General features: G+C 69.7%; 51 protein-coding genes (1 of these 51 running past the window's edge). 36 read left to right on the forward strand and 15 right to left on the reverse strand.

All coding sequences use genetic code 11. The annotated features are described in order from the left end of the window. Positions 1–132 precede the first annotated feature (132 nt). Positions 133–1116: a hypothetical protein gene (locus ACFFQA_RS13780; protein WP_377852289.1), complete on the reverse strand. Its 984-nt coding sequence runs from the start codon at positions 1114–1116 to the stop codon at positions 133–135. Between the two features lie 52 nt (positions 1117–1168). Then, positions 1169–2575, reverse strand: coding sequence for a DHA2 family efflux MFS transporter permease subunit (locus ACFFQA_RS13785; protein ID WP_377852291.1), 1407 nt, complete (start codon positions 2573–2575; stop codon positions 1169–1171). An 81-nt stretch (positions 2576–2656) separates the two neighbouring features. Between ACFFQA_RS13785 and ACFFQA_RS13790 the strand changes: the two genes are divergently transcribed. Beyond that, a complete protein-coding gene (locus ACFFQA_RS13790) occupies positions 2657–3043 on the forward strand; it encodes a winged helix-turn-helix transcriptional regulator (protein WP_377852293.1) in 387 nt (128 codons plus the stop codon). A 70-nt stretch (positions 3044–3113) separates the two neighbouring features. Here ACFFQA_RS13790 and ACFFQA_RS13795 read toward each other — a convergent pair whose 3' ends face one another. Further along, positions 3114–5792 carry a glycosyl hydrolase 2 galactose-binding domain-containing protein gene (locus ACFFQA_RS13795; protein WP_377852295.1) on the reverse strand — a complete coding sequence of 893 codons (2679 nt, stop codon included), beginning with the start codon at positions 5790–5792 and terminating at the stop codon, positions 3114–3116. A 112-nt stretch (positions 5793–5904) separates the two neighbouring features. Then, complete coding sequence (locus tag ACFFQA_RS13800) at positions 5905–8553, reverse strand: glycosyl hydrolase 2 galactose-binding domain-containing protein (RefSeq protein WP_377852297.1); 2649 nt, start codon at positions 8551–8553, stop codon at positions 5905–5907. 193 nt (positions 8554–8746) lie between these two features. Here ACFFQA_RS13800 and ACFFQA_RS13805 point away from each other — a divergent pair, with 193 nt between their 5' ends. The 4 genes from ACFFQA_RS13805 (at position 8747) to ACFFQA_RS13820 (ending at position 12865) form a co-directional block, all read left to right on the forward strand. Further along, the gene (locus tag ACFFQA_RS13805) at positions 8747–10405 is read left to right on the forward strand and encodes a glycosyl hydrolase family 28-related protein (RefSeq protein WP_377852299.1); all 1659 of its coding nucleotides are present in this window, start codon (positions 8747–8749) and stop codon (positions 10403–10405) included. A gap of 112 nt (positions 10406–10517) precedes the next feature. Then, on the forward strand, positions 10518–10901 hold the full coding sequence (locus ACFFQA_RS13810) for a sterol carrier family protein (RefSeq protein ID WP_377852301.1): 384 nt from the start codon (positions 10518–10520) through the stop codon (positions 10899–10901). A gap of 70 nt (positions 10902–10971) precedes the next feature. Then, entirely contained in the window at positions 10972–12276 is a 1305-nt protein-coding gene (locus tag ACFFQA_RS13815; protein ID WP_377852303.1) for an MFS transporter, read from the forward strand. Positions 12277–12379: 103 nt separating this feature from the next. Beyond that, positions 12380–12865: a hypothetical protein gene (locus ACFFQA_RS13820; protein ID WP_377852304.1), complete on the forward strand. Its 486-nt coding sequence runs from the start codon at positions 12380–12382 to the stop codon at positions 12863–12865. 81 nt (positions 12866–12946) lie between these two features. Here the strand turns inward: ACFFQA_RS13820 and ACFFQA_RS13825 are convergent, their stop codons facing one another. Then, positions 12947–13516, reverse strand: coding sequence for a VanZ family protein (locus ACFFQA_RS13825; RefSeq protein WP_377852305.1), 570 nt, complete (start codon positions 13514–13516; stop codon positions 12947–12949). A 244-nt stretch (positions 13517–13760) separates the two neighbouring features. Between ACFFQA_RS13825 and purF the strand changes: the two genes are divergently transcribed. The 4 genes from purF (at position 13761) to ACFFQA_RS13845 (ending at position 18006) form a co-directional block, all read left to right on the forward strand. Then, complete coding sequence (gene purF, locus ACFFQA_RS13830; RefSeq protein WP_377852631.1) at positions 13761–15311, forward strand: amidophosphoribosyltransferase; 1551 nt, start codon at positions 13761–13763, stop codon at positions 15309–15311. Between the two features lie 46 nt (positions 15312–15357). Beyond that, complete coding sequence (gene purM / locus ACFFQA_RS13835; protein WP_377852632.1) at positions 15358–16443, forward strand: phosphoribosylformylglycinamidine cyclo-ligase; 1086 nt, start codon at positions 15358–15360, stop codon at positions 16441–16443. A gap of 199 nt (positions 16444–16642) precedes the next feature. Then, a complete protein-coding gene (locus ACFFQA_RS13840) occupies positions 16643–17167 on the forward strand; it encodes a SigE family RNA polymerase sigma factor (RefSeq protein ID WP_377852306.1) in 525 nt (174 codons plus the stop codon). Continuing rightward, positions 17164–18006, forward strand: coding sequence for a hypothetical protein (locus tag ACFFQA_RS13845; RefSeq protein ID WP_377852307.1), 843 nt, complete (start codon positions 17164–17166; stop codon positions 18004–18006). Before ACFFQA_RS13840 ends, ACFFQA_RS13845 begins: the two co-directional genes overlap by 4 nt. Before the next feature lie 9 nt (positions 18007–18015). On the opposite strand, the gene ACFFQA_RS13850 is transcribed toward ACFFQA_RS13845, so the two are convergent. Further along, on the reverse strand, positions 18016–18675 hold the full coding sequence (locus ACFFQA_RS13850) for a response regulator (protein ID WP_377852308.1): 660 nt from the start codon (positions 18673–18675) through the stop codon (positions 18016–18018). Continuing rightward, positions 18672–20249, reverse strand: coding sequence for a sensor histidine kinase (locus tag ACFFQA_RS13855; RefSeq protein ID WP_377852309.1), 1578 nt, complete (start codon positions 20247–20249; stop codon positions 18672–18674). Before ACFFQA_RS13855 ends, ACFFQA_RS13850 begins: the two co-directional genes overlap by 4 nt. A gap of 340 nt (positions 20250–20589) precedes the next feature. On the opposite strand from ACFFQA_RS13855, the gene ACFFQA_RS13860 reads away from it, so the two are divergent. Then, positions 20590–21708: a sensor histidine kinase gene (locus tag ACFFQA_RS13860; RefSeq protein ID WP_377852310.1), complete on the forward strand. Its 1119-nt coding sequence runs from the start codon at positions 20590–20592 to the stop codon at positions 21706–21708. After that, positions 21705–22352, forward strand: coding sequence for a response regulator (locus ACFFQA_RS13865; protein ID WP_377852311.1), 648 nt, complete (start codon positions 21705–21707; stop codon positions 22350–22352). Before ACFFQA_RS13860 ends, ACFFQA_RS13865 begins: the two co-directional genes overlap by 4 nt. Before the next feature lie 147 nt (positions 22353–22499). Here the strand turns inward: ACFFQA_RS13865 and ACFFQA_RS13870 are convergent, their stop codons facing one another. Next, positions 22500–23627 (reverse strand): HNH endonuclease signature motif containing protein, encoded by a 1128-nt coding sequence (locus ACFFQA_RS13870; protein WP_377852312.1) that lies wholly within the window; start codon positions 23625–23627, stop codon positions 22500–22502. A 289-nt stretch (positions 23628–23916) separates the two neighbouring features. Between ACFFQA_RS13870 and ACFFQA_RS13875 the strand changes: the two genes are divergently transcribed. Beyond that, positions 23917–25431, forward strand: coding sequence for a diguanylate cyclase domain-containing protein (locus tag ACFFQA_RS13875; protein WP_377852313.1), 1515 nt, complete (start codon positions 23917–23919; stop codon positions 25429–25431). A 7-nt stretch (positions 25432–25438) separates the two neighbouring features. Here the strand turns inward: ACFFQA_RS13875 and ACFFQA_RS13880 are convergent, their stop codons facing one another. Beyond that, on the reverse strand, positions 25439–26248 hold the full coding sequence (locus ACFFQA_RS13880) for an SAM-dependent methyltransferase (RefSeq protein WP_377852314.1): 810 nt from the start codon (positions 26246–26248) through the stop codon (positions 25439–25441). Positions 26249–26283: 35 nt separating this feature from the next. Next, a complete protein-coding gene (locus tag ACFFQA_RS13885) occupies positions 26284–27249 on the reverse strand; it encodes a polyprenyl synthetase family protein (protein WP_377852315.1) in 966 nt (321 codons plus the stop codon). Between the two features lie 961 nt (positions 27250–28210). On the opposite strand from ACFFQA_RS13885, the gene ACFFQA_RS13890 reads away from it, so the two are divergent. From ACFFQA_RS13890 to ACFFQA_RS13945, 12 genes are all read left to right on the forward strand, one after another. Next, positions 28211–29197, forward strand: a complete 987-nt coding sequence (locus ACFFQA_RS13890; protein ID WP_377852316.1) for a Bug family tripartite tricarboxylate transporter substrate binding protein — start codon at positions 28211–28213, stop codon at positions 29195–29197. After that, positions 29194–29688: a tripartite tricarboxylate transporter TctB family protein gene (locus ACFFQA_RS13895; protein WP_377852317.1), complete on the forward strand. Its 495-nt coding sequence runs from the start codon at positions 29194–29196 to the stop codon at positions 29686–29688. The genes ACFFQA_RS13890 and ACFFQA_RS13895 overlap by 4 nt, the downstream gene beginning before the upstream one ends. Position 29689: 1 nt before the next feature. Continuing rightward, on the forward strand, positions 29690–31183 hold the full coding sequence (locus tag ACFFQA_RS13900; RefSeq protein ID WP_377852318.1) for a tripartite tricarboxylate transporter permease: 1494 nt from the start codon (positions 29690–29692) through the stop codon (positions 31181–31183). Between the two features lie 89 nt (positions 31184–31272). After that, a complete protein-coding gene (locus ACFFQA_RS13905; protein ID WP_377852319.1) occupies positions 31273–31785 on the forward strand; it encodes a SigE family RNA polymerase sigma factor in 513 nt (170 codons plus the stop codon). Next, on the forward strand, positions 31782–32294 hold the full coding sequence (locus tag ACFFQA_RS13910) for a hypothetical protein (RefSeq protein WP_377852320.1): 513 nt from the start codon (positions 31782–31784) through the stop codon (positions 32292–32294). The genes ACFFQA_RS13905 and ACFFQA_RS13910 overlap by 4 nt, the downstream gene beginning before the upstream one ends. A 118-nt stretch (positions 32295–32412) precedes the next feature. Next, entirely contained in the window at positions 32413–33411 is a 999-nt protein-coding gene (locus ACFFQA_RS13915; protein WP_377852321.1) for a LacI family DNA-binding transcriptional regulator, read from the forward strand. 178 nt (positions 33412–33589) lie between these two features. Then, positions 33590–34858: an ABC transporter substrate-binding protein gene (locus ACFFQA_RS13920; RefSeq protein WP_446681679.1), complete on the forward strand. Its 1269-nt coding sequence runs from the start codon at positions 33590–33592 to the stop codon at positions 34856–34858. Then, entirely contained in the window at positions 34855–35778 is a 924-nt protein-coding gene (locus ACFFQA_RS13925; protein WP_377852323.1) for a carbohydrate ABC transporter permease, read from the forward strand. The genes ACFFQA_RS13920 and ACFFQA_RS13925 overlap by 4 nt, the downstream gene beginning before the upstream one ends. Further along, positions 35778–36590, forward strand: coding sequence for a carbohydrate ABC transporter permease (locus ACFFQA_RS13930; RefSeq protein ID WP_377852324.1), 813 nt, complete (start codon positions 35778–35780; stop codon positions 36588–36590). Before ACFFQA_RS13925 ends, ACFFQA_RS13930 begins: the two co-directional genes overlap by 1 nt. Positions 36591–36608: 18 nt before the next feature. Continuing rightward, entirely contained in the window at positions 36609–37973 is a 1365-nt protein-coding gene (locus tag ACFFQA_RS13935) for a GH1 family beta-glucosidase (RefSeq protein WP_377852633.1), read from the forward strand. A gap of 58 nt (positions 37974–38031) precedes the next feature. Then, positions 38032–38964, forward strand: coding sequence for a glycoside hydrolase family 6 protein (locus ACFFQA_RS13940; protein WP_377852325.1), 933 nt, complete (start codon positions 38032–38034; stop codon positions 38962–38964). A gap of 114 nt (positions 38965–39078) precedes the next feature. Next, the gene (locus tag ACFFQA_RS13945; protein ID WP_377852326.1) at positions 39079–39987 is read left to right on the forward strand and encodes a glycoside hydrolase family 6 protein; all 909 of its coding nucleotides are present in this window, start codon (positions 39079–39081) and stop codon (positions 39985–39987) included. Between the two features lie 75 nt (positions 39988–40062). Here ACFFQA_RS13945 and ACFFQA_RS13950 read toward each other — a convergent pair whose 3' ends face one another. Continuing rightward, the gene (locus ACFFQA_RS13950; protein WP_377852327.1) at positions 40063–41553 is read right to left on the reverse strand and encodes a CoA-acylating methylmalonate-semialdehyde dehydrogenase; all 1491 of its coding nucleotides are present in this window, start codon (positions 41551–41553) and stop codon (positions 40063–40065) included. After that, positions 41550–42566 (reverse strand): LacI family DNA-binding transcriptional regulator, encoded by a 1017-nt coding sequence (locus ACFFQA_RS13955; protein WP_377852328.1) that lies wholly within the window; start codon positions 42564–42566, stop codon positions 41550–41552. The genes ACFFQA_RS13950 and ACFFQA_RS13955 overlap by 4 nt, the downstream gene beginning before the upstream one ends. Before the next feature lie 159 nt (positions 42567–42725). Between ACFFQA_RS13955 and ACFFQA_RS13960 the strand changes: the two genes are divergently transcribed. Genes ACFFQA_RS13960 through iolD form a run of 9 tightly spaced genes read left to right on the forward strand, consistent with a single transcriptional unit; the run spans position 42726 to position 52104 of the window. Further along, a complete protein-coding gene (locus tag ACFFQA_RS13960; protein ID WP_377852329.1) occupies positions 42726–43739 on the forward strand; it encodes a Gfo/Idh/MocA family protein in 1014 nt (337 codons plus the stop codon). Beyond that, positions 43736–44608 (forward strand): TIM barrel protein, encoded by an 873-nt coding sequence (locus ACFFQA_RS13965; RefSeq protein ID WP_377852330.1) that lies wholly within the window; start codon positions 43736–43738, stop codon positions 44606–44608. The genes ACFFQA_RS13960 and ACFFQA_RS13965 overlap by 4 nt, the downstream gene beginning before the upstream one ends. Positions 44609–44630: 22 nt before the next feature. Continuing rightward, positions 44631–45626 (forward strand): sugar ABC transporter substrate-binding protein, encoded by a 996-nt coding sequence (locus ACFFQA_RS13970; protein ID WP_377852331.1) that lies wholly within the window; start codon positions 44631–44633, stop codon positions 45624–45626. 60 nt (positions 45627–45686) lie between these two features. Then, positions 45687–46727, forward strand: a complete 1041-nt coding sequence (locus tag ACFFQA_RS13975; protein ID WP_377852332.1) for an ABC transporter permease — start codon at positions 45687–45689, stop codon at positions 46725–46727. An 8-nt stretch (positions 46728–46735) separates the two neighbouring features. Then, positions 46736–47518 (forward strand): ATP-binding cassette domain-containing protein, encoded by a 783-nt coding sequence (locus ACFFQA_RS13980; protein ID WP_377852333.1) that lies wholly within the window; start codon positions 46736–46738, stop codon positions 47516–47518. Next, positions 47515–48450, forward strand: coding sequence for a 5-dehydro-2-deoxygluconokinase (iolC, locus tag ACFFQA_RS13985; protein WP_377852334.1), 936 nt, complete (start codon positions 47515–47517; stop codon positions 48448–48450). Before ACFFQA_RS13980 ends, iolC begins: the two co-directional genes overlap by 4 nt. Next, a complete protein-coding gene (locus tag ACFFQA_RS13990) occupies positions 48447–49337 on the forward strand; it encodes a Cgl0159 family (beta/alpha)8-fold protein (protein ID WP_446681680.1) in 891 nt (296 codons plus the stop codon). Before iolC ends, ACFFQA_RS13990 begins: the two co-directional genes overlap by 4 nt. Further along, entirely contained in the window at positions 49334–50218 is an 885-nt protein-coding gene (gene iolB / locus ACFFQA_RS13995; protein ID WP_377852335.1) for a 5-deoxy-glucuronate isomerase, read from the forward strand. The genes ACFFQA_RS13990 and iolB overlap by 4 nt, the downstream gene beginning before the upstream one ends. 5 nt (positions 50219–50223) lie before the next feature. After that, the gene (iolD, locus tag ACFFQA_RS14000) at positions 50224–52104 is read left to right on the forward strand and encodes a 3D-(3,5/4)-trihydroxycyclohexane-1,2-dione acylhydrolase (decyclizing) (protein ID WP_377852336.1); all 1881 of its coding nucleotides are present in this window, start codon (positions 50224–50226) and stop codon (positions 52102–52104) included. Positions 52105–52175: 71 nt separating this feature from the next. Here the strand turns inward: iolD and ACFFQA_RS14005 are convergent, their stop codons facing one another. Then, positions 52176–52370 carry a DUF3073 domain-containing protein gene (locus tag ACFFQA_RS14005; RefSeq protein WP_377852337.1) on the reverse strand — a complete coding sequence of 65 codons (195 nt, stop codon included), beginning with the start codon at positions 52368–52370 and terminating at the stop codon, positions 52176–52178. 189 nt (positions 52371–52559) lie between these two features. Here ACFFQA_RS14005 and ACFFQA_RS14010 point away from each other — a divergent pair, with 189 nt between their 5' ends. Next, positions 52560–53453, forward strand: a complete 894-nt coding sequence (locus ACFFQA_RS14010; RefSeq protein ID WP_377852338.1) for a DUF8083 family protein — start codon at positions 52560–52562, stop codon at positions 53451–53453. A gap of 395 nt (positions 53454–53848) precedes the next feature. Here ACFFQA_RS14010 and ACFFQA_RS14015 read toward each other — a convergent pair whose 3' ends face one another. Together ACFFQA_RS14015 and ACFFQA_RS14020 are read right to left on the reverse strand one after the other, a co-directional pair. Beyond that, the gene (locus ACFFQA_RS14015; protein ID WP_377852339.1) at positions 53849–55057 is read right to left on the reverse strand and encodes an MFS transporter; all 1209 of its coding nucleotides are present in this window, start codon (positions 55055–55057) and stop codon (positions 53849–53851) included. 62 nt (positions 55058–55119) lie between these two features. After that, positions 55120–56286 (reverse strand): MFS transporter, encoded by a 1167-nt coding sequence (locus ACFFQA_RS14020; protein WP_377852340.1) that lies wholly within the window; start codon positions 56284–56286, stop codon positions 55120–55122. Between the two features lie 366 nt (positions 56287–56652). On the opposite strand from ACFFQA_RS14020, the gene ACFFQA_RS14025 reads away from it, so the two are divergent. Then, positions 56653–57162: a hypothetical protein gene (locus ACFFQA_RS14025; protein ID WP_377852341.1), complete on the forward strand. Its 510-nt coding sequence runs from the start codon at positions 56653–56655 to the stop codon at positions 57160–57162. Positions 57163–57238: 76 nt separating this feature from the next. Beyond that, positions 57239–57671: the 5' portion of an AMIN-like domain-containing (lipo)protein gene (locus tag ACFFQA_RS14030; RefSeq protein ID WP_377852342.1), read on the forward strand. Its footprint extends 68 nt past the window's final position; only the first 433 of its 501 coding nucleotides appear in the window; its start codon is at positions 57239–57241; the stop codon falls past the right edge of the window.

Below are 57671 nucleotides of genomic sequence, written 5' to 3' on the forward strand. Positions count from 1 at the left end.
CGCCGATGATGGCGGGTTCCAGGGCTGAGTAGTCGTAGTCCAACTCCGGCAGAACGTAGGGGGCCATCTGATGATCTCCTCATCCTCGACAACGCTGACGAGGAGATCATCAGACCTCCACTTCGCTTGAGGTCAAGCGTGACGGCCGACACCCAGGCGGCGCAGCCAGAACTCGTCGCTGCCCTGGCCGAGCTGGTCAAGACGACCGCTGAGAACGTAGATGCCGCAGCGCCCGCGCGCCATCGTGGTCGGCGCCGGGTCGCTCCACGCCTGCGAGGCGGTGAGCGTGGCGGTGGCCCAGTCGTCCTTGGAGGCCAACGTGATCACGCGGTTGGCGGAGGTGTTGTCGATCGCGTGCAGTGCGCCGTCGTGGTCGAGCAGCAGCCCGTCGGGCGCGCCGATCGCCTGGTCCACGGTGACCCGGGAGAGCGCGGTCCCGTCCAGCTTGTACAGCGCGCGCCCGGACGAGTGCGCGATCAACAGGTATCCCTTGGGGTGCAAGACGATTCCGTTCGCGCCGTTGCCGGAGCCCGTCGGCATCAGCCGGTCGTCGCGCAGCAGCACGGTCGCGGGGCCGCTGAGCGGGACCCGGTAGACCGCGCCGCTGTAGGAGTCGGTGACGTACGCGGTGCCGTCCGGCGCGAGCGCGATGTCGTTGCCGAAGTGCTTGCGCGCCGGGTCGAGCGCCCCCAGGTCGTGGTAGGCGATCCGCCCGCCGGTGCGCAGGTCGTAGACGCCGAGCCCGGCGGTCTTGTTCAGCGTCGCCGGTGAGGTCCTGGTGCCGATCGCCACGTCGCCGTTGGCCACGAGGACGCGGCCGCGCCTGACGTCGACGGCCAGCCCCATGGTGGTGATCAGCTGCGGGTCGTCGACGAGCGTGCGCACCGTGCCGTCCGGGTTGGCGACGGAGACGGTGCCGTGCCGGACGGACCCGACCAGGAACCGGTCGCGGGTCGGGTCGAATGCGACGCCCTCGGGGTGCAACCGGGGCGCGGAACCCTGCACCACTTCCGGACAACGTCGGGACTGCTCCGCCGCGGCCGGGGTCGCCGGGACCGCGGTGAGTCCGAGCACGGCCACTGCGGCCAGCCCGGCGAACACGCTTCTCTTCGCCATACCCATCTGCTTAATACCCCTTGTCCCACAAGGGAACCCTTCGCACGGTGGATCAGCTCCGCCTGGTGGGCCGAAGGGCGACGGAGAGCGCGAGCGCTGCGGCCACGAGGACGGCGCCGATGGTGAAGCCGAAGTGGTATCCGCCGAGGAGGGCTTCGCGCAGCGGTTGACCGGACGAGGACAGCGTCGCGGTGCGCGTGGCCGCCAAGACCGCGAGCACGGAGAGTCCGAGCGCGCCGCCGACCTGGGCCGTGGTGTTGACCAGGCCGGAGGTGAGGCCGGAGTCCTCCGGGGTGGCGTCGGACATGGCCAGGCCCATCAGCGCGGGCATCGCCGTGCCGAACCCGACGCCCAGGAACAGCATCGCCGGGAGCACGTCCGCCAGGAAGCCCGCGTCCGCCGGTGCCCGGCCGAGCAGCACCATCCCGGCCAGGATCAGGGCCAGGCCCGCGACCAGCACCGGGCGCTCGCCGAAGCGGGTGTTCAGCCTGGCGGACAGGCCGAGCGAGATCGCGCCGATCGACACCGCCACCGGCAGCATCGACAGCCCGGCCCGCATCGAGTCGTAGCCGAGGACCCGCTGGAGGTAGAGCACGACCAGGAACTGGAAGCCGAACATGGCCGCGATCAGCAGGACCTGCACGAGGTTGGCGCCCGCGACCGTGCGCGAACCCAGGATCCGCAGCGGTAGCAACGGGTTCGCCGCTCGCGCCTGGCGCACCAGGAAGCCGGTCAGCAGCGCGACCGACAGCGCGCCGAAGCCGAGGGTGTGCGCAGAACCCCAGCCGTGGCTCTCCACCTCGACGATCGTGTACACCCCGAGCATCAGCGACGACGTCACCAGCGCCGCGCCGAGGACGTCCGCGCCCCTGCCGAGACCGATCCCGCGCTCGCCGTCCAGGAACCGTGCCGCGGCGAGGAAGGTGGCCACCCCGATCGGCACGTTGATCAGGAAGATCCAGTGCCAGCTTGCGGACTGCGTCAGCACCCCGCCCGCGAGCGCGCCGATCGAGCCGCCGGAGGCCTGGACGAAGCTGAACACGCCCAGGGCCTTGGCGCGCTCGCGCGGCTCCGGGAACAGCGTGACGATCATGCCCAGGATCACCGCCGAGCTGACCGCGCCGCCGACGCCCTGGACGAAGCGGGAGACGAGCAGCACCTCGGGGCTCCACGCCAGGCCGCACAGCACCGAGGCGACCGTGAACACGGCGAGCCCGCTCAGGAAGACCCGCTTGCGCCCCAGCAGGTCGCCGAGCCGCCCGGCGAGCAGCAGCAGGCCGCCGAAGGGGATCAGGTAGGCGTTGACCACCCAGGCCAGGCCGGACGGGGTGAAGCCGAGGTCGCCCGCGATCGCGGGCAGCGCCACGTTCACCACGGTCTGGTCCAGGATGATCATGAGGGTGCCGGCGCACAGCGCGGCGAGCGAGAGCCACCGAGAGCGGACGGCGAGGGTTTCCACGGCGCTGACCTCCATAGGTGCACGACTTGTTACGGAGGCCATGCTCTGTGACTATGGGGATCCGCGGAAGGAGGCACTTTCATGTCCCAGAGGAACATCGGTGTGACCCACCAGGAGTTCGTCGAGGAGGCGTGTCCGATCGTCGAGGTCATCGACCACGTCGCGGGCAAGTGGAGCATCGGCGTCCTGGTCGCGGCAGCGCACGGCCCGGTCCGGTTCACCGAGCTGGAGCGGCTGGTCAACGGCATCAGCAGGCGGATGCTCACGCTGACCCTGCGCAAGCTGGAGCGCGACGGACTGTTGGTCCGCACGGTCTACCCGACCGTTCCGCCCAAGGTCGAGTACACCTTGACGGACATGGCCCGCGAGCTCCACGAGTCCCTGGCGTCCCTGGTGGACTGGGCGGAACGCCACCGCACCGCCATCACGGCGGCCCGCCGCACCTACGACGCCACCACCACGCCCTGACAACCTGCCATTCGCGGGCTTATGGACGTGTTCGGCGCTGCCGAGAGGTCCATAAGCCCGCGAATGGCTGTCATGACAGGGGGGCGGGTAGGTCGTGGTGGGGGGAGTTCCAGCCGGAGAGCTGGATGTGGGGGACCTTGCCGCCCAGGTCGGAAACCCGGTACTCGACGGTGAGCGTGGTCTGCTCGCCGGGCCAGAGGGTGACGTAGTTGTCGCTCCAGGTGGCGGGCGTGACCTGGTTGCCGCCGGGTCCCTGGCGCAGGCTGGCGCGCTGGAAGAACGCCACGGTCTTCGAGTCGTTGCGCAGGGTCACCTCGGTGGTGATCTTGTCGCCGCGCACCCGCGACCTGGTGTCCTTGGTGGACAGCCGGGTGGCCGGAAGGTCCTGGAGCCCCTTCATGTCGCCGTACTCGACGGTGGGGGAGTGCCACCAGGTGACCTTGCTGTGGTCCACCTTGTCGTCCTTTGTGGACAGTGCGTAGACGTTGCGGTCAACGACCTTGCCCGCCTTGTCCTTCAGCACCAGCCGGACGAAGTACGCGCCGTCGACCCCGGCGGGCTTGGCCACGGTCATCGCGCGCACCGAGGCGTTGGCCTTCGCGGTGACCTGCTTGCTCTCCGACGAGAGCACCTTGCCCGCGAGGTCGAGCGCCGCGGCCTCCACGGTCAGCCCGGCCACGTCGTCCAGCCCGGTGTTCACCAGCGCGATCGAGCGGTCGTCGTAGGAGTACTGCGCGTGCAGCGGCCGAAGCCCCTTCTTGGCGCCGAAGTACGACCCGTTGGTGCCCATCTCGTAGTCGTAGAGGTGCCAGTACAGCGTCGGCCACGCGTTGTTGAGCATCCAGTAGATGACGCCAGTTGACGGCTTCTCCGTCGCGGAGAAGTCCCGGCCGTAGGCCTCGAACTGCGCGCGGTTGGCCTCGTAGTTGGACAGCTGCGCCTTGCGGAGGAAGTCCGCGCGGTCCTTGATCGGCCCGTAGCGGTTGGTGATCGCGGTGGTGAGGTCGGTCAGCTTCGAGAAGACCTCCTTCTTCGCCAGGTGGTAGTGCGCCTGGTCGGGCTTGCGCCAGAGGTCGTCGATCTCGGCCTCGGTGAGGAACTTCCGCAGGCTGTCCAGCTCCGGGATCATCGGACCGGGTCCGACCTCGGACGCGAAGCCGTAGTTGCCGCCGTTGCGCTTGTCGTACCAGTAGTTCGGCGGGATCCACCAGTACGGCCCGTCCATCTTCATCCCGGCCTCGCCCAGGATCGGCGGGGGCTGCTGGGAGGACGGCCTGCGCGCTGCGGAGGGCATCACCGGCACCCGGAAGTCGACCTTGTGGAAGGCGTCCAGGTAGAGCTTCTCGATCGCGGCGGTGGCGTAGTTGTCGCTGCCGATGAAGAACGCCAGGATGCTGGGGCTGTTGACGAACCTGCGAGCCTCGGCCGTTGCGGACGCGGCGGCGACGCGGTTGTCCTCCTCCGTCCACGGGTGGGTGGGGTTCTTCTTCGCCCACGCCTCCCACTTGGTGCAGCACTCCCAGCCGGGCATGAGCATGATGCCCATGCTGTCGGCCAGCTCCAGCAGCTCGTGGTCCTCTTCCTTGCCCTCAAGGCGGATCGTGTTCAGCCCGAGGTCCTTGACGTAGCGCAGCTGGTCGGCGAGGCGGCCGGGCTGTGTGCGCAGGAACAGGTCCGACGCCCAACCGCCGCCGCGCACGCCGAAGTCCCTGCCGTTCACCGTGAACTTGCGGTAGCCCTCCGGCGTCAGGAAGGAGCCGACGTCGCGGATGCCGAACTTGCGGCTCGCCCTGTCGGAGTCGCCCACGTTCATGTTCAGCGTGTACCTGGGCTGGTCGCCGAACTGGGCCGGCCACCACACGCGCGGGTTGTCGATCCGGACCGGTGCGAACTCGACGGTCCTGGTCTCCTTGGGCGCCAAGGTGATCCGCTGCTCGAAGCGGGCGCGCTCGATGTCGCCGCCGACCGTGGTGGTGACGCCGCGGTCGGTGTTGTTGCGGACCTCTGCCTTCACGGTCACGTCCGCCCTGCGCATGTCGGGCAGGTGCAGCTTCGGCAGCGCGCGCGGGTCGAGCAGCGAGACCGGGCCGGTCGTCGTGAGGTTCACGTCGCGCCAGATGCCCATGTTGTTGTCCGGGGCGACCGGGCTCCAGTCCAGGAAGCTGACCGTGAGGTCGCGGAACGGGTCGGCGGGCATCGCCTTCACCGCGAGCGCGTTGCGGCCGGGCCGCAGGAGGGCGGTGACGTCGAACTCCTGCATCGGGTACGCGCCGACGACCTTGTCCGTCCCGGCGAGCTTGGTGCCGTTGAACCACACCTCGCCGCGCGAGATCACCCCGCCGTTGAGCCGCAGGAAGGTGTGCCTGCCCGGCGTGGGTGTCGCGGTCAGCTCGCGGCGGTACCACCAGGGGACCTGGAAGTCCTTGGCATCGGCCTTCTGCAGGTTCGTCGAGTAGTTGACGTCCGGGTACTTCTTGTTGGCGATGAGCCCGGCCATCACGGTCGAGCGGGCGGGCACCCGCAGCCAGTCCCGTTCCGGGAAGCCGGGAACGGAGATCCGGTCGCCCTCGACGACGAGTCCTGCCGAGGTGCGCATACGCCAGTCCGGCACGGTTGCCGTCTGACCGGGGGCGGTTGGCGCGCTGAAGCCCGCCGCTCGCTCGTCCTGCCACGCGAGCGCGGCGGGGACGGGTGCGAGCAGCGCGACGCCGAGCGCGGCGGCGAGCCAGGGGGCCTTGCGTCGGAACATGAGCGGCACTTTTCCCGCGTGAACCGATTTCGACAAGGGTCCTAACGAAGTAAATCTTTAACCCACCCGGTGCGCCGCTCGTCCGGAGCGGCGCACCGGGTTGAAGTGCGGTTCAGCGCAGCGGCGCGGCCACCTCCGACTTCGGCACGTTGTGCCCGGAGAGCTGCACGTGCGGGACCTTGCCGTTGAGGTCGGCGACGCGGTAGTCGGCCTTCAGCGTGATCGACTCGCCCGGCCACAACGTCACGTAGTTGTCGCTCCACGTGGTCGGCAGGACCTCCGCCCCACCGGCGCCCTGGCGCAGCGACGCACGCAGGAAGAACGAGACCTTCCCGCCGCCGCCGTTGTTGGTCACCGTGACCGTGGTGCTCGCCGACTCACCACTGGCGGTCGAGCTCGCCGTCGCGGTCACCGAGCCCTGCGCGAGGCCGTTGAGCCCCTTCAGGTCCGCGTACTCGGTCTGCGGTGTGTGGTACCAGGTCGAAGCCGCGTAGTTGAGCTTGTCCGCCTTCGTCGACAGCCAGTAGACGTTGCGGTCCACGACCGTGCCTGCGGAGTCCTTGAGCAGCAGCCGCACGAAGTAGGTGCTGGACAGGCCGCTCGGCTTCGGCAGCGTGCCGGCGCGGACGGACGCGTTGCCCTTCGCCGTCACCGGCTGCGAGACATCAGCTTTTTGTGCGCCGTCCAAGTTGAACACAGTTGCCTGCACAGTCAGACCGCTGACGTCCTGCAAGCCGGTGTTCATCACGGCCAGCGAGCTGTCGTCGTAGGAGTACTGGACGTGCAGCGGCCGCATCGCGGTCTTCGCGCCGAAGTACGAGCCCGCCGTCGCCAGGTTGTAGTCGAACAGGTGCCAGTACATCGTCGGCCAGGCGTTGTTGAGCATCCAGTAGATGACGCCCGTTGACGGCTTGTCCTGGTCGGACCAGTTGCGGCCGAACGCCTCCAGCTGCGCGCGGTTGACCTCGTAGTTGGCCAGCTGTGCCTTGCGCACGAGGTCTTCCGGGTTGGCGGGCTTGCCGTAGCGGCCGTCCAGCGCGGTGCCCCAGAAGGAGAGCTTGCTGAAGGTGTCCGACGGCGCGAGGTGGTACTGCTTCGCGTTGTAGTCGGTCAGCGCGTTGATCTCGTTGGGGGACAAGAACTTCTTCAGGCTGTCCAGCTCCGGGACGGTCGGGCCGGGGCCGACCTCGGACGCGAAGCCCGACGCACCGCCCTTGTCCTTGTTGTACCAGTAGTTCGGCGGGACCCACCAGTACGGGCCCTCCATCTTCATGCCGGGACTGCCCAGCTGCGGGGAGCTCAGCGCCTTGGCCGAGGAGATCACCGGCAGGTTCCACTCCGCGCGCTTGAGCGCGTCCAGGTAGATCTTCTCCTGGGTGGCGGGCGGGGCGTAGTCGCTGCCGATCAGGAAGCCGATCATGCTGGGGTGGTTGCGAACCCGCCGCGCCTCGCTCTCCGCCGACTCCCCGGCGACGCGGTTGTCCTCCGCGGTGAAGGTGTCGTACTTCTCCCACTTCGAACAGCACTCCCAGCCGGTGAGCAGCATGATGCCCATCCGGTCGGCCATGTCGTACAGCTCGTCGTTCTCCGGCTTGCCCTCAAGGCGGATGGTGTTCATGCCCATCGCCTTGGTCAGCTTCAGCTGGTCCTCGATCTTGCGGAGGTCGGTGCGCAGGAACAGGTCCGACGCCCAGCCACCGCCACGGACCAGGAACGGCTTGCCGTTGACGGAGAACTGCCGCCCGCCCTGCACGAGCTTCGACTCGACCTCGCGCACACCGAAGGTCGTCCTCGCGGTGTCCGAGGCGGCGCCACCGGCGGTCGCGGTCAGCGCGGCCTCGTACAGCGGCTGCGCACCCATCTGGAACGGCCACCACACGCGGGGGTTGTCGAGCTTCACCGTGAACGTGGCGGTCTTGGTCTGCTTGGCGCCGAGGGAAACCGTCTGCCGGAAGCTCTGCCCGTCCACGGTGCCGGAGACCTCGGCGGTCTGCTGCTGGTCGGTGTTGTTGCGCGCGTCCACCTTCACGGTGATGTTCGCGTTGGCCAGGCTCGGCAGCGGGAGGTCGCTGTCCACTCGGAGGTTGCGCAGGGACACCGCACCGGAGCTCGCCAGCGCGACGTCGCGGAACAGGCCCTGGTTGCGGTCGGGCGGGAACTGCGCCCAGTCGATGAAGTGGATGGTCAGGTCCCGATCCGGGTTGACCGAGTCCGCTCGGAGCGCGATCGTGTTGTCGCCCTTGCGGATCAGGCTCGTCACGTCGAACTCGTGCGTCGGGTACGCGCCGATGACCTTGTCTGTGCCCGCGATCTTGGTGCCGTTGAGCCACACCTCACCGCGCGCGAGGATGCCGCCGTTGAGCTTGAGGAAGGTGTGCGTGCCCGGCGCCGGGTCGGCGGTGAACCCCTTGCGGTACCACCAGGGCACCGTGAACTGGGCCGTGTCGACCTGCTTCATGGTGGTCGAGTAGTTGAGGTCCGGGTAGCGGTTGTTGGCGATGAGCCCGGCCATCACGGTCGAGCGCGCGGGGACCTTCAGCCAGTTCACATCGTTGAACCCCGGGCGGGAGATCGCGGCGCCGCCCGCCGTCGCCGTGCGCGAGGTCTGCATCCGCCAGTCGGGGATCGTGCGGACCTCACCGGCCCTCGCGGGGGCTGCCGTGGTGGCGTGCTCCTGCGCGGCGGCCGTGGTCACGGGCAGCAGGGGGACGACGAGGCCCAGGCCGACCACGGCCGCGAGCCAGCGAAAACGTCGGGACATCAGCACTCCTGGCGACCATGGCGGCGGCGGTCAGGGCTAATCCGGTAACACTCTTGCCGGTTTCACGGCGCTTTGACAAGACGTCTTACGAATGAGCTGCCTCGGGGAAAGCCCTTCCCAAAGCTGCCCGCTTTGGGGAAACTCCTGGTCAACCAAACCGCCGCCCCGTGTTTGGGACCAGGAGACTCACTCGATGCTCTCTCGCAGGACGTTCCTCTCCGGTGGTTTGGCTGCGGCTGTCGGCTACCACCTGCTCCCCGCACCGGCGTCCGCCGCACCCGCGCCGGAGTCCCCGTTGTGGCGGGAGTTCGTCCGGACTCCGTACACCCACCCGCAGATCCCCAACGTCTCGTTCGCCGGGTACCGCTACGGCGCAGAGCCACCGCGCGGACCGGTGCGCGCCAACGTGCTGAGCTACGGCGCGAAGCGTGACGGCTCCGCCGACTCCGCGTCCGCGATCAACCAGGCCATCGCCGAGGTCGGCAAGCGCGGCGGCGGCGTGGTCACGTTGCCCGCCGGGACCTACCGCATCGACGACATCGTGCAGATCGGCTACGACAACGTCGTGCTGCGCGGCGCGGGCAGCGGCAAGACGATCCTCTACGGCACGCGCTCCCTGGAACAGATCGTCGGCATCAACCGCAGCCGCTACGGCTCGGAGAACTCCGCGTGGAGCTGGGCGGGCGGCCTGGTGTGGGTGTGCCACCGCGACCGCCACCGCGACCTGGTCGGCGCGATCAAGGCGAAGAAGTGGCCGATGGAGGGCTGGATCGGCAACGAGGGCGACCAGTCCTCGCTGCTCGCAATGGTTTCCGTCGCGGCGAAGCGTGGCGACTTCGAGCTGACCGTCGCCGACGCCGGTCGCCTCAGCGCCGGTCAGCGGGTGTTGCTCCAGGTCGACGACGACGCGAACTACGGTCTGCTCAAGCACATGTGCGGCGACGTCCCCGGCACCGCGGGGTACACGTGGTCGGACAAGGACAAGCTGTTGTCCTACCGTCCGTTCCAGTGGCCGGTGCGCATCGAGTCGGTGCGCGGCAACAAGGTCCGCCTCGAACAGCCGCTGCCGTTGGACGTCCGCCTCGGCTGGAAGCCGCGCCTGACCACGTTGACCCCGCCCGTCGTCGGAGCCGGGGTCGAAGGGCTGACGATCCAGTTCGTCAAGACGCAGCGCCCGGTTCACTTGCAGGACAAGGGTTACAACGGTCTGGTGTTCCAGTGCGCGTGGGACTGCTGGGCCGACGACGTGTCCGTTGTGGACAGTGACAACGGCTTCCTCTTCGTGGCGGCCAAGAACGTCACGCTGCGCAGGACCCGGGTCGCCGGGCGCGGTCAGCACCACTCGTACGCGTGTCGCGAGCAGGCGCACGACAACCTGGTGCAGGACTTCGGCATCGGCAAGTTCACCGAGCCCGCTCCGCCGGGGGCCGGACACCACGGCATCAACGTGGAGGGTCTGTCCTGCGGCAACGTGTGGTCGCGCGGACGGATGGAGGCCGGGACCTTCGACACCCACCGCGGCCTGCCGTTCCACAACGTGCGCACCGAGGTGGAGATCTTCAACGACGGCAACCACGGCGGCAGCGCGAACGCGGGACCGTTGTACGGGGCCAGGTTCACCCACTGGAACGTCAAGGTCACCAACGAGCGCGCGGGCTGCGTGAAGATCGACCACGTCGCCCCGTGCAGCGCGACGGTGGGCATCTCCACGGTGCGCGAGTTCGGCCAGATCGACAAGCCGGACTTCTCGGGCGCGTTGAACTCCCGCCTGGAGAGCTACGGCACCACGGACGTGAACCCACCGAACCTGTACGAGGCCCAACGCCGCCTCCGCACCCGAGGTCGCCGCTGACGGAGCCCGAGGCCGCGTCAAGCGCCTGCGGGGCGGGTACTTGACGCGGTCTTGGTTCGGCCACTGCCGCAGTGCGGGCGACCGAACAGCGCAGAGCGGTTAGCCTGGTGCGATGTCGCTTCGGAAGGCTGTGGACCCCTACGAGCTGCGCAATGCCGTGGCCGAGGTGATGCCGTGGCTGGAGGGCGGGCCGCGGCCGGACCGGAAGGTGCTCGCCGCCGCCGTGCGGCTGAGCCTGCGCTCGCTGGAGCTCACCGCGCCCGGCCACAGCGTCGAGGTGCGCGTGGCCCCGTTCGCCGCCGTGCAGTGCGTTCCCGGCCCCCGGCACACCAGGGGAACGCCGCCGAACGTCGTCGAGACCGATCCGCGCACCTGGCTTGAGCTGGTCGTCGGCCGCGTGGGGTGGGACGAGGCGCTGGAGGACGGGCGCATCGACGCCTCCGGAACCCGTGCCGACGTGTCGCCGTGGTTGCCGTTGCTCCGGTTTGCTCCCTGAGCCGTAAACCGTTGTCCGAAGCCGGTCGCTGAGGAAGAGTGATCCGGTCGTCGGTCGACGGGAGCGCACAGTGTCGGATCAGGTCAGTACCCGGAGCGAGCAGAGCGAACGGCCGTCGTTCCGGCGGCTCGCGGTCGCCTGCGGTGTCGGAACCTCGCTGGAGTACTACGACTTCTTCGTCTACGGCACGGCGTCCGCGCTGGTCTTCGGCACCTTGTTCTTCCGGGCCCAGGACCCGCTGGTCGCGGCGATCCTGGCGTTCTCCACCTTCGCCGTCGGGTTCCTCGTGCGCCCGCTCGGCGCGATCGTGTTCGGCCACTTCGGTGACCGCCTCGGCCGCCGCAGGATGCTGGTGCTCAGCCTTGGCGTCATGGGTGTCACCACCGCGTTGATGGGCCTGCTGCCGACCTACGCTGCGATCGGCGTCGCGGCCCCTCTGCTGCTGGTGCTGCTGCGCGTCGTGCACGGCTTCTCCGTCGGCGGCGAGGCAGGCGGCGCGGCGCTGATGGCCGTCGAGCACGCACCGCCCGGCAAGCGCGGGCTCTACGGCAGCCTCGTCACCATCGGCTCGCCGATGGGCGCGTTCCTGGCCAACGGCTCGTTCGCGCTGGTCATGTTGCTGCCCATGGAGGACGTGCTCTCCTGGGGCTGGCGCATCCCGTTCCTCGTCGGCGTCGTCGTGGTGCTCGTGGGTGTCTTCGCCCGCCGCAAGCTGCACGAGACCCCGGTGTTCCAGGACCTCACCGAGAAGAAGGCCACCGAGCGGCTGCCGCTGATGACGGTGCTGCGCAAGGAGGGCAAGCAGGTCCTGCTCACCGCCGGGGTGAACCTGGGCTTCAACGCCTTCGTCTTCATCCTGTTCGTCTTCCTGCTCACCTACGGCAAGGAGACGCTGAAGCTGCCCAGCTGGGTCATGCTCGTGGCCACCCTGGTCGGCTGCATCGCCCAGGTGATCTCGATCGTCGGGTTCTGCGCGCTCACCGACCGCGTCGGCCGCAAGCCGGTGATGCTCGCGGGCGCGGTGTTCTGCGCGGTGTTCCCGTTCCCGCTGTTCTGGATGGTCGACACCGCCGACACCGGGCTGATCATCCTGGCGATCGCCATCGCGTTCGCCGGTGGCGGCGCGATCTTCGGGCCGATGCTGAGCTACTTCTCCGAGCTGTTCGGCGCCGCGCACCGCTACACCGGCGTCGGCATCGGCTACCAGCTCGGCGCGGTGCTGGGCGGCGGCTTCTCGCCGCTGATCGCCACGGCGCTGCTGAAGGCCGGTGGCGGGTCGATGGCGGTGGCGACCTACGTCGCGGCGGCCTCGCTGATCAGCGTCGGGTGCATGCTGGCGCTGCCGGAGACGGTGCGTCGCGGGCAACCGGAATGAGTCGGACTTGATGCCCTGAATCGGGGAAGGCGTCATTACACCCGATATTTGCCACCCATTCGCGGAGTCGCCGATAGTTGTCCGGACACGCATGATGATCGGTATGTCCCGACGCTTGTTGATCGTGCTCGCCGCGCTTGTCCCGTTCTTCGGCCTCGCCGCGCCCGCATTCGCGGCGCCGGCCGATCCGATGGAGTTCTGCTCGGAGTTCACCGATGACGACCAGGAGGCGATGGCCGGTTTCGCCGGTAAGACCTGCCTGGTCCGTGACGAGGCGAAGCTCAAGGTCGTCGTGAAGGGCAACTGCCGGTGGTTCTACGGCTTCTACTGGGGCCGACCGCCGCTGAAGTGCAAGTCCGTCGACGGCAAGTACACGATCACCTCGCCTGCCGGAGTGCGCGCCGAGGCGTCGATGACCGGCAGGGAGAGCAACGAGGCACAGGTCGACGCGATGGGCGAGGCATTCGCGTGCGTCGCCGGGAAATACAAGCTCGACGTGTTCTACAAGGTCGAGATGATGGGTTTCTCCGGTAAATGGTCGCGTGCTGTGTCCAAACAGCGCCAGCTCGAAATCGACGCGACCTGCTGAGAGTTCAGCGGGGCTCACTGACTCCGGTGGGGTGGTCGTCCGGTGCCTCCGGCCACTCCACCGGTCTTTTTCTGTGCCGGGTCAGTTGCCCGTCCAGCCGTTCATCACCAATGGCTCCTGCTGCTGAGGTCGCACGTGCCGTCGTGGACGGCGGCCGACCAGCAGCCAGGCGACACCCGCGGCGAGGATGCCGCCGAGCGCGTTGTTGAGCATGTCCTGCGTCTCGCAGGCGCCGACCCCGGACATCGCCTGGTAGAGCTCGATGCCGATCGCCAGTCCGACGCAGGCGGCGGCGACCGGGATGAACCGCTTGACCGCCAGGACGCCGAAGAAGGCGAAGGGCATCAGCATCACGAAGTTCAGCCGGGCCCAGGAGCCGGACAGCGAGAAGTCGTTCTGCGTGCACATGGCCCACGCCTCGCCGAGCGAGTCGGCGGTGCCGCGGCTGCCGCGCCGGACCAGGGTGGCCGCGAGCACCCCGCCGAGCGAGGCCAGCGAGAGCGCGGTCGCGATCTTTCCCCACCTCAGCAGCCAGGCGAGCACCAGCCCGGCCGCGCCGAGCACCAGGCACCCGACGAACGCCGCGAAGGCAACCTGGGGACTGCCGAAGATCCGCTCGGCCAGGTCCAGGTCGCGGGAGAAGTGCCGCATGCGGGCCCCCTCTGAAGAGTTTCGTCAACACCCACTTCCGTTAACTCGGACGTGTGATGCGGGCGGGAGTTGCCCCACGCCCCGTCCCCGGCACTCTCCGCACATCCGCGACCACGTCCGGCGATCACCCGAGGTCTCCGGAGGTGGCGGCCCCCACAAAGCCCGATGCCCGCCGTGGCCCGGACCGCGGCCCGGGGCACTTACACTTCAGGTGCAGTTCGATCCCGTCACGAGGGAGTTCTCGGTGCTCACCGACCCGACCCCATCGGATTCGGCCACACCCGACGCGCACCAGTACGACGATCCCGAGCGGGACATCCCGCGCGAGGAATGCGGCGTGTTCGGCGTCTGGGCCCCAGGCGAGGAGGTGGCCAAGCTCACCTTCTACGGCCTCTACGCACTTCAGCACCGCGGCCAGGAAGCGGCCGGCATCTCAGTAGGCGACGGCTCCAAGGTCGTCGTGTTCAAGGAACTCGGCCTGGTCAGCCAGGTCTTCGACGAGCAGGTGCTGTCCTCGCTGCGCGGCCACGTCGCGGTCGGCCACACCCGCTACTCCACCACCGGCTCCACCACCTGGGAGAACGCTCAACCGACCTTCCGCACCACCGCGACCGGCAGCGGGCTGGCGCTCGGCCACAACGGCAACCTGGTGAACACCGCCGAGCTGCTGGCCAGGTGCTCCGAGCAGGGCGTGAAGGCGACCGCGGGCGCCACCAGCGACTCCGACCTGATGTGCGGGCTGCTCGCGGCGGCCGCCGCGGACACCGGCATCGAGCAGGCCGCGCTGGACCTGCTGCCCACGCTGCGTGGCGCGTTCTCGCTGGTCTTCTCCGACGAGTCCACGCTCTACGCCGCCCGTGACCCGCAGGGCGTGCGCCCGCTGTGCCTCGGCCGCCTCGAACGCGGCTGGGTGGTGGCCAGCGAGACCGCGGCACTGGACATCGTGGGCGCCTCGTTCGTCCGCGAGGTCGAGCCGGGCGAGCTGCTGGCCATCGACGCCGACGGCCTGCGCTCCACGCGCTTCGCCAACCCCGAGCCCAAGGGCTGCATCTTCGAGTACGTCTACCTGGCGCGCCCGGACACCGCGATCTCCGGCCGGTCGGTGCACGCGACGCGGGTGGCCATCGGCCGCAAGCTCGCCGAGGAGCACCCGGTCGATGCCGACCTGGTGATCCCGGTGCCGGAGTCCGGCACCCCGGCGGCCATCGGCTACGCGCAGGCGTCCGGCATCCCCTACGGCTCCGGCCTGGTGAAGAACGCCTACGTCGGGCGCACCTTCATCCAGCCCTCGCAGACCATCCGCCAGCTCGGCATCCGGCTCAAGCTCAACCCGCTGCGCGACGTGATCCGGGGCAAGCGCCTCGTCGTCGTGGACGACTCGATCGTGCGCGGCAACACCCAGCGGGCCCTGGTGCGGATGCTGCGCGAGGCGGGCGCGGTCGAGGTGCACGTGCGCATCGCCTCACCGCCCGTGCGCTGGCCCTGCTTCTACGGCATCGACTTCGCCTCGCCCGCGGAGCTGGTGGCCAACGGGCTGGACCTGGACGGCGTGCGGCGCTCCATCGGCTCGGACTCGCTGGGCTACGTCTCGCTGGAGTCGCTCGTCGCCGCGACCGAGCAGCCCAAGACCCGGCTGTGCTCGGCCTGCTTCGACGGCGAGTACCCGATCCCGCTGCCGGACGACATGAAGATCGGCAAGCACCTGCTCGAAGGCATCGAGAAGGGCGTATCCGGCCCCGCCACCCCGGTCTCGCCCAGCGGCTACGGTGCCCAGGACGCACTGCAGCGCCCCTGAGTAATCCAGTTTGGACAATCCACTTTGGACGGAGCTTGAAGACGTGATCGCCCACACGGACAGCCAGAAGGCCACCTACGCCGCGGCCGGGGTGGACATCGAGGCAGGGGACGAGGCTGTCGAGCAGCTCAAGCCGTGGGCAGCCAAGGCGACCAGACCCGAGGTGCTCGACGGCATCGGTGGCTTCGCCGGTCTGTTCAAGCTCAAGCTGGACCGCTGGAAGGAGCCGGTGCTCGCCTCCTCGACGGACGGCGTCGGCACCAAGCTCGCGGTCGCGCAGGCCATGGACATCCACGACACGGTCGGCATCGACCTGGTGGCGATGGTCGTGGACGACCTGGTGGTCTGCGGGGCGGAGCCGCTGTTCCTCCAGGACTACATCGCGGTCGGCAAGGTCGTCCCCGAGCGCATCGCCCAGATCGTCAAGGGCATCGCGGACGGCTGCGTGCAGGCGGGCTGCGCGCTGATGGGCGGCGAGACCGCCGAGCACCCCGGCCTGATGGCGCCGGACCACTACGACATGTCCGCCACCGGCGTCGGTGTCGTCGAGGCCGACGCGGTGCTCGGGCCGGACAAGGTCAAGCCGGGCGACGTGGTGATCGGCATGGGCGCCTCCGGCCTGCACTCCAACGGCTACTCGCTGGCCAGGCACGTGCTGCTGGACATCGCGAGGATGCCGCTGACCGGGCACGTCGAGGAGCTCGGCCGCACGCTGGGCGAGGAGCTGCTGGAGCCGACCCGGATCTACGCCAAGGACTGCCTGGCGCTGGCCGCCGAGACCGACGTCCGGACCTTCGCGCACGTCACCGGCGGCGGCCTCGCGGGCAACCTGGGCCGGGTCATCCCGCAGGGCCTGACCGCAGTGCTGGACCGGGGCACCTGGAACCCGGCGCCGCTCTACGCGCTGATCGCGCAGCGCGGCCGCGTCGAGCGCGAGGAGATGGAGCGCACCTTCAACATGGGGGTCGGCATGGTCGCGGTGGTCGCGGCCGAGGACACCGACCGCGCGCTGGCGGTGCTGACCGCCCGCCACGTCCCGGCCTGGGTCATCGGCGAGGTCGGCAAGACCGCGGGCATGGACGTCGCCGAGGGCGACCGCGCCGTGCTGCGCGGTGACCACCCCCGCTTCTGACCCACGGCGATCCGTCGCGACGGGACCGGCTCACCCACGGGTGGGCCGGTCCCGTCGTGCGTTGTGGCCACCATTTCGGCGCGCCGATCGCGGCTGCTCAGGGGACCATGACCGGTGTGACCGGCCTCGCCGTTCCGCGTTGGCCTGCAACCCGGCGGTGCGCCGCCTCGTAGTAGCTGGTGACTGGAGGGAGTACCCAGTGGCCGCTGATCGCGACAGCGAGTTCGCCGAGTACATGGAAAGCCGGGCGGGCGTGATGCGCCGCACGGCCTTCCTGCTGTGCGGTGACTGGCATCGGGCCGAGGATCTGGTCCAGATCGCGTTGACCAAGATCTACGTGGCGTGGCCGAAGCTGAACCGCAACGGTTCGGTCGACGCGTACTCGCGCCAGGTGCTGGTGCGCAGCGCCATCGACGAGTCGCGCCGCGCGTTCCGCCGTCGGGAGACCCCGGTGGACGCGCTGCCGGAAGTGCCCGCCGACTCGCGCAGGCTGGACGAGGCCATGGACGTGCGCAAGGCGCTGGCGATGCTGCCCGCCGGGCAGCGCGCCACGGTCGTGCTGCGCTACTGGGAGGACCTCTCCGTCGAGGAGACCGCGAAGGCGATGCGGTGTTCGCAGGGCACGGTCAAGAGCCAGGCCGCGAAGGGCCTCGCCGCGCTGCGCCGCCTGCTGTCGAACACCGACGTCTTTGGCAGCCCCGCCGTTTTCGAGGAGCAGCGATGAGCCGCGAGATCCGGGACGACGACGACATCCGCGAGTTGCTCGGCGGCGTCCTCCAGATGGAGCCGCCGATGACCATCGACCGCGCGGCCGTGCTGAGCGCGGGCAAGCGCGCGTTGCGGCGCCGCAGGCTGGCCGCCGCGACCGGGGTCGCCGCCGGTGTCGTCGCCGTCGCGCTCGGCGCCACCGCGATCGCCGGGCCGTCGGCGCTGTTCGGCGGACCCGACCTCGGCCCAGCGGTGCCCGCCCCGCCGCGGCCGAGCGTCAGCGAGGTCGCTCCGACCATGAGGACGTCACCGGTCCCGCCCGCGACCACCAGGCTCGCCCCTCCCACCGCCGTGACGTCAGTGCCCATGACGAAGGGGGAGCTCAACGCCGCCGACCCCGTCGCCCAGCAGATCGCTGTCTCCTTCTCCACCATCTTCACCTCCCTGCACCCGCTGCCCTCCTGGGCGGAGCTGAGCCCGCGCGGTGCGCGCTTCCAGGTGACTCAGGGCGGACTCAAGCTGGTCGCGGACCTCAAGGACTCCCAGGGCGTCGGCTCCTTCCGGTTCGACGTCGTCAAGAACGCGCCGGCGGTCTCCTGCGCCGGGGCGACGGCGTCGACCTGCGAGACCCTGGAGCTGGATCCCACGCTGGATCGGCGGGTGACCGGCGTCTACACCGTCACCTCCTCGGGGCCCGTCGTCACCAACACACTGTTCGTGAACCGGTACGACGGGTTCCAGCTCGTGCTCTCCAGCACCAACCGGGGAAGCACGGGCGAGATGAGGCCGACGCCGACCCTGACCAAGGCCAACCTCATCAGCGCCGCCTTGGTCCCGGCCTACCCGTACTGGTAGCCGGAGCGGTCACGAGCGCCAGCGGTAGCGGCGCTCCGGGCGGCCGGTGCTGCCGTAGCGCAGGCCGACCTCGGCGCGCCCCGCGCTGACGAAGTGTTCGAGGTAGCGGCGTGCGCTCACCCTGGACAGCTCGGTCGCCTCGGCGCACTCCGATGCGGACATGTCGCCGGAGTGGTCCCGCAGCGCCTGCTCCACCAGCTTGGCGGTCTCCTGGCTGAGCCCCTTGGGCATGGCCGGTTCCGCCGACGGGCGCCCGCCGAACAGCTGGTCCACTGTGGACTGGTCCATGGTGGGCGGTTGCCGGCGGACGACGGAGAAGTGCTCCAGCTGGGCGCGCAACGCGTTGTAGGTGAACGGTTTGATCAGGTAGTGCAGCACGCCGCCGCGCATGGCGGAGCGCACCGTGTCCACCTCCCGCGCGGCGCTGACCACGATCACGTCGGTGTCCCCGCCGAGCGCGCGGACCTCCCGCAGCACGCTCAGCCCGTCCATGTCCGGCAGGTAGATGTCCAGCAGCACCAGGTCCGGCCGCAGCTCCTCGACCTTGCGCACCGCGTCCGCCCCGGTGTGCGCGACGCCGACCACCTCGAAGCCGGGCGTGCGGCCGACGTAGCCGCTGTGCACCTTGGCCACCATGAAGTCGTCGTCGACGACGAGCACCCTGATCACCGCGAACCTCCAGCAGCCGACAAGCCCAGCCGCGCCGAGAACACCGCGCCGCCATCGTTGCGCACCGAGACCTCACCGCCGCGCCGCACGCAGATCTGCCTGGTCAGCGCCAGGCCGATACCGCGCTGGCCACCGTGCTCGGCGACCTTGGTGGTGAAGCCGTGCCGGAAGACCTCCTCGGCGATCTCCGGGGCGACGCCCGGCCCGGAGTCTCGCACCCGCACCACCACGTCGTGCTCGGTCTGCCGCAGGTCGACCTCGACCCAGCCGCCGCCGGTGGCGGGCAGCGCGTCCAGCGCGTTGTCGACCAGGTTGCCCACCACGGTGACCAGGTCCGCCGACAGCGCGTCGTCGAGCTCCCCGACACGGCTGTCCGCGCTGAGCCGCAGGCCGACCGCGTGCTCGGCGGCGAGGCTCGCCTTGGCGATCAGCAGCGCGGCCAGCGCCGGGTCGGCGATCTTCGAGACGACCTCGGCCGACCACTCCTCGTGCGCCCTGCTCGCCCGCGTCACGTAGCGCACGACCTCGTCGTACTCGCCGAGCTCGATCAGCCCGGAGATGGTGTGCAGCTGGTTGGTGAACTCGTGCGCCTGCGCCCGCAGCGTGTCGGTGGTCTGCCGGTGCACGTCCAGCTCGTGCCGCAGCGCGGCCAGCTCGGTCCGGTCCCGCATGGTGATCACCGCGCCGATCGGCTGGCCGTGCACGGAGATCGGCATCCGGTTCATCGTGAGCACCCTGCCCTTGCGCAGCGCGATCTCGTCCTGCCCGTGGGTCCGTCCGGCGAGCACGTCGCGCAGCCGCTCGTTGAGGTCGAGCTCGCCGAGGGGGCGGCCGACGCAGTCCGGCGGCAGGTTCAGCAGCCGCAGCGCCTGGTCGTTGACCAGCGTGATCCGGTCCTGCTGGTCGAGCCCGAGCACGCCCTCCTTGACCCCGCGCAGCATCGCTTCTCGGTGCTCGACGAGCCCGGTGATCTCCCGGGGCTCCAGGCCGAGGGTCTGCCGCTTGATCCACCACGACACCAGCAGCGAGCCGCCGAGCCCGAGCGCCGCGGCGATGCCCAGGTACACCACCAGGTCACCTGGCGACTCGGTGATGGTCTGCCAGACGGTCGGCTGGGCCCGGCCCACCGCGACCAGACCGGCCAACCGCCCGGACTCGTTGATCACCGGCACGTGCGCGACGACCGCGTCACCGATCACCCCGACCCAGGCCCGTCCGGTCGGCGCTGTGGAGCCCTCCGTCGGCAGGGCCTCCCCGACCTGGGTGGGGTCGGGCGAGGTCAGCACGGTCCCGCGGGCGTCAGTGATGATCACGAAGTCGGCGCCGGACAACGCGCGTGCGCTCTCGGCGAACGGCGGCAGCGTGTACCGCCGCAGCGGCTCGGCCACCCCGTCGCGCACCCCGGCGGTCGCGGCAACGTCCTCGGCGACGGAGAGCAGCCGACCGCCCTCGGTGTCGCGGAACGTGGCGTGCGACTGCGCGATGGTGACCCCGGCGACCGCGCCGAGCAGCGCGAGCACGATCAGCAGCTGCAACCCGAAGAGCTGCCGTGCGAGCGACCCACGAAAGACCACCGCGTCACGGTAACCGCACAACGGCCGGGGTGGGTCTCGATCGGGTACCCACCCCGGCCGTCCACTGTGGACCAGACGGCAGCCCGCCCTCCAGTGCTTTCCTGAACGGCCGTCGGCGACGCCGTCCAGGTACATCCGCTCGACACGCTCCGGAAAGAGTCGGGTTTTCCTTGCCTCGAAACCGTTTTCTCCTTAGCGTTGCGGTCGTCTGTGGGAATGGGCGCGTCGCCGTGGAGTGTGTTCGCGTGAGGCTGGCATTTCGCGGCTGAGCCGCCATCTGCCTTTCGGCATATATTTCCCAGGAACGGTTGCCATGGGTGTCTCGGAAAGCTCTAGTGGTATGCGGATCTCCGCTGTTCGGCACTGGACACGGCTCTCACCGTGGGCTCGCGACGCCGTGCTGGCGGTCGCGGTCGCGGTGGTCGTCCTCGGCATGCCCGCGTTGGACTCCGCGTTCGTCGCCTTCGCGCGACCGGGCGAACCGCACCGCGACTGGCTGTGGGTGGCTCTGGTGCTCGCGACCAGCGCACCGCTCGCGCTGAGCCGTCGCTTCCCGATCGCCTCCGTCGCGGTCGTCGCCGTGATCACGTTGTGGTCGGTGGTGATCGAGCACAACATCGCTCCGTGGGCGGTGATGGCCGGCGCGTTCGCCGCCGCCTGCCACTGCGACCGGAGCAGGCTGCCGCTCCTGGCTGTCGGCTCGGTGGCGTGGATGTACGCCATGGCCGCGGTCGTCGGCGGTCGCCTGCTGCCGTCGGACATGATCGGGGCAGCCGGGTTGGCGTTGATGCCGGTCTCGCTCGGCTACGCGCTCCGGGTGCAGCGCGAGCACGCCATCCAGCTCCAGCGGCTGCACGTCGCCGAGCAGCAGCGGGCGCGCGCGGAGGAGCGGGCGCGCGTCGCGCGGGACGTGCACGACGTCGCGGGTCACCACCTGAGTGCGATCCGGCTCCGGGCGATGGGTGCGAGCCGTGCGAAGAGCGCCTCGCACGACGAGGCGCTGAGCACCGTCGCGGAGCTGTCGGCCAACGCGCTCAGCGAGATCAGGGGCCTCATCGGCGCGCTGCGCGAAGACGAACCCCGGTTGACGGGGCTGCCCGAGCTCGCTCAGCGGCTCAGCTCCCCGGAGCTGAGGATCACCGTGACGATCGATGAGCTGCCCGCGCTCCCGGAGCGGCTGCACGGGTGTGGCTACCGGATCGCCCAAGAGGCGCTGACGAACGTGGTGCGGCATTCCGGGGCGAAGGCCGCTTCCGTGCACGTCGAGGTGATCGAGGCACAATTGATCATCATCGTTGAGGACGACGGCGCGGGTGCCGATACGGTGCGCGAGGGCAACGGGCTGCGCGGGATGCGGGAGCGCGCCGAGCAGCTGGGCGGCACCGTGGTCGCGGGGCCGCTCCGTCCGCGTGGGTGGCGGGTCACCGCGACCCTGCCGGTGAAACGAGGGCTCGGATGATTCGTGTGCTGGTCGCCGACGACCAGGCAGCCGCCCGCACCGGGTTGCGGCTGCTGCTCGACGGCGAACCGGACATCGAGGTGGTCGGCGAGGCCGCCGACGGCCACGACGTGGTCGCGTTGACCGAGCGCCGCCGCCCCGACGTGGTGTTCACCGACCTGCGGATGCCGAGGATGGACGGCCTCACCGCGATCCGCCGCGTGTGCTCGTTGCGGGCCGCGCCCGCCGTGATCGCGCTGACCACCTTCGACACCGACGAGTACCTGTTCGGGGCGCTTCAGGCCGGGGCGGTCGGTTTCGTGCTCAAGGACAGCGAGCCCGGCTTGTTCGTCGACGCCGTGCGGGCCGCGTTCCAGGGGCAGGGGTTGATCGACCCGCAGGTGACGCGGCGGCTGGTGCACCGGTTCGCGGAGACCTCGCCCCGCCCGGCCACCGCTGAGCTGGACGAGCTGACCCCCCGTGAGCTGGACGTGCTGCGCAGCCTGGCGCGGGGGCGGAGCAATGCGGAGATCGCGGAGGAGCTGTTCATCAGCGCGGGAACGGTGAAGATCCACATCGCCCGGGTGCTGGCGAAGCTCGGGGTGGCCACTCGGGTGCAGGCGGTGATCTACGCCCATCGTCATGGACTGGTGACGTGGGACTGACTGGCGTGTGGGCCGTTCTGTGCTGCCGCCCCGACTTCGTCGGGTTGCCCTCGGATAATTCTCCCGGACTCCGGCGCGCATTTCCTTGGGCATCCACCACCGCTAGCCCGCTCACCTAATACGGTGGCGGGCTAGCCGGGGCCGGGTCTAAAACGGTGGAGCGGGATCCGCTATCGGTTCAGGCTCCCGGACATACGTGCGTCCCATCGGGGTGGTCCAGATATGGATACCGCCCGGGAGCTGGGTTCGTTTCCACCGCGTGTGGTGTTTCATCACGTGATGCCGTCGGCATTTCGCACCCAGATCATCCGCCACGGTGTTCGTCCCGTCGAAAGGCTCGCAATGATCCAGATCGCAGCGGTGCGCCGGTTGACGACAGCCGATCGCCACGCAGGTGACGTCCCGGGCCCGGACCAGGTCCGCGAGGGCGGCTGAGGGGCGGTAGTTCGTCCGGCCCACATCCACCGCCACCCCAGACACGGGGTCGGTCAGGATCCGCTTCCACGTACCCCCGGCCGCGATGTCCCGCGCCACATCTGCCGGAATCGGGCCATAGCCCGCCAGCATCCCCGGTTCCTGGTCCATCCCCATCAACGTCGTGGCGGGAAGGGTCACCAGGACCTTCACCTCACCCTGCGGGGCTCCGGTCTCCTTACCCATCAGCAGGTCAAAGGCGACATCCGCCCGGCGCTGGTCCATGGTCCGCTCATCATCACCTAGACCTCGGGCGATGCGGTCGATCCGATCCCACACCAACGCACCCTGGAGGGCGGTGAACTGGAACCGCAACGCACACATCGCGTCGTCGAGGTTGAGCTTCTCCACCCGACGCGTGCGCTTCTTCTCCTCATGCCGCCGCGCTGCCGCCTCCGGATCCACCTTCGCGATCAACCGTTGAGCGTGCTGCCGGATCCGGCTGTAGTGATGGGTACGGGCGTACTCGATCAGTACCGCTTCCACGATCTCCGCCTGCACAGCCGTGAGCGGCTCCAGCTGGTCCACGATCAGCAGCGCTTTGCCTTGGTCGATCCGGCCCTCCTCCAGGGCGGCGAGGACGGCGGGGCGGGAGGCGAGGTTCTCGGCGTGGTTGATCAGCGTGCTGGCCTTGCGCGAGGAAATCGACAACAGAGCGCCGACCTCGTCACCGAGGTAGGGGTATTCGGCGAAATCCGTGCTGAGCACCAATTCGGCGAGACGGCGTGCCAGGACCGCGTGCGCGTGATTCACCGCGCGGTAGGCGTCCTCGATGGAATCGAGGGTCTCGTCGGGGGTCATAATTCAATAGTACTTCGCTCGCTCGTCGAGATCGGTGCTCTATCGGGTTAATTTAGGGGCGAGCGAATTCGCAACAGTGGAACTAGTCCTCGGCTTGATCTTTGCGGGCGACCATCTTTGCGGCAGTGGCAAGAAATAGCGGTCACGGCCCGGTAGGGCGATATTCCGCATTTTTCCCGCGAGCCGCAAAGAAGATGAATAATCCTCGTGTCCATGTCGGCCGGTCGGCCGATTGTCGCGTTCTCACGGGATTACTACTCTTCGGCACGACCCGACGCGCGGAGGGCTCGTGAGGAACCTTAAGGCCGTCGCGCTCGTGGCGCTCGCGATACTGGCCATGTCGATGGTCGCGCTCCGCTTCTCCGGCCTGCCCCTGGAGTACGTCTGGCAGGTGGACAAGCTGCTGGAGGTCCTGGCCAACCTCGCCGCGCTCGTCGGGTTCGTGGTCACCGCCCGCCGGGTGCACGGAACCGACCGCAGGTGGCGGGTGATCATGGCGGTGGCCGCCGCCGTCCGACTGGTGGCCGTCAGCGGGTGGTTCTGGGTGGTCGCGACCGATGGTGACAGGTTCGCCGTGTTGCGGGTCACCCCGATCGCCTTCACCGTCAGCACCTTGCTCACCCTGGCCGCGGTGCTGGTGCTCGCCAGGCGCAACGGTCCGACGCCGCGCCGCTCCAGTGCTCGGGACCGGGTGCTGTTCTGGCTGGACGCCGCGATCGTCGCGGGCTCGGCCGTGGTGCTCACCTGGGTCACCGCCGTGCAGCCCGTGTTCCACGAGGACGAGATGCTGCTGAGCCCAGTGGTCCTGGTCAGCAGGCCGACCGAGCTCGTTGTGCTGCTGGTGATCCTGATGGCGCTCTCGCGCAAGCGACAGGAAGAGCGTCAGATCGCGATGTTGTTGGTGGGAACGGCTTTCTTCGCCCAGATCTGCGGCTCTTGGTCGATGGGGTACCTGATTCCCAAGGGCGTCCCGATCGACACCGTGCACTTCCTGTCCGACGTCGCCTTCGTGTGCAGCACGGTGCTGTTCGCGCTGACGCCGTGGGTTCCGGTGCGCAGCCGCGACAGCGGGCCGAGGCGCAAGGCCGGTCTCGCCGACCACATGCACTTCATCGCGCCGTACCTGCCGGTGTTGGCCACCTTGATGTTCATCGGCCTCTCGACAGCGGTCGGGGCCCGGCTCAGCGCGGGGGAGACCTATGCCGAGCTCGCCGTCGTCGCCATCGTGCTGGTCCGGCAGTTCGTGACCATGGTCGACAACGAGCGGCTGGTGCGGCGGTTGTGGGACCACCAGCGACGGCTGCGGTACCAGGCGTACCACGATCCGTTGACCGGGCTGCCGAACCGGACCGCGTTCCGCGAGCACCTCGAACAGCTGCTCGACCATCCCGGCACCGAGCCCGCCGTGCTCTTCGTCGACCTCGACGACTTCAAGGGCGTCAACGACCAGTACGGCCACGCCGTCGGTGACCGGGTGCTGTGCGGGATCGCCGCCCGGCTCCGCGGTTGTGTGCGTTCGCCGGACCTCGCCGCGCGGCTCGGCGGGGACGAGTTCGGCGTGCTGCTCGTCGATCCCGGTGACCGGCAGCGGGACATCGGCGCCACGCTGCTCGCCGAGCTGTCCACGCCGTACTGGGTCGACGGCGTCGAGCACACCGTGCGCGCGAGTGTCGGCCTCGCCAGTGCCGCCGACGTTCGCGGTGCGGAGAACGCGGCCGACCATCTGCTCGGCCTTGCCGACGGGGCGATGTACCTGGCGAAGAACCGCGGCAAGGGCACCCTCGCCGTGCACATCAGTCCTTAGTGGACTGTCAGGGCTTGACGCCCATCCCCGCGTAGGCGCCCATCCGCTCCGGCTCCTCGCCGATGTGCGCGGGGTCCTCCGGCCGCCACAGCGGCAGCGGCACCAGACCGGGCTCGACCATCTCGAAGCCTTCGAAGAACTCCTGCACCTGAGCCTTGTCGCGCAAGGTGATCGGGTACGGCGTGTTCGCGTAGGACGCAGCGATGTCGCCCATCTCCGGACTGTTGTCCAGCGTGCCGTGCGAGATCATCACGTAGCTGCCGGAGGGCATGGCGTCGCGGTACGCGGCGACGACCCGCTTCGGCTCGGCCTGGTCGCCGACGAAGTGCAGCAGCGTGCACATGATCAGCCCGACGGGGCGGTCGAAGTCCAGCAGCGCCTGGGTCTTCGGGTGGCCGAGCACGTCGCCTGGCCTGCTGGCGTCGGCGTTGACGATCTCCGCGTTCGGGTTGCCCGCGAGCAGGGACTCGCTGTGCGCCACCGCGACGGCCTCGTTGTCCACGTAGACGACGCGGGCGTCCGGGTTGATCTCCTGCGCCACCTCGTGCACGTTGCCGGAGGTCGGGATGCCCGAGCCGAGGTCGAGGAACTGGTCGATGCCGAAGGAGCTCATCACCCGTACCGCGCGCTGCAACAGGTGTCGGTTCATTCGCGCTGTCGTGCCGATCCTCGGCATCGCCGCGAGCACGCGTTCGGCCAGCTCGCGGTCCACCGCGAAGTTCGCGCCACCGCCCAGGATGTAGTCGTAGACCCTGGCTGCGTTGGGCCGCTCCGTGTCCACCTTGATGCTGGAAAGCGGATCCTGCGCGGAGAGCATCCTCGGTCCCCTTCGGTCGCTGAGTGGCCAAGACGCTAGCGGCTCACCGTGGTGCCCGCGTAGCCACTACGGGGCTGCCCGGCTTCGCCCACGTGAACCCGGTAGTCGGCCGTGGCGCCCAACCGCGAGGTCATCCCGGCGAGCCGGACCCGGTGCCCGCTCGGTGGCAGCGCCGTGAGCACCGTCCGCGCGTGCGCCGCGTGCTGCTCGGCCATTCGCAGCGCCGTGCCGCACGCGTCGGTGCGGCGGACGATCTCCACCAGCTCCAGCAGCCGGTCGGAGCCGGACCGCGTCGTGAGCAGCCGTTCGATCCGCGCCCGGTCGCGCGCGCCCGCCCCGTCGTAGGCGAGCAGCACCGGCAGCGAGAGCCTGCGCACGCGGACGTCGGCGCGGTTGCCCCGCTCCACCGCCTCGGCGTTGCGTTCGTAGGTCCGCAGGTCCTCGCGGATCTGGCAGGCGAGCCCGAACCCGTCGCCGAACTCGGCGAGCGCGTTGGTCTGCGCGGGTGTTGCGCCGCTGAGCACCGCGCCGACCCGGCACGCCGCCGACAGCGGGGCAGCGGTCTTCAACCTGGCCATCCGGAGGTAGCCGTCAAGTCCACTGTGGAGGGTACTGGTCAGCTCCAGCTCCGTTCCCCGGCACGAGTCGATCCCGGTGCTGGCCTGGATGCGCATCGCCTCGGTGACCCGCTCCGGCGGCACGCCGCGGTCGACGCACTCGCTGAGCGCGCGGAACCACTCGAACAGCAGGGCGTTGCCTGCGACGATCGCGTTCGCCGCCCCGGCGTCGCGGTCGATGATCTCCTCGTGCACCAGGCCGCCGACGTGGGCGCACTCGAAGCCGACGGCCGCGGGCAGGATCCGGACGGGGTCACCGCCGACGGCCATCGCGGACTCCAGCACCAGCATCGGCCGCAGCATCCTGCCGGGCGGCAGCGTCGCGCCCCGGGGCCAGCGCCGCCCGCACTCCCGCACCACCATCCCCGCGAGGTCGGCGTTCATCGTGGCCCCGGAGGCAGGGGGAGCTCGGGAGCTGACTCGTCGGCGCGAGGCACAGCGACAACGTGGTGTGCCGCGGCTGCCTGGTCAATCCTCACCACTAGGCATTCACCCGAAGCGGTGTCGCGTTATGGCCTTTCGGTGGTGGGCAGCTCGCCCCCGCAGCGGGTGCCCGGCGCCGGGAGGGCCCCGGTGCCCAGGTCGCGGTTGGCGTGCCCGTCGCCGTGCCGGAGCGCGCGTGCGTCGGGCAGCTGCGCGGCGACTGCGGCGGCGCCGATGGTGTCGGAGTTGCCGTCGTGGTCGCCGACGGCGATCAGCGTTGGCGGAAATGCCCTTCGCCTTCAACGGGTGCGGCCGGTGCGCCCCCTCGTCCGACAGGCCGAAGCGCGGCACGGCCTTCTGCAGCCGCCGCTCGATGTCCAGGAACTCTTGGTGCGTAGGCGTGTTCGGCATGAAGTCCTGGCGTCGGCGAGCAACGGCCACGCCTTCGGTGACAGCCCCAGCAAGGCCCGTGCCCCCGTGCACGCGCGGGCTGGCTGGCGTGGTCGGGATTTTCGCGTTTTGTCACCTTAATGCGCCAAAGAGCGCTCCCAATCCGCGCTAAGGCTCCATAACGCGAAATGAGGGCACGCGGGTGAGGGTGCCAGGGGGTGGTGAGGTGGTGTTACCACTTGCAGGACACGACCAGTCCGACCGAGGCTGTCGGCCCGTCGCGCTTGGCCCGGTCCACCGCCGCCGCCAGTGCCTGGCACGTGGGGAACCTCCGTCCTTTGTGGAACGACCGCGACATTCCCGGAGCGCCCGCTGCGGGAGCACAGCCGCACGTGGGCATGCCTCGGCGGGCGGTGGACCTCGGCCGTGAACACAATGACCACAACGATCGCTGCGCACGTAAGCGCGACGTTGCGGCCCGATGACCGCACGATGACGTACCTCATGACTCAACGGAGAGGCGGGGATCACAGTGCGGGTCCGCAACTGGCTTGCCGCGGTGGGGGCGGTGGCGGCCGCGCTGCTGGTGCCACCGCTGGTCACCTCCGGCACTGACGCCGACGCGGGAGGACAGCTGCGCGGAGTCCGGGTGCTGGTGCCCAACGCGCCCGGCGGTGGCTACGACATCACCGCGCGCACGGCGGCGAAGGCGATGGAGGACGCCGAGCTCATCCGCAACGTCGAGGTCTTCAACCTGCCCGGCGCCGGCGGGACGGTCGGCCTCGGCAGGGTGGTCAACGAGCGCGGCAACGGCAAGCTCGTGATGTCCATGGGCCTCGGCGTCGTCGGCAGCGTCTACACCAACAAGTCGCCGTCCTCCCTCCAGGACACCACGCCGATCGCGAAGCTCACCGAGGAACCCGACATCGTGGTGGTGGGCAAGGACTCCCCGTACCGCAGCATCGGTCAGCTCGTCGCGGACTGGAAGGCCAACCCCGGCGCGGTGCCGGTGGGCGGCGGCTCCTCGCCGGGCGGTCCGGACCACCTCGCGCCGATGCTGATGGCCAAGGCGGTCGGGCTCCCCCCGAAGACCGTGAACTACGTGCAGTTCGACGGTGGCGGCGAGCTGCTCGCCGCGGTGCTCGGCCGCAAGATCTCCTTTGGCGTCTCGGGAATCGGCGAGTACGCCGACCAGATCAAGGCGGGTTCGCTGCGGGTGCTCGCGGTGACCGGGCCGAACCGGGTTCCCGGGGTCGACGCGCCGACACTGAGCGAGGCGGGCATCGACGTGAAGTTCACCAACTGGCGCGGGGTCGTCGCCCCGCCGGGGATCTCCGACAAGGACCGCGCGCTGCTCGTCGAGCTCTTCCGGGACCTCCAGGGCACCGCGCAGTGGAAGGAGGCGGTCGCCCGCAACGGCTGGACCGACGCCTTCGCCCCTGCCGAGAAGTTCGGCGAGTTCCTGGCCGCCGAGAACGCCCGTGTCGCCTCCGTGCTCAAGGAGCTGGGACTCGCATGACCGAGAAGCTGAGGCGCTACCCCGAGCTGTGGGTGTGCGCGTTCCTGCTGCTGTTGGGCGGTTTGGTGCTGGTGGACGCCATCAGCATCCCCACCGACTTCGCCCAGCGCGGCCCGGTCGGGCCGAAGGCGGTGCCGGTCCTGGTCGGTGGGCTGCTGGTGCTGGTGTCGGTGCTGCTGACGCGCGACGTCCTGCGCGGTGGCAAGGGTGAGGCCGAGGCCGGTGAGGACGTCGACCTCGACGCCCCGGCCGACTGGCGAACCGTGCTGCTGCTGGCCGCCGCGTTCCTGGCGAACATCGTGCTGATCAACCTCGTCGGCTTCCCGCTCTCCGGGATGGTGCTGTTCTGGGGCTCCGCCTACGCGCTGGGCAGCAGGAACTTCGTCCGCGACCCCCTGGTGGCCGCGGCCCTGTCGATCGTGACCTACCTGGTCTTCAACAACCTGCTGGGAGTGCACCTGCCCGGTGGCCCGCTGATGGGGGTGCTCTGAGTTGGACACGTTGACCCAGCTGCTCAACGGTTTCGGGACCGCGCTGACCCCGGTCAACCTGCTCTACGCGGTGATCGGCGTGCTGCTCGGCACCGCGATCGGCGTCCTGCCGGGAATCGGCCCGGCGATGGCGGTGGCGCTGCTGCTGCCGGTGACCTACGGGCTCGACCCGACCGGCTCGTTCATCATGTTCGCCGGGATCTACTACGGCGGCATGTTCGGCGGATCCACCACCTCGATCCTGCTGAACACCCCGGGCGAGACCGCTGCGGTGGTCACCGCGATCGAGGGAAATCCCATGGCGCGCAAGGGAAAGGGCGCGCAAGCACTGGCCACCGCCGCGATCGGTCACTTCGTCGGCGGCGTCGTCGGCACCACGCTGCTCGTGCTGCTCGCCCCGTTCGTGGCCTCGGTCGCGGTGGACATCGGCGCCCCCGACTACTTCGCCATCATGCTGCTGGCCTTCATCGCGGTGACCTCGGTGCTCGGCGGCTCGCGGGTGCGGGGCTTCGCGTCGCTGCTGATCGGCCTCGCGATCGGCCTCGTCGGGCTGGACGACATGACCGGTCAGCAGCGGCTGACCTTCGGCTCGCTGCACCTGGCCGACGGCATCGACGTGGTCGTGGTCGCGGTGGGCCTGTTCGCGATCGGCGAGTCCCTGTGGGTCGCAGCGCACCTGCGCCGCAAGATGAGCGAGCCGATCCCGGTCGGCCGCCCCTGGCTCGGCCGCGAGGACCTGCGGCGCTCGTGGAAGCCGTGGCTGCGCGGGCCGATGATCGGTTTCCCGTTCGGCGCGATTCCCGCCGGTGGAGCCGAGATCCCGACCTTTCTGTCCTATGTGACCGAACGCAGGCTGTCCAAGAACAAGGACGAGTGGGGCAAGGGCGCGATCGAGGGCGTCGCCGGTCCGGAGGCCACCGCGAGCGCCTCGGCCGCGGGCACGATGGTCTCGATGCTGACGCTCGGCCTGCCGACGACGGCGGTGGCCGCGGTCATGCTCGCCGCGTTCCAGCAGTTCGGCATCCAGCCGGGACCGCTGCTGTTCGAGCGCGAGTCCGGCCTGGTGTGGGCGCTGATCGCCAGCATGTTCATCGGCACGGTGCTGCTGCTGGTGCTCAACCTGCCGCTGGCTCCGGTGTGGGCGAAGCTGCTGCGGCTGCCGAGGCCCTACCTCTACGCGGGCATCCTGTTCTTCGCCAGCGTCGGCGCGTACGCGGTCGGCGGCGAGGTGCTCGACCTGGTGATCCTGTTCGTGATCGGGCTGCTCGGGTTCATGATGCGGCGCTTCGGGCTGCCGGTGCTGCCCGCGGTTCTCGGGGTGATCCTCGGCCCCAACGCCGAGCAGCAGATGCGGCGGGCGTTGCAGATCAGCGACGGCCAGCTCTCCGGCCTGGTCAACACGACGTTCTCGGTGGTGGTCTACGCGATCATCGCGGTGATCCTGCTGTGGCCGCTGATCAGCAAGATCGTGAAGCGTCCTCGCGTAACGGCATGACGACGGTCACTTTCCTGATTGTGGGCTGACTGGGCAACCCCTCACGCGTCTCACCTCGTATCCAGGGGGCGAGACCGTTTGGAGGCCCTGTGACCGATCGCGACGCCGAGTTCGTCGAGTTCGTCCAAGCCCGTGGCGTCGCACTGCGGCGAACCGCGTTCCTGCTGTGCGGTGACTGGCACCGCGCGGAGGACCTGGTGCAGGCAGCTCTGATCAAGCTGTTCAAGGCGTGGCCCAAGATCCACAAAACCGGGTCGCTCGACGCCTACACCCGCCAGGTGCTTGTGCGGACCGCGATCGACGAGTCGCGTCGGTTCTGGAGGCGGCGGGAGCGCGCGTCCGCCGAACTTCCGGAAGTGGCCATACCCGCGGCGAGCAGTGAGGAAGCCCTCGACCTAAGGAGGGCCCTCGCCACGCTGCCCGCCAGGCAGCGGGCGGTCGTGGTGCTGCGGTTCTGGGAGGACCTGTCGGTCGAGGAGGTCGCCAACCTGCTCGGCTGCGCCCCGGGAACCGTGAAGAGCCAGGCGTCCAAGGGCCTGGCAGCACTGCGCAGGACGCTCGCCGATCAGCGGGACTACGCGGTTCTGGAGGTACAGCGGTGAGCCACGAGGAGCTGACCGACATGAGCGAGTTCGCCGAGGCCCGGGCACTGCTGGGTCGCGCGCTCGGAGAGGAACCCACAATGAACTTCCACCCCACGTCCGTTCTTGCCGCCGCCAAGCGCAGCGTCTCCCGCGGTCGCGCGTGGGCCGCAGGTGGCATCGCGGCGGGCGTCGTCGTGGTCGGCATCGGCGGCGCCGCCATCGCCGCGCCGTTCACCTCGGGGGCGGACGCCCCGCCCGCGGGTGTGCCGACCACGAACCCGCCGGTCACCGTCTCGGTGTCGCCGACAACGGTGAAGCCTCCGGTCACCAGCATTCCCACGACGAAGCCGCCGGTCACCGGCGCGCCCACCACGAGCCTGCCGCCGGTCACCTCCATCCCCACGACCAAGCCGCCGGTCACGGGTGCGCCGCCCACCAAGCTGCCGAGCACCGACGACCCGCAGCCGACGGCGTCCGCTCCGCACGGGACCGAGACGGTGAAGCCCACCGCGACCACGCACCGCTGACACGGACGTACCGAGACGCCGGAGATCCCCGACTCTCCGGCGTCTCGCCGTATCCGGGACCAGGGGTGCACACTGGCGGAGGAACATCGTCCGAGCGCACGTGACGGGGGAGAACTCTGTGGCCGAGGTTTCCGCGAAGAACCCCACCCTGGAGACCGTGGCCGCAGTAGCGGGCGTGTCCAAGTCGACCGTCTCGCGTGTGATCAACAACCTCCCGCACGTGCGCCCGGACCTGCGCGTCGCGGTCGAGCGGGCCATCGCCCAGACCGGCTACGTGCCCAACCAGGCGGCCCGGTCGCTGGTCACCAGGCGCACCGGCGCGGTCGCGCTGGTGGTGCAGGAGCCGGACACCAAGGTCTTCACCGACCCCTACCTCACCGGCCTGATCCACGCGGTCGCCGACGAGCTCGACCAGACCGACGTCCAGCTGATGGTGATCATGGTGCGGTCGCAGCGGGAGCACGCCCGGCTGGACCGGTTCCTCCGCGCCGGGCACGTCGACGGCGTGCTGCTCACCTCCACCCACGGCGAGGGAATGCTCGGCAGCATCACGGTTCCGGTGGTCTACGGCGGCCGTCCGCTGCGGGTGGCCAGGGACACCCTGTGGGTCGACGCCGACAACCTCGGCGGCGCGCGGCTCGCGGTCGAGCACCTGCGCGAGCGCGGGCGGAAGCGGATCGCGATGATCGCCGGTCCGCAGGACATGGCCGTGTCGATCGACCGGCAGAACGGCTACCACCAGGCGTTGGACCCTCGGAGCCGCCCGGTGATCGCCTACGGGGACTTCAGCGTCTCCGGTGGCGAGAAGGCCATGCGCCAGCTGCTGTCCTGGGAGCCCGAGCTCGACGCGGTGTTCGCCTCCTCGGACCTGATGGCCGTCGGGGCGTTGGAGGCTCTGCGCGCCAGCGGGCGCCGGGTCCCGGAGGACGTCGCCGTGGTCGGCTTCGACGACATCGAGCACGCGCGGCGGGCCGACCCACCGCTGACCACGGTCCGCCAGCCCATCGACGAGCAGGGCCGCCGGATGGTCCGGATGCTGCTCGACGCCGTCTCCGGCGACCCGGCGGACGAGGCCGTGACCCTGCCGACCAGCCTCGTCGTCCGGCAGTCGTCCTGATTTTCTGAAACCGCTCCCAGTTTGGGATTCCGCTGCTCGTAGCACGTTTGGGAGCGCTCCCAATATTTGCGTCCGATAACGGACGTGAAACCTGTTCTTGACCTGTCGCATGGCTTTGGTCACACTCGCTGAGACCTGGGAGCGCTCCCAGTCTCCGTCCCCAGTAGCGAGGTGCTCAGTGCGAAAGCGGCTCACCCTCCTGACGGCTCTTGCGGTTCTCGGCTCGACGGCGGCCTGCGGTGGCGGTCCCGCCGATGACGGCCGGATCGAGCTCACCATCGGCACCTTCACCGAGTTCGGCTACGAACAGCTGCTCGCCGAGTACGAGGCGGCGCACCCGGGCATCAAGGTCGTCCACCACAAGACCGGCCAGGGCGGGCCGTACCACCAGGCGTTGTTCACCAAGCTCGGCGCGGGCTCCGGGCTGGCCGACGTGCAGGCCGTCGAGGAGGGCTACCTCGCCGACGTCCTCGCGCGGCCGTCGCTGTTCGCCAACCTGGAGGAGATCGGCCCGAAGTCGGTCACCGCCGACCGCTGGCTGGACTGGAAGTACCAGGCCGCGAAGGCCAAGGACGGCACGCTGATCGGCTACGGGACCGACATCGGCCCGATGGCGATGTGCTACCGCAAGGACCTCTTCGCCGCCGCCGGCCTGCCCTCGGAGCCGGAGGCGGTCAAGCCGCTGTTCGCCACCTGGCAGAGCTACTTCGCGGCGGGCGAGCAGTTCGTGGCGAAGTCCGGCGGCAAGGCGTGGTTCGACTCCGCGGCGCAGATCTTCAACGCGATGCACAACCAGCTCGACACCGGCTACTTCGACCGGCAGGACAAGCTCACGGTCGAGAACAACGCTGCTGTCAAACAGAACTGGGAGCAGGTCACCGCCGCCAGCGCGCGCGGACAGTCGGCGAAGCTCGTGGCGTTCAGCAACGAGTGGAACTCCGGTTTCAAGACCGGGGCCTTCGCCACCAAGACCTGCCCGGCGTGGATGCTCGGCGTGATCAAGGAGCAGGCGGGCCCGGACAACGCGGGCAAGTGGGCGGTCACCGACGCGTTCCCCGGTGGCGGCGGCAACTGGGGCGGCTCGTTCCTCACCGTGCCCAAGCAGAGCAAGCACCCCAAGGAGGCGGCCGAGCTCGCCGCCTGGCTGACCGCCCCGGAACAGCAGGTGAAGGCGTTCCTCAAGGCGGGCACCTTTCCCAGCCAGACCAGGGCGTTGAGCGCGCCGGAACTGCTGAGCAGCACCAACGAGTACTTCGGTGGAGTGCGCAGCGGCGAACTGTTCGCCACCCAGGCGCGCAAGGTCGGCAAGGCCCAGTACAAGGGGCCGGGTGACGGCAAGATCCAGGAGAACGTGACCTCGCCCGCGTTGCAGGCGGTCGAGCAGGGCTTGTCCCCGCGGGAGGGCTGGCAGCGGCTCGTCGACGGTGCGAAGAAGCTGGCGAAGTGACCGCTCTGCGGCAGCGCCTCGCGCGGTGGGACGTCAAGTACTCGCCGTACCTCTACATCGCGCCGTTCTTCATCCTCTTCGGGCTCGTCGGCCTGTTTCCCCTGCTGTACACGGCTTATGTGTCGATGTTCGACTGGGACCTGCTCGGTGACGACCCCGCGTTCGTCGGCGTCGACAACTACCTCGCGCTGTTCGCCGACGGCCAGTTCTGGACGACGCTGACCAACACCCTGAGCATCTTCGTGCTCTCCAGCGGCCCGCAGATCGTGATCGCGGTGCTGCTGGCGGCCCTGCTGAACTCGCGGCTGCGCGCGCCGACCGCGTGGCGGGTCGGGGTCCTGCTGCCGTACGTGGCCAGCCTCGTGGCGCTCGGCATCATCTTCGCCAACCTCTTCGGCCCCAACTACGGGCTGGTGAACAGCCTGCTTGAGCTGCTCGGCCTGGACCGGATCGACTGGCAGGCCGACAGGTTCGCCAGCCACGTCGCCATCGCGGTGATGGTGAACTGGCGCTGGACCGGCTACAACGCGCTGATCGTGCTCGCGGCGATGCAGGCAATTCCGAAGGAGGTGCACGAAGCGGCCACAGTGGACGGTGCGGGTCCGGTGCGGCGCTTCGTCAGCGTGACGCTGCCGCTGCTGCGGCCGACGCTGGTCTTCGTCGTGATCACGTCCACCATCGGTGGTTTGCAGATCTTCACCGAGCCGAAGCTCTTCGACGCGATGCCCGGCTCCAACAACGGAGGATCGTCCAACCAGTTCCAGACGATCACGCTGTACATGTACCAGTCGGCCTTCGAGAGCGGGCACCTCGGCTACGCCTCGGCGATCGCGTGGGTGCTGTTCCTGGTGGTCATCGCGATCGCAGGGGTGAACTTCCTGATCACCCGCAGGCTCGCGGCCGGGTCGGGGGTGCGGTGATGCGCCGCCGCGTGTGGGTCTACGGCATGCTGACCGCCTTCGTCCTCGGCTCCGCCTTCCCGTTCTACTGGTCGTTCCTGGTCGCCAGCCGGGACAGCTCGATGCTCACCGACAAGGCGCCGCCGCTGCTGCCTGGCGGGAACTTCCTCGCCAACGCGCAGCGGGTGTTCGACTCCGTCCCGTTCTGGAAGGCGCTGGGCAACAGCCTGGTCGTCGCGAGCACGGTCACGCTGACCACGGTCCTGTTCTCCACACTGGCCGGGTTCGCCTTCGCCAAGCTGCGCTTCCGCGGCCGTGACCCGTTGTTCGTGTTCGTGGTCGCCACACTCGCCGTGCCGACCCAGCTCGGCGTCATCCCGCTGTACCTGGCGATGGCGGAGTTCGGCTGGGCCAACGGCTTGCAGGCGGTCATCGTGCCGAACCTGGTGACCGCTCTCGGCGTGTTCTGGATGCGTCAGTACACAGTGGACGCACTGCCGTTCGAGCTGGTCGAGGCGGCGCGGATGGACGGTTGCAGCATGATCCGCGTGTTCTGGCACGTGTGCCTTCCCGCTGTGCGCCCGGCCGCCGCGTTCCTCGGCATGTTCACGTTCATGACCTCGTGGAACGACTTCCTGTGGCCGTTGATCGTGCTCAACGCCGAGAACCCCACGGTCCAGGTCGCGCTGGAGAAGCTGCAGAGCGGCTACTACGTCGACTACTCGCTGGTCCTCGCGGGCACCACGCTCGCGACCGTCCCGATCCTCATCGTCTTCGTCGTGCTCGGCAGGCAGATCGTCGCCGGGATCATGCAGGGTGCTGTGAAGGGGTAAACCGTGTCCGTACAACCGATGCAGTCCTCAGTCGGCCTGTCCTTCCCCCCGGGCTTCCAGTGGGGCGCGGCCACGGCGGCGTTCCAGGTCGAGGGCTCGGTCGACGCCGACGGTCGCACCGACTCGATCTGGGACACCCTGTGCCGGGTACCCGGAGCGGTGGTCAACGGGGACACCGGTGAGCCGGGTGCCGACCACTACCGGCGCTACCGGTCTGATGTGGATCTGATGAAAGCGTTGGGGCTCAACGCATACCGGCTCTCCACGGCGTGGCCACGGGTCCGGCCGGACGGCGGCGCGGAGAACGCGAGGGGGCTCGACTTCTACGAGCGCCTGGTCGACTCCCTGCTGGACAGCGGAATCACTCCGTGGATCACGCTCTACCACTGGGATCTCCCGCAGGCGCTCGAAGACAAGGGCGGCTGGACGAACCGGGACACCGCCTACCGGTTCGCCGAGTACACCGCGTCGGTGCTGGAGCGCCTCGGTGACCGCGTCCACAACTGGATCACCCTGAACGAGCCGTGGTGCTCGGCGTTCCTCGGCTATGCGCTGGGCAAGCACGCGCCCGCCCGCACTGAGCCCCGTGCCACCGTGGCCGCCGTCCACCACCTGATGCTCGCGCACGGCCTGGCGATGGACGTGATCCGCAGCGCGGCGGCGCAGGCCCAGGCCGGCATCACCCTCAACTTGTTCCCGGTGGTCCCGGTCGAGGCGAAGGACTCCGATATCGCCCGACGCGTGGACGGGCTCCAGAACCGCGTTTTCCTGGACCCGGTGCTGCACGGCCGCTATCCCGCCGACGTGCTCGAAGACCTCGCGCCGTACGGCTTCGCCGACCACATCGCCGACGGCGACCTCGCCGTCATCGGCCGACCGGTGGACTTTCTCGGAGTGAACTACTACCGCGACATCTACGTCACCGACTCCGGAGTTCCCGTCACCGGGCCGACGGAATGGATCGGCGCCGAGACCGCACGTTTTCCCGCGCGCGGGCTGCCGCGCACCGACATGGGCTGGGAAGTCGTTCCTGGCGGTCTGACCGATCTATTGATGAGTCTGCATCAGCAACGTTCCGATCTTCCGATCTACATCACCGAAAACGGTGCAGCATACGTTGACGAGCTGATCGGTGACCAGGTCGAGGATTCGGACAGGGTCGAATTCCTGGACTCCCACCTGCGCGCCGTGCACGCGGCGATCGCGCAGGGGGTGGACGTGCGCGGCTACTTCTGCTGGTCGTTGCTGGACAACTTCGAGTGGGCCGAAGGCTATGCGAAGCGCTTCGGCATCGTGCACGTCGATTATCCGACGCAGCGGAGGACGCCGAAGTCCAGTGCTCGTTGGTACGCACAGGTTATCGCCGATCACGGTCTGCGATAACGGAAAGGTGCGTTGCATCCCTTTCCCGACAATGAAGTTCGGAGAGAAGATGGACGGCATGAAGTTCAAAGTCATCGCCGCGTTCGCGGTGGCCGGAATGGCGTTGGGGGCCGTACCCGCCTCGGCGGCAGCCGACGGCTTCTACGTCGATCCCGGGTCGAACCCGGCGGCATGGGTGAAAGCGAACGGAGGAGACTCCCGCGCCGCGCGGATCAAGTCGGCGATCGCGGACAAGCCGATCGCGAAGTGGTTCGGCAACTGGAACTCCGACATCAGCGCGGACGTCTCCGCATACGTCGGAGCTGCCGCCGCGGCCAACAAGCTGCCGATGCTGGTGGCCTACAACATCACCGGCCGAGACTGCGGCAGCCACTCCGGTGGCGGCGCGGGCAGCCCCGAGGCGTACCGCACGTGGAGCTCGCGGTTCGCGTCGGCGATCGGCTCCCGCCAGGCGATCGTGGTGGTCGAACCGGACGCGGTTGCCCAGCTCGACTGCCTCGACGCGACGCAGAAGCAGGTCCGCCTCGGCCTGCTGAACCACATCACCGCCGAGCTCAAGGCCAAGGCGCCCAACGCGATGACCTACCTCGACGGCGGCAACTCGTCGTGGATCGCGGCGGGGGAGATGGCCAACCGCCTCACCAAGGCGGGCATCGGCAACACCAGGGGCTTCGCGGTCAACGTCTCCAACTACCGCACCACCGCGGAGTCGGTGAGCTACGGCAACGCGGTCAACTCCACGCTGGCCGGTCTCGGCCACCGCAAGACGTTCGTGGTCGATGTCAGCCGCAACGGCAACGGTTCCAACGGTGAGTGGTGCAACCCGGCGGGTCGCAAGCTCGGCGAAGCTCCGCGGATGGGTGGCGGCGCGGAGATGCTGTTGTGGGTCAAGGTTCCCGGTGACTCCGACGGGAAGTGCGGCATCGCCCCGAACACCCCGGCTGGCCAGTTCACGCCGGAGATCGCGATGCGGTTGGTCAACGGATCCTGACGCTCCACCTCCTCCCTGCACACTGATCGCCTCCAGGCCCGAACCACTGGCCTGGAGGCGCTGCCGGGGATAGCGTGGTGGCACCGCCGCCCCGGGACTCCGAAGGCGGCAGCCATGTTGAAATCTCTCCTGGTAGCGGTCCTGAGCAGCGTTCTCATCACCGACGCGGCCCCAACGGACTTCTACGTCGACCCGAACTCCACCCCTGCGACGTGGGTTCGCGACAACCCGAACGACCCCCGCCGCGACCGCGTCAACGCGGAGATCGCCACCAAGCCGACGGCGAAGTGGATCGGCACCCAGAACGTCAACGCGGTCGCCGCCCACGTGGGCACCGCCGCCGCGGCCAACAAGCTCCCGGTACTGGTGGCGTACAACATTCCCGGCCGCGACTGCGGCAGCCACTCCGGTGGCGGCGCGGGCAGCCCCGAGGCGTACCGCGCGTGGAGCTCCACCTTCGCGGCGGCGATCGGCACCCGCCCGGCGGTAGTGATCATCGAGCCCGACGCCGTCGCGCAGCTCGACTGCCTGAACCCTGCTGAGAAGCAGACCCGGATCGACCTGTTGAAGTACTTCACCGAGCAGCTGAAAGCCAAGGCCCCCAGAGCATTCACCTACTTGGACGCGGGCAACGCCAACTGGATCGCCGCGGGCGAGATGGCCAACCGCCTCACCAAGGTCGGCATCGCCAACGTCCGAGGCTTCGCGCTCAACGTGTCGAACTACTACACGACGGCGGGATCGGTCACCTACGGCAACGCACTCCGCACGGCGCTGGCGAACTTGGGCCACACGAAGACCTTCGTGATCGACACGAGCCGCAACGGCAACGGCTCCAACGGCCAGTGGTGCAACCCGGCGGGCCGCAAGCTCGGCGAAGCCCCGCGCAGGGGTGGCGGCGCGGAGATGCTGCTGTGGGTCAAGGTCCCCGGCAACTCCGACGGCAAGTGCGGCATCGCCCCGAACACCCCCGCCGGAACCTTCTCCCCGGACCTGGCCCTCCACCTCATCGAAGGCCACTGACCGCCATTCGCGGGCTTATGGACGTGTTGAGAGCTCCAGGGAGGTCCATAAGCCCGCGAATGGCCGTGGGGACGGTCAGGTGTGGGTGGGGAAGCCCAGGTCGACGCCGTGGTGGCGGGGCCAGCGCTGGGTGATCGCCTTGGTGCGGGTGTAGAAGCGGACTCCGTCGGCTCCGTGCACGTGGGTGTCGCCGAACAGCGAGTCCTTCCAGCCGCCGAACGAGTAGTAGGCCATCGGCACCGGGATCGGCACGTTCATCCCGATCATGCCGACGTGCACGCGCCGCTGGTACTCGCGCGCCGCGAGGCCGTCACCGGTGAAGATCGCCGTGCCGTTGCCGTACTGGTTGGCGTTCACCAGCCGCACGGCCGCGTCCAGGGTGGGGACCCGGACCACGCACAGCACCGGGCCGAAGATCTCGTCCTGGTAGATCGACATCGACGGGTCCACGTTGTCGAACAGCGTCGGGGCCAGCCAGAACCCGCCTTCGTGCCCTTCGGGGGCGTAGCCGCGCCCGTCCACGACGAGGGTGGCTCCCGAGGCCACACCGGCGTCCACATAGGACTGGACGCGGTCGCGGTGCACGTCAGTCACCAACGGCCCCATCTGCGAGGCCGGATCGGTCCCGGGACCGGTCACCAGCGACGCCATCCGTGACGTGATCGCCGGGACCAGCTCGTCCGCGACATCGCCGACCGCGACCACGACGGAGATCGCCATGCACCGCTCGCCCGCCGAGCCGAAGCCCGCCGAGACCGCCGCGTCGGCGGCCCCGTCGATGTCCGCGTCCGGCAGCACCACCATGTGGTTCTTCGCGCCGCCCAACGCCTGGACCCGCTTGCCCGCCGCGGTTCCGCGCGCGTAGACGTGCTGCGCGATCGGTGTCGAGCCGACGAAGGACGCCGCCGCGACGTCCGGGTGGTCCAGCAGCGCGTTCACCGCGAAGGCGTCGCCCTGCAGGACGTTCAGCACGCCGTCGGGCAGACCCGCCTCCTGGAACAGCTCGGCAAGGCGCACGGCGGTGGACGGATCGCGCTCGGACGGCTTGAGGATGAAGGCGTTGCCACACGCGATGGCCAGCGGGAACATCCACATCGGGACCATCGCGGGGAAGTTGAACGGGGTGATGCCCGCGACCACGCCGAGCGGCTGGCGCACGGAGTAGGCGTCCACACCGCGCGAGACCTGCTCGGAGTGCTCGCCCTTGAGCAGGTGCGGGATGCCGCAGGCGAACTCGACGACCTCAAGGCCGCGCTGCACCTCGCCCGCCGCGTCGGAGAGCACCTTGCCGTGCTCGGCGGTGATGATCTCGGCGAGCTCCGCGCGGTTGGCCTTGACCAGCTGGCGGAACTCGAACATCACCTTCGCCCTGGTGGACAGCGAGGACTCGCCCCAGTCCTGTGCTGCCTTCACCGCCGAGGCGACCGCTCCGTCCACATCGGACTGGTCGGCGAGCACGACCTCGCGGGCGACCTCGCCGGTCGCGGGCTGGAACACGCTGGCCCGCCGCGTGGCGGAGCCCGTGGTGCGGGCGCCGTCGATCCAGTGCGGAACTGAGCCGGTCACACTTCCTCCTGGTGGGGTGGTGGGCACGTCGTGGATCGGGTGACCAGCTTGGGGTGCAGCAGTCGGCGGACCGGATCGGTCCTGCCCTCGCGCACCCGCTGCAACAGCGCCTCGGCGGCCAGTCGCCCCATCTCACTGCGCGGCTGGTCGATCGTGGTCAGCGAGACGTGGCGCATCGAGGCCAGCGAGGTGTTGTCGTAGCCGATGACCGAGACGTCGTGCGGAACGCGCAGGCCGGCCTCCTCCAGCGCGGAGATCGCGCCGACCGCGTTGTAGTCGTTGGCCGCCACGATCGCGGTGGGCGGTGCGACGGAGCCGCGCGCCGCGAGCATCTCCTTGATCGCCCTGGCGCCCGCCGCGTCGGTGTACTCGCTGCGGATCACCTCCGGCTCCAGCCCGTGCTCGCGCATCGCGATCTGGTAGCCGCGCCTGCGCAGCGCCGACTGCGAGCCGCCGCCACCGTCGAGGTGCGCGATCCGCCTGTGCCCCAGGGAGACAAGGTGGTCCACCGCCATCTTCGAGCCGGCCTCGCCGTCGTCGTTCACCGTGTCCACAGTGGACAGCCGAGACGATCGGGACACCAGGACGACCGGTGTCTCTTCGGCCGCGGAGCCGATCGCGGCCGAGGACACGACGGGGCCGAGCAGTGCGAGCCCGGCGGGGCGGAAGGACAGCAGGCTGTTCAACGCGCGGCGCTCGCGTGCCGGGCTGCGCCCGCCGGAGTTGATGATCAGCTCGAAGCCCTCGGCGCGCGCGGCGGAGTCGAGGCCCTCCGCGACCTCGGCGAAGAACGGGTTGTGCAGGTCGGAGAGCATCACGCCGAGCACCGTTGACGTGCGGCTCGCCAACGCGCGGGCCATCACGTGCGGCGAGTAGCCCAACTGCTCCGCCGCTTCGAGCACCGCGGCGCGGCGCTGCTGGCTCACCTTCGGGGAGCCCCGCATGACCAGGGAGACCAGCGCCCGCGACACGTTCGCGACGCGCGCGACGTCCTCCATCGTCGGACGAGCCACAGCGTCCTCCTTGACCGGTCCGGAGATAACGACCAGGGTTGTGAGCCTTGACACTGTCGTCGAGCACGCTACAGCATTAGAGCGCTCCAACCAATAGAGCGCTCTAATGGCACCAGTGCAGTGAACTGGACGAACGGCCCGGACGAAGACGGAGATCGGATGCGTATCGGAGTAGCCGGAGTTGGGCGGATCGGCACCATGCACGCCGCCAACCTCGCCTCGCTGGAGCGGATCGACGAGGTCGTGCTGTTCGACCCCGTCCCCGGACGCGCCGAGCAGGCGGCAGCCGCACTCGGCGGCGCGGTACGGCACGTCGACGACCTCGACGCCCTGCTGGCCGGCTCCGACGGGGTCCTGCTCGCGACGCCGACCGACACGCACCCGGACATGCTGCGCCGTGCGCTCGCCGCGCGCGTGCCCACGCTGTGCGAGAAGCCGATCGCCAGCGACATCGACCAGATGCGCGCGCTGGTCAACGACGTCGAGGCATCCGGGGTTGAGGTCCTCGTCGGCTTCCAGCGGCGCTTCGACCCCGCGACGGTGGAGCTGCACCGCCGTATCCGGGGAGGCGACGTCGGCACGATCTACCTCGTCCGGGCGATCGGCCACGACGCGAACCCGCCGGACTTCGGCTACCTGCCCGCCTCCGGCGGCATCTTCCGCGACCTGCTGATCCACGACCTCGACGCCGTGCCGTGGCTGGTCGGCGAGCCGGTCGTCGAGGTCTACGCGGCGGGTTCGGTGCTCGTGCACGACGCGTTCGCGCAGGCCGACGACGTGGACAACGCCGTGGTGACGCTGCGCTTCGCCGGTGGCGCGCACGCGACGCTCGCCGGTGGACGGCACAACCCGCTCGGCTACGACCACCGCATCGAGGTGCTGGGCAGCAAGGACTCGCTGACCGTCGGCGTCGACCCGCGAACCCCGCTGTCCTCCTTGGAGAACGACGGCCCCAAGGTCGGTCCCGGTGCGTACCCCGGCTTCATCGAGCGGTTCCACGATGCCTACGTCAACGAGATGTCGGTGTTCGTCGACGTGGTCGCAGGCAAGGCGGAGAACCCCTCGCCGGCGCGGGAGAGCCTGACCAGCCTTGAGCTAGCACTCGCCTGTGACGCTTCCCGTCGTTCCGGGAACCCGGTGCGCGTCGACCAGTCCGTGGAGGTATCCCGATGAGCCCGAAGATCGCCGCCGCGCCGATCTCCTGGGGCGTCTGCGAAGTCCCCGGCTGGGGGCACGTGCTCGACGCGAAGACCGTGCTCGGCGAGATGGCGGGTCTGGGTGTCCTGGCGACCGAGCTGGGGCCGCCCGAGTACCTGCCGACCGATCCGGCCGAGCTGCGGGAGCTGCTGGGCGGCTACGGCCTCAGCATGATCGGCGGGTTCCTCGCCGTTCCGCTGCACACCGGTGCGCAGTCCACTGTGGACGAGGCGGAGCGGACCGCGAGGCTGCTCGCCGCGACCGGGGCGGAGGTCCTGGTCCTCGCGGCCGCGACCGGCCTCGACGGCTACGACGACCGCCCCGAGCTCACCGACGAGGAGTGGGCGACGCTGGTCGCGACGGCGGGCAGGATCCGCGACATCGCGGCGGCGCACGGACTGCGGGCGGTGCTGCACCCGCACGTCGGCACGCACGTGGAGAACGCCGAGGAGGTCGACCGCTTCCTCGCCGACTCCGACCTGGAGCTGTGCCTGGACACCGGGCACCTGCTCATCGGCGGCACCGACCCGGTCGAGCTGGCTCGCAAGTACGCCGACCGCATCGGGCACATGCACCTCAAGGACGTCCGGGCCGATCTCGCGGACCGCGTGCGCGACGGCGAGCTCGGTTACGCCAAGGCGGTCGGCCAGGGCATGTACGTCCCGCTCGGGGACGGGGACGTGGACATCGCCGGGATCGTCGCGTTCCTGCGCGGCGCCGGATACGACGGTTGGTGGGTCCTGGAACAGGACACCGCGTTGCAGGTGGGGGACGCCGAAGCGGCGGGGCGGCCGGTGCGCGACACCGAGCGGAGCCTGCAGTACCTGGGGAAGCAGTTCGACTGAGATCGCTTTCTAGGAGAAGACAATGACGTCTCACCGATCCCGCTTCGGCGCGCTGGTCGGACTCACCGCCGCCGGTCTCGTGCTCGCGGCGTGCAGCGGCCCCGCGGGCGGCTCAGGCAACAACCCCGGTAGCGGGGCAACGGGTCCCGCTCCCGATGGCGGCCCGCTCAAGGTCGCCGTCGTCTCGCACGGGACTCCCGGCGACGCGTTCTGGAACGTGGTCAAGAACGGTGCCGAGGCCGCGGGCAAGGAGCTCGGCGTCGAGGTCCAGTACAACGCCAACGGTGACCCGGCCGCGCAGGCCAAGTCGATCGACAACGCGGTCGCGCAGAAGGTCGGCGGGCTCGTGGTGTCGATGGCCAACCCCGACGCGCTGCGGGACTCGATCACCAAGGCGGTGCAGGCGGGCATCCCGGTCGTCACGATCAACTCCGGCGAGCAGCGCAGCACCGAGTTCGGCGCGCTGATGCACGTGGGCCAGAACGAGGGCATCGCGGGTGAGCAGGCGGGGAAGAAGCTGAAGGACGCGGGCAAGCGCAAGCTGCTGTGCGTGATCCACGAGGCCGGGAACGTCGGCCTCAACCAGCGCTGCGACGGCGCGAAGCAGGGCTTCGGAACGACGCAGAACCTCCAGGTCGACATCAGCAACCCGACCGACGCGCAGGCGCGGCTCAAGGGCGCGCTGCAGTCCGACGCGTCGATCGACGCGGTGCTCACACTCAACCCGCAGGTCGCGGGCAACGCGGTGAACGCGGTGAAGGAGGCGGGCTCCGCGGCCCAGGTGGCGACCTTCGACCTCAACTCCGACGTGGTGAGCGCGATCAAGGGCGGCGCGGTGCTCTTCGCGGTGGACCAGCAGCAGTACCTCCAGGGCTACCTGCCGGTGGTCTTCCTCAAGCTCTACAAGGACAACGCCAACACCGTCGGTGGTGGCCGCCCGGTCCTGACCGGTCCTGGTTTCGTCGAGAAGTCCAATGTGGACGCTGTCGGCCGCAACGCCGACCGCGGCACCCGCTAGTCCGCTCGATGGAGGCCCCGGTGCGCCGGGGCCTCCATCGGTCTCACCAAAGGAGTTGGGATGGGGTTGGCGGTGGAGGGAACCGACGAGCGCCTCGCTCGTGTTCGCCTCGCGGATCGCCTGGTAAGCAGGCCGGAGCTCGGCTCGGTGCTCGGCGCGCTGGCCGTGTTCGTGTTCTTCTCGGTGCTCACCGACCAGTTCCTCAGCCCGATGGGCGTGGCGAACTGGCTCGACGACTCGTCAACGCTGGGCATCATGGCGGTCGCGGTCGCGCTGCTGATGATCGGTGGTGAGTTCGACCTCTCGGCGGGCGTGATGACCGCCTCCACGGCGCTGGTGACGGCGATCCTGGCCACCCAGCTCGGCTGGAACACCTGGCTGGCGCTGCTGGCCTCGCTGGTCTTCGCGCTGGCGGTCGGGGCGCTCAACGGCTGGCTGGTGATGAAGACCGGGCTGCCGAGCTTCATCGTCACACTCGGCACGTTCCTCGCACTGCAAGGGCTCAACCTCGGTGTGACGCGGCTGGTCACCGGCACCGTCCAGGTCTCCGGCATGCGCAACGCGGACGGCTACGAGTCGGCCGGGTACCTCTTCGCGTCCACAGTGGACGTCGGAGGCACGTCGTTCCCGATCTCCATTGTCTGGTGGGTGCTCGCCGCCGCTGCCGCGAGCTGGGTGCTGATGCGCACCAGGTTCGGCAACTGGATCTTCGCGGTCGGCGGGGCGGCCCCGAGCGCCCGCGCGGTCGGCGTTCCCGTCGTCCGCACCAAGATCCTGTTGTTCATGACGACGGCCGCGGCGGCGTGGCTCGTCGGCTCGATCAACATCCTGCGCTTCACCACGGTCCAGGCGAACCAGGGCATCGGGCTGGAGTTCCAGTTCATCATCGCCGCGGTGATCGGCGGCTGCCTGCTCACCGGCGGCTTCGGCTCGGCGATCGGCGCCGCGATCGGCGCGCTCATCTTCGGCATGGCCCGCCAGGGCATCGTCTTCGCCCAGTGGGACAGCGACTGGTTCCAGCTCTTCCTCGGCGTCATGCTGCTCGCCGCGGTGCTGGTCAACAACGCGTTCCGCCGCCGCGCGGAACGGGTGCGGAAGTGAGGCCCGGGATGACCAGGACCCTGTTGGAGACCCGCGAGGTCGGCAAGAGCTTCGGCAGCGTGATCGCGCTCAACGGAGTGTCCACCGTGGTCAACGCGGGCGAGGTGACCTGCGTCCTCGGTGACAACGGAGCCGGCAAGTCCACGTTGATCAAGATCCTCGCCGGGGCGCACCAGCACGACACCGGCGAGTTCCTGATCGAGGGCGAGCCGGTCCGGCTGTCCACGCCGCGCGAGGCGCTGGACCGGGGCATCGCCACGGTGTTCCAGGACCTGGCGGTGGTGCCGCTGATGAGCGTGTGGCGCAACTTCTTCCTGGGCTCCGAACCCCGCAAGGGCTGGGGCCCGTTCTCCTGGCTGGACGGCAGGACCGCGCGCCAGACCACGAAGAAGGCGTTGGCGGAGATGGGAATCGACCTCCGCAACGTCGAGCAGCCGGTCGGCACGCTCTCCGGCGGTGAGCGGCAGTGCGTCGCGATCGCGCGTGCCGTGCACTTCGGGGCGAAGGTGCTGATCCTCGACGAGCCGACCGCCGCGCTCGGCGTGAAGCAGGCCGGGGTCGTGCTGCGCTACGTCGCCCAGGCGCGCGACCGGGGGCTCGGGGTCGTGCTGATCACGCACAACCCGCACCACGCCTACCCGGTCGGCGACCGCTTCCTGCTGCTCAAGCGCGGTCGCAGCCTCGGCTGCTTCGACAAGCCCGACATCTCCCTCGAAGAGCTGACCAGGCAGATGGCGGGCGGCGCTGAGCTCGAAGCGCTGGAGCACGAACTGCGAGGGGTGGCGCAGTGACGACCCTGGAGCTGCTCACAGTCGGACGCGTCGGGGTCGACCTCTACCCGGAGCAGAGCGGTGTCTCGCTCGCCGAGGTCAGCACCTTCGCGAAGTCCCTCGGCGGGACGGCGACCAACGTGGCGGTGGCGGCGGCCAGGCTCGGCCGCCGCTCCGCGGTGTTCACCAAGGTCGGTGAGGACGACTTCGGCCCCTACGTCCGGAGCGCCCTCACCGGCTTCGGCGTCTCGCCGGACCACGTCGGCACCGAACCCGGTCTGCGCACCCCGGTGGTGTTCTGCGCGCTCGACCCACCGGCCGACCCGCCGTTGCTGTTCTACCGCCAGCCAACGGCACCGGACCTCCGCCTGCGCCCCGAGGACGTGCCGTGGGACGTGGTCGAGGACGTGCCGCTGTTCTGGGTGACCGGGACCGGCGTCTGCGAGGAGCCGGCCAGGGCGACGCAGCGGGAGATGCTGCTCCGTCGTGGCCGACGTGCGCACACGGTGCTGGACCTGGACTACCGGCCCATGTTCTGGTCGTCGGAGGAGGCCGCCCGCGCGGAGATCTCGTGGATGCTCGACCACGTCACGGTCGCGGTCGGCAACCGCACCGAGGTGGAGATCGCGGTCGGCACCGATGATCCCGATGAGGCAGCCAAACGTTTGCTTGATCGAGGTGTCCAGTTGGCGATCGTGAAGAAGGGTGCGGAGGGCGTGCTCGTCGCGACCGAGCACGGCTCGTGGACGGTGCCGCCGCACCCGGTCGAGGTGGTGTGCGGTCTCGGTGCCGGTGACGCGTTCGGCGGGGCGCTCGCGCACGGACTGCTGGCCGACTGGGACCCTGTGCGCATCGCCGAGTACGCCAACGTCGCCGGAGCGCTGGTCGCCTCACGGTTGGCCTGTGCGGACGCCATGCCCACACCGGAGGAGATCGAGGCGGAGCTGTCGTGATCACGGATACGCAATGGCGGGAGCTGTTGCACACCAGGGCGTTCGAGCCTGAAGCGGTTCGAGCCGCTTATGCCGCCCGTCGCCGCCGGCCGCTGCTCGGTCCGGGGGGAACGCTGTTCCTGGTCGCCGCGGACCACCCCGCGCGCGGAGCCCTCGGCGCGGGCGGGGAGCCGACCGCGATGGCCGACCGGCGCGCACTGCTCGACCGGCTTCTCATCGCGCTGGACGACCCGGCGGTTGACGGAGTCCTCGGCACACCGGACGTCATCGAGGAGCTCCTGCTGTTCCACGGTCTCCACGACAAGATCGTGATCGGTTCGATGAACCGCGGCGGCCTCGCCGGCGCGGACTGGGAGATCGACGACCGGTTCACCGCTTACGACGCTCAGTCCATTGTGGACTATGGGTTGGACGGCGGGAAGATGTTGCTGCGCCTGGTGAACTCCGACCAAGGCACCGCTCCAACACTGCACGCGTGCGCGCGGGCGGTGTCCGAGCTCGCCGCAGCCGGGGTCATGGCGATGGTCGAACCGCTGCCGTACGAGCGCGACGATGCCGGACGCCTGGTGCTCCAGGACGACGCGGCCTCGCTGGCCAGGGCGGTGACGATCGCCTCAGGCATCGGCCGCACGTCGGCGTACACCTGGCTCAAGCTCCCCGCGCCCGCCGACCCGGAGACGGTGCTCGGGGCGACCACGCTGCCCTGCTTGGTGCTCGGCGGACCCGAGGCCGATGTCTCCTTGCGGGGCGGCGCGCTGCGGCACCCGGTCGTGCGGGGGCTCGTGGTCGGCAGAACTCTGCTCTACCCGGAGGACGGCGACGTGGCCACGGCGGTGGCCGGTGCCGCGAGCCTGTTGCAGTCAGCCCGAGAGGAGATCACCGCGTGACGCTCCACCGTCCACAAGGGACACTCGCCGCCGAAGGCGACCCCGTCCTGCTCACCCCGGATGACGCGGGCTGGACGTACTGCGGCCTGCGCGTTCTCGTCCTCGAACCCGGTAGGCCCCGCCAGGTCGAGACCGGTGAGTTCGAGGCGTTCGTGCTCCCACTCGCGGGCGGCTGCGTCGTCGAGGTCGACGGTCGGCGCTTCGACCTCGAAGGCCGGGAGTCCGTCTTCACGCGCGTCACGGATTTCGCTTACGTGCCGAGGGACGCTTCGGTCACCCTGACCTCGGAGAACGGAGCGGAGATCGCGCTTCCGATGGCGAAGTGCACGCGGCGGCTCGAACCGCGCTACGGCCCGGCGGAGGACGTCCCGGTCGAGGTGCGCGGCGCGGGCAACGCGACCCGCCAGGTCACCAACTTCGGCACTCCGGGCGTGTGGGACCACGCGGACAAGCTCAACGCCTGCGAGCTGATCACCCCGGACGGCAACTGGTCCTCCTACCCGCCGCACAAGCACGACGACTCCGAGCCGTGCGAGGTGGTCAACGAGGAGATCTACTACTTCCGCATCGCCGCCCGCGACGGGGTGACACCGTCCCGTGCGGGCTTCGGCCTCCACCGCACCTACACCGGCGATGGCAAGATCGATGAGGACGTGACCGTCCGCGACGGCGATGTCTTCCTCATCCCGCGCGGCTACCACGGTCCGTGCGTGGCAGCTCCGGGCTACCCCATGTACTACCTCAACGTGCTCGCCGGTCCAGGGGAGGAGCGCTCCATGGCCTTCTGCGACGACCCCGCCCACACGTGGGTCAGAGGTACCTGGGACTCCATGCCCGCAGACCCCCGCTGCCCCGTCACCAGCGCGATCCCCAGGAGGTAGTTGGAGTGCGTACGGTTCGACTGACCACGGCCCAGGCATTGGTGCGGTGGCTGATCGCCCAGCGAACCGAGCTGCTCGACGGCTCCCAGGCCCCGCTCTTCCCCGGCGTGTTCGCCATCTTCGGGCACGGCAACGTGCTCGGCATCGGCAACGCCTTGGAGGAGCACCGCGACGAGATCCCCGTCTGGCGCGGGCAGAACGAGCAGGGCATGGCGCTCGCCGCGATCGGCTACGCCAAGGCCACCCACCGCCGCCAGGTCATGGTGGCCACGTCCTCGATCGGCCCCGGCGCGCTCAACATGGTCACCGCGGCGGGCGTCGCGCACGCCAACCGGCTGCCCGTGCTGCTGCTGCCCGGTGACACCTTCGCCAGCCGCGCGCCCGACCCCGTCCTCCAGCAGGTCGAGCACTTCGGCGACGGCACGCTGACGGTGAACGACGCCTTCCGCGCGGTCAGCCGCTACTTCGACCGGATCACCAAGCCCGAGCAGCTGCTCTCCGCACTGCCGCAGGCCGCCCGCGTCCTCACCGACCCCGCCGACTGCGGACCGGTGACCCTGGCGCTGCCGCAGGACGTGCAGGGTGAGGCGTTCGACTTCCCGGAGTCGCTGTTCGAGCCGGTGGTGCACCACATCCACCGCCCGCGCCCCGACTCCCGGTCGATCGAGCGGGCCGCCGAGCTGCTCAGGACCGCGAAGCGGCCGCTGCTCGTGGTCGGCGGCGGCGTCCGCTACTCCGGCGCGGGTGGCAAGGTGCTGGAGTTCGCCCAGACCCACGGCGTCCCGATCACCGAGACCACCGCGGGCCGCACTCTCGTCCCGCACGACCACCGGCTGCACGTGGGGCCGCTCGGCGTGACCGGGTCGTCGTCGGCGAACACCCTCGCCGCCGAGGCCGACGTGGTCATCGCCGTCGGCACCCGCCTCCAGGACTTCACCACGGCGTCGTGGACGGTCTTCCACCCCGAAGCACGGGTGATCTCGATCAACGCCGCCCGCTTCGACGCGGTCAAGCACGGCTCGCTCGCCGTGGTCGCCGACGCCGCGGAGGGCCTGCGCGAGCTCAACCGCGCGGTCGGCGCCTGGCGGGCCGAAGACCAGTGGACGGCGTCCGCCGCGCACGAGCGCGCGAAGTGGGACGCGCACATCGACGGGTTGCGCGAGCCGGTGGCGGGCCTGCCGACCTACGCCCAGGTCGTCGGCGCGGTCAACGACAACGCGGGCCCGCAGGACTACGTGATGACCGCCTCCGGTGGTCTGCCCGGCGAACTGATCGGTGGCTGGCGCGCACTCGGCGCCGCGACCATGGACGTCGAGTACGGCTTCTCGTGCATGGGCTACGAGCTGGCGGGGGCGTGGGGCGCGGCGATGGCCCGCGAGCGGACCCATCCGGAGGGCGTCGTCACGACGCTGCTCGGCGACGGCTCCTACCTGATGATGAACTCCGAGCTGTTCTCGGCGGCCTTCGCCGGGCATCCGCTGGTCGCCGTGGTCTGCGACAACGACGGCTTCGCGGTGATCGCCCGCCTGCAGCAGGGCCAGGGTGGCGCGGCGTTCAACAACATGTTCGGCGACTGCCGGTCGAGCACGGACAGCACGAAGCGCCGGGTGGACTTCGCCGCGCACGCGGCCGCACTGGGCTGCGGGGTCGTCGAGGCGACCGAGCTCGACCAGGTCGGTCCGGCCTACCGCACCGCCCACGAGCAGGCCAGGCGCGAACGGCGCCCGGTCGTCGTGCTGGTGCGGACGCACCCGTCCTCGTGGACCGAGGCCGGGGCGTGGTGGGAGGTCGGCGTGCCGGAGACGGCGCACCGACCGGAGATCACCGAGGCTCGGCGGGACCTCCAGGACAACCGGGGCCGCCAGCTGAGGTACCTCTCCAGCTGAGCGGACGCGATCTCAGGGCCGTCCCGCTGTGTCCAGCGGAACGGCCCTGAATCGTGGTGTCGCGGAGGGTGTCAGTCGCGGTACTTGTCCGCGTACCTGTCCTCGTACGGATCCTCGTCCTCGTCGTCCTGGACGGACTTCGCCGGAGAAGGTTTCTCGTCACCGGACAGCTCGCGCTGCAGCGCGTCGAAGTCGGCGGGAGGGGTGTTGTACTTGAGCTCCCGGGCCACCTTCGTCTGCTTGGCCTTTGCACGGCCGCGCCCCATGGCTCGACCCCCTCATACAGGGACGGGGGCGACCAGTGGCGGCCCCGCACGTCTCGACTCGTTTCCTGGCAGTCACCGTACCGTGCCCGCCCCCCTGAATGCGACGCGGCACGGCGGTCCGGGCAGTGCCTCATGACACTGTTGTGACCGGGCTGAGACCGGTGGGGACACCCATGGCACGATTCGTGCGTGCCCCGTCCGTTCGTCGCCTACCTCAGGGTGTACGAGCCGTTGTCCTCGCTGGAGGGCGCGTTTCGTTCCCAGGTGGAGCACGCGCTGCGCAACGGCGGCGGCCTGACCAGGTCCCAGGCGGCCGACCGCGAGCGTGAACTGTGGCTTAGGACACAGTTGGCCGCTCCCGCTCGCCTGCTGCCGGGGGACAACGCCGAGGGCGAGGGTGCGACCCGCAGGCTCGACGTGATCACCCTTCCCGTGGCCGAGGCGCCCGGCCGCGACGCCGTGGACGCCGACGAGTCCCCGCTGGTCTGCCCGCTGGACCTGCGCCCGCGCGCCGCCGCGGGCGTGATGGGCTTCCTGGCCAGCTCGGTCGGCCCGCTGGTCGACGAGGCGCTGCCGATGCCGGTCGAGGTGATCAAGGCGCGCGCCTCCGCCGCGCTGAGCAACCTCCCGCGCCGGGCCGCGCACGTGGTCTCCTCCACCTGGACCGTCCCGCTGCCGTGGTTCGCCCTGGTCGACCCGGGCGCGCGGAAGCTGGTCCTCAAGGAGCGCGGCGACGCCGAACGCAGCGTGCACTGGCTGATCTCCATGACCGACGCCCGCCGCCGCGCGGAGGAGGCGCACGCCGTGGTGATCGCGGCGCTCGGCGAGGAGGGCCCTGCGCGGATCCTCCGGGACACCTCCCGCTGGCTGGCCCACTTCGACGCCAACTCGGTGGTCGAGCTGGACTACGGCGGTCTCGTCCAGCTGCTGGAGGACTCCGAGCTGACCGACGACACCTCGGCCGAGGACGTCCAGGTCGCGCTGAGCGCGCTGGAGACCGGCAACGCCGAGCTGGCCGCGGAGCGCTACGCGAAGCTGCGCGAGTTCTGGAGCGAGCTCGCCTCGCGCGAGCAGCACAACTAGCTCGACCGCCGCCCCCGCACCGCCCCCGTGCACTCATGGGCCAGCTGGCGTGGTCGGGGTTTCGCGTTTTGTCACCTTGATGCGCGAAAGAGCGCTCTCATTTCGCGTTATGGCTGCACAACGCGAATTGGGGGCACGCAGGTGAGGGCGCCAGGGCGTGGTGAGGTGGTGTCACCCCTTGCAGCACAACTAGCTCGACCGCAAGTCGTCCCGATGCCCCGAGGCGGCGCACCGCCCCCGCACCCCGTGCACTCGTGGGCCAGCTGGCGTGGTCGGGGTTTCGCGTTTTGTCACCTTGATGCGCGAAAGAGCGCTCTCATTTCGCATCAAGGTGACAAAACGCGAAAAAGAGGGGCGCCAAGGGGTGGCGAGGTGGTGTTGCCCTTGCGGCACAACTAGCTCGACCGCAGCTCCCGCGCCGTCTTGCTGAAGGCCAGGCCGACACCGACCGCGAGCATCGGCACGGCGGCCATCGCGAAGCCCCAGCCCACGTCGACGGCGACCAGCAGGCCCATCAGGGCGACCGACACCGGCTCCAGCGTCACCCTCGGCAGGTCGATGATGCTGTTGACCCGGCCCAGCAGCTCGCGCGGCGTGCTGGTCTGCACGAACGCCGGCAGCGCCACGTCGCTGGAATACGCGACACCGACGCCCAGCACCGCGAGCACGACCGCCGCTCCCCACAGGCTCGGCAGGAAGCCCACAGCGGCGAACGCCACGCCCTCGCACAGCGTCATGCCGATGATCAGCAGGCCCCACCGCCTCGGCAGCCCGGTGATCGCCGCGCTGACGGTGCCGGCGAGCTGGCCGGCACCCCACGCGGACACCAGCACGCCGAGCGCGATCGGGCTCTCCGTGAGCCCCTTGGCCAGCGCGGGCAGGCCGACCCCGAACAAGCCGGCGTACGCCAGCGTCGCAGCGGTGATCAGCAGCAGCACGATCCGCATCTCCACGCTGTTCCTGGCGTAGCTCAGCCCGACACCGATCTCCCGCCACAGCGCGGTGGCCGGCTTCTCCTGCGGAGCGCCCTTCGGGGCCGCCGCCAGCGTCGCCGCCGCGATCAGGAAGGTCGCCGAGTTGAACAGCATCGCCCCGGTCGTCCCGTTCAGCGCCACCAGCAGGCCACCGGTGACCGGCCCGGCAAGGCGTCCGACCTGTTCGCTGGTTCCGACGAGCGCGTTCGCCCTCGGCAGCTGGTCCTCGGGCACCAGTGACGGCAGGATGCTCGCGCTCGCGGGCCAGAAGAACGCCTCGGCGACGCCGACCAGCACGCCGAGCACGAAGAAGTGCCAGACCTGGATCGTCCCGGTCGCGTTCAGCAGTGCGAGCGCGAGCACGCAACCACCGCGTACGAGATGAGAGACCAGCATGACCGCGCGCGGGGACAGCCGGTCCGTCACCGCGCCGCCGACCAGCAGCAACGCACCGCGCGGCACCGCGGTGGTGACCAGGACAGCGGCCAGCGCAGCAGGGGAGTCGCTGACGGAGAGCACCAGCCACGCGAACACCACGTCGTAGCTGTAGTCGCCGAACATCGAGATCGACTCGCCCGCCCAGACGAACCGGAACGAGCGGGACCGCAGCGGCCCCCGGAGTTCACGCATTGCCCCTCACCAGGTCGGAGGAGGCGAACTCTCGTTCCTGGGCCCCGGCCCCGCAACCGATTTCAGAGCTCGCGCAGCATGAGCAACGTGATCACGGCGGACCCGCCGCCGACCGCCAGCGCGACCGGCCAGGACACCTCGGCGGCCAGCCAGCCCGCCATTCCGGGCGCGATCGCCGCCGCCAGGTAGTTCGCGGTGTTCTGGAACCCCAGCGCGATGCCGCTGCGCCCCTCCGGTGCCATTTCACCCGCGGCGGTGAACGCCAGCCCGTTCCAGCTCAGCGCCAGCGCCGCCGCCGGAACCATCACCACCGCCAGCAGCGCGACCGGCGAGTTCGCCAGGTCCAGCACCGCAACGGCCAGCAAGGACACGGCGATCGACAACGACACCACCCGCAACGGCCCGAGCCTGCTGCCCACCCGGTCCGACCACGCGCCGTTGAACAGCCGCCCTCCGGCGCCGAGCACCTGGGACACCGCGAGCAGCAGCGACGCGACGGCCACGCTCACCCCTCGGTGGTCGTGGAACAGCTCCACCATCAGCGCGGTGGCGGTGAACTGGGGAATCACCAGGAAGGCGCTGGCCAGGCTGAGCCGCCAGAGCGCGGGGGAGCGCAGCACACCGCCGGTCCCGCTGCCCTTAGGCACCCGGACGACGCCTTCGGGCTCGCGGACCCAGACGAGGACCGCGACCGCCGCGACCGCGCTGACCGCCGCCAGCACCAGGAACGCCGACGGCACTCCGCCCGAGTCGGCTGCGGGTGGCAGGACCAGCGCGGAGAACGCCGCGCCGACCGGGGTCGCGCTCTGCCGCACACCCATCGCGACGCCGCGCCTGCCTGCGGGGAACCAGGTCATCACCGCCCGCCCGCTCGCCGCGTTCGCACTCGCGCCGAACGCGCCCGAGCCCAGCAGCGCCAGGGCCACGAGCACCACGTCACCGGTGGTGGCCGCGCCCACCAGGCAGACGGCCGCGCCGAGCAGACCGATGGTCATCACGGGGCGCTCGCCGAAGCGGTCCGCGCTGGCGCCCCACAGCACCAGGGTCAGCATCGTGCCGAGGTTGACCGCGCCGACCAGCAGACCGGCCTCCGGCAGGCTCAGCCCGAAGTGCTCGCGCAGCTGCGGGATGAGCACGGGCAGGCCGAGGAAGCACGAGGCGTTCGCGCCCTGGGCCAGCGCCCCGGCGGCGAGCACGACCCATCGGTACCGCTCCGGGTGCGTGACCATCAGCCGAGCCTAGGCAGGAGATCCACATAGCAGGAGAAATGTCTCGATAAGTGAGATAACACGTAATACATAATGTCCTTATGTGGAGAATTTTCCATGCTGACGCATGAGTGAACTGGAAGATCCTTCTGTTGTCGCCGAAGGGTAAAATCAAGAAAAGCCCAGGTAGTTGACCCCTTCTTGATGTTGAGGCTCGCAGTGATGATGGCCACTTTGAGTGGCGCATGGGCTCCGACGGGCAGCTATTCCGCCCTGCGGGCAGACGTCATCTTGGTCACATCTGCATGTTGCTAATTAACCAACAATCCTGTGGTTCAGTCGTTCACGTAGGGCGCTCACCCGGCGCCACACCGTGAAAGGAACCCGATGACCTCGCTGCTCTCCCGCCTCGCCGTCGGTGGCGTCCTGATCGCCGCCCTGGGTGGCGCCGTTGCTCCGGTCGCCGTTGCCGCTCCCGCCCCGGCCGCCGTCAACTGCAACGACGGGAACGTGCTCAAGCAGGTCCTCGTGTCGGCGGACCACGACGGCGTCGGCGTCGCGTTCAACTTCGCCTGCAAGGTCTCCTCCATCGTGGACATCGCGCCCCTCAACCCGGGTGAGAAGCCGTACAACATCGCGGGCGAGGGCGAGTTCCCCAAGCTCGACAAGACCGCCAAGTCCTGGGTCCGCGTCATGGTCAGCGGCATCGACTGGACCAACCCCAGCGCCCCGAACCTCGGCACCTACATCAAGGGCGAGGGCGCGGTGAAGCAGATCGTGAACGGCGGCACCTTCGAGGGCCAGACGCTGTGGTTCATCGGCCTGGACAAGAAGCGCCCGTTCGTCAAGAACGTCAGTGGCAAGACCGTCACCGTCACCGTTAAGGCGGGTGCCTGAGTACTCGCCGACCACCGTCGGTGTCGTTCGATCCGCTGCGGGTACTCGATCGAGTGACTGCAACGAAAGGAACGTGATGACTTCGCGAACCCCCGTCCGTGGCCTGCGCAGGGCAGCCGCGGTGGGCGCGGTGATGGCAGGGCTGCTCGGAGCGCTGGCGCCAGCCGCCTCCGCCGCCCCGGCATCGGTGCAGGAGTGCGAACCGTTCACCTTCTACGGAGTGCAGGTCCGCGACGCCGGCACCAAGACGGCCGTCGACCTGAAGTACTCCCGCCCCGTCCAGGACGTGACGGTGCGCGAACTGACCGAACCGCCCATCCAGGACGGCTCCGGTGACCGAATCAAGATCAAGGGAACCGACTGGTACGAGGTCCGCATGCTGTGCGGCTACGACTGGTACGGCAACCCCTACCACGGCCCGCGTCGTGTTCCCGGACGTGGAGGTGTCGAGGAGGTCGTCCTCAACGGCGACTTCGAGGGCACCCTCTCCTGGGTGATCGGTACGAAGG

It is taken from the genome of Allokutzneria oryzae, assembly GCF_042429765.1.
In the GTDB taxonomy this organism is placed as follows: domain Bacteria; phylum Actinomycetota; class Actinomycetes; order Mycobacteriales; family Pseudonocardiaceae; genus Allokutzneria; species Allokutzneria oryzae.

Coding starts and splice junctions, on each gene's coding strand:
- ACFFQA_RS13780 (WP_377852289.1), bottom strand. CDS start 1,116: ATGGCGAAGAGAAGCGTGTTCGCCGGGCTGGCCGCAGTGGCCGTGCTC.
- ACFFQA_RS13790 (WP_377852293.1), top strand. CDS start 2,657: ATGTCCCAGAGGAACATCGGTGTGACCCACCAGGAGTTCGTCGAGGAG.
- ACFFQA_RS13795 (WP_377852295.1), bottom strand. CDS start 5,792: ATGTTCCGACGCAAGGCCCCCTGGCTCGCCGCCGCGCTCGGCGTCGCG.
- ACFFQA_RS13800 (WP_377852297.1), bottom strand. CDS start 8,553: ATGTCCCGACGTTTTCGCTGGCTCGCGGCCGTGGTCGGCCTGGGCCTC.
- ACFFQA_RS13805 (WP_377852299.1), top strand. CDS start 8,747: ATGCTCTCTCGCAGGACGTTCCTCTCCGGTGGTTTGGCTGCGGCTGTC.
- ACFFQA_RS13810 (WP_377852301.1), top strand. CDS start 10,518: ATGTCGCTTCGGAAGGCTGTGGACCCCTACGAGCTGCGCAATGCCGTG.
- ACFFQA_RS13820 (WP_377852304.1), top strand. CDS start 12,380: ATGTCCCGACGCTTGTTGATCGTGCTCGCCGCGCTTGTCCCGTTCTTC.
- ACFFQA_RS13825 (WP_377852305.1), bottom strand. CDS start 13,516: ATGCGGCACTTCTCCCGCGACCTGGACCTGGCCGAGCGGATCTTCGGC.
- ACFFQA_RS13845 (WP_377852307.1), top strand. CDS start 17,164: ATGAGCCGCGAGATCCGGGACGACGACGACATCCGCGAGTTGCTCGGC.
- ACFFQA_RS13860 (WP_377852310.1), top strand. CDS start 20,590: ATGCGGATCTCCGCTGTTCGGCACTGGACACGGCTCTCACCGTGGGCT.
- ACFFQA_RS13865 (WP_377852311.1), top strand. CDS start 21,705: ATGATTCGTGTGCTGGTCGCCGACGACCAGGCAGCCGCCCGCACCGGG.
- ACFFQA_RS13870 (WP_377852312.1), bottom strand. CDS start 23,627: ATGACCCCCGACGAGACCCTCGATTCCATCGAGGACGCCTACCGCGCG.
- ACFFQA_RS13880 (WP_377852314.1), bottom strand. CDS start 26,248: ATGCTCTCCGCGCAGGATCCGCTTTCCAGCATCAAGGTGGACACGGAG.
- ACFFQA_RS13885 (WP_377852315.1), bottom strand. CDS start 27,249: ATGAACGCCGACCTCGCGGGGATGGTGGTGCGGGAGTGCGGGCGGCGC.
- ACFFQA_RS13895 (WP_377852317.1), top strand. CDS start 29,194: ATGACCGAGAAGCTGAGGCGCTACCCCGAGCTGTGGGTGTGCGCGTTC.
- ACFFQA_RS13930 (WP_377852324.1), top strand. CDS start 35,778: ATGCGCCGCCGCGTGTGGGTCTACGGCATGCTGACCGCCTTCGTCCTC.
- ACFFQA_RS13935 (WP_377852633.1), top strand. CDS start 36,609: ATGCAGTCCTCAGTCGGCCTGTCCTTCCCCCCGGGCTTCCAGTGGGGC.
- ACFFQA_RS13940 (WP_377852325.1), top strand. CDS start 38,032: ATGAAGTTCAAAGTCATCGCCGCGTTCGCGGTGGCCGGAATGGCGTTG.
- ACFFQA_RS13945 (WP_377852326.1), top strand. CDS start 39,079: ATGTTGAAATCTCTCCTGGTAGCGGTCCTGAGCAGCGTTCTCATCACC.
- ACFFQA_RS13960 (WP_377852329.1), top strand. CDS start 42,726: ATGCGTATCGGAGTAGCCGGAGTTGGGCGGATCGGCACCATGCACGCC.
- ACFFQA_RS13965 (WP_377852330.1), top strand. CDS start 43,736: ATGAGCCCGAAGATCGCCGCCGCGCCGATCTCCTGGGGCGTCTGCGAA.
- ACFFQA_RS13970 (WP_377852331.1), top strand. CDS start 44,631: ATGACGTCTCACCGATCCCGCTTCGGCGCGCTGGTCGGACTCACCGCC.
- ACFFQA_RS13975 (WP_377852332.1), top strand. CDS start 45,687: ATGGGGTTGGCGGTGGAGGGAACCGACGAGCGCCTCGCTCGTGTTCGC.
- ACFFQA_RS13980 (WP_377852333.1), top strand. CDS start 46,736: ATGACCAGGACCCTGTTGGAGACCCGCGAGGTCGGCAAGAGCTTCGGC.
- ACFFQA_RS14005 (WP_377852337.1), bottom strand. CDS start 52,370: ATGGGGCGCGGCCGTGCAAAGGCCAAGCAGACGAAGGTGGCCCGGGAG.
- ACFFQA_RS14015 (WP_377852339.1), bottom strand. CDS start 55,057: ATGCGTGAACTCCGGGGGCCGCTGCGGTCCCGCTCGTTCCGGTTCGTC.
- ACFFQA_RS14020 (WP_377852340.1), bottom strand. CDS start 56,286: ATGGTCACGCACCCGGAGCGGTACCGATGGGTCGTGCTCGCCGCCGGG.
- ACFFQA_RS14025 (WP_377852341.1), top strand. CDS start 56,653: ATGACCTCGCTGCTCTCCCGCCTCGCCGTCGGTGGCGTCCTGATCGCC.